The organism is Cellulophaga fucicola (assembly GCF_900119145.1).
Taxonomy (GTDB): Bacteria; Bacteroidota; Bacteroidia; order Flavobacteriales; family Flavobacteriaceae; genus Cellulophaga; species Cellulophaga fucicola.
Genome location: NZ_FPIY01000009.1, coordinates 1 through 55,372 on the forward strand (window position 1 = coordinate 1; position 55,372 = coordinate 55,372).

Annotated in this window: 51 protein-coding genes and 1 rRNA gene; 36 read left to right on the top strand and 16 right to left on the bottom strand. The window is 32.6% G+C overall.

From position 1 onward, the window contains the following. From BT107_RS17590 to BT107_RS17755, 7 genes are all read left to right on the top strand, one after another. On the top strand, positions 1-2,754 hold a 2,754-nt coding region (locus tag BT107_RS17590; RefSeq protein WP_170854756.1), incomplete at its 5' end, for a beta strand repeat-containing protein. A gap of 240 nt (positions 2,755-2,994) precedes the next feature. Beyond that, the gene (locus BT107_RS16785) at positions 2,995-3,915 is read left to right on the top strand and encodes a hypothetical protein (RefSeq protein ID WP_072305002.1); all 921 of its coding nucleotides are present in this window, start codon (positions 2,995-2,997) and stop codon (positions 3,913-3,915) included. A 107-nt stretch (positions 3,916-4,022) separates the two neighbouring features. After that, the gene (locus BT107_RS16790; protein WP_244543141.1) at positions 4,023-5,069 is read left to right on the top strand and encodes a T9SS type B sorting domain-containing protein; all 1,047 of its coding nucleotides are present in this window, start codon (positions 4,023-4,025) and stop codon (positions 5,067-5,069) included. 33 nt (positions 5,070-5,102) lie between these two features. Then, on the top strand, positions 5,103-5,558 hold the full coding sequence (locus tag BT107_RS16795; RefSeq protein WP_072305003.1) for a GNAT family N-acetyltransferase: 456 nt from the start codon (positions 5,103-5,105) through the stop codon (positions 5,556-5,558). A 5-nt stretch (positions 5,559-5,563) separates the two neighbouring features. Continuing rightward, complete coding sequence (locus BT107_RS16800; RefSeq protein WP_072305004.1) at positions 5,564-6,304, top strand: M15 family metallopeptidase; 741 nt, start codon at positions 5,564-5,566, stop codon at positions 6,302-6,304. 44 nt (positions 6,305-6,348) lie between these two features. Further along, positions 6,349-7,119: a M48 family metalloprotease gene (locus tag BT107_RS16805; protein WP_072305005.1), complete on the top strand. Its 771-nt coding sequence runs from the start codon at positions 6,349-6,351 to the stop codon at positions 7,117-7,119. Positions 7,120-7,240: 121 nt separating this feature from the next. Further along, positions 7,241-7,408 carry a DUF6747 family protein gene (locus tag BT107_RS17755; protein ID WP_342039596.1) on the top strand — a complete coding sequence of 56 codons (168 nt, stop codon included), beginning with the start codon at positions 7,241-7,243 and terminating at the stop codon, positions 7,406-7,408. A gap of 108 nt (positions 7,409-7,516) precedes the next feature. Here BT107_RS17755 and BT107_RS16810 read toward each other — a convergent pair whose 3' ends face one another. After that, positions 7,517-7,951 carry an ankyrin repeat domain-containing protein gene (locus BT107_RS16810; RefSeq protein ID WP_072305006.1) on the bottom strand — a complete coding sequence of 145 codons (435 nt, stop codon included), beginning with the start codon at positions 7,949-7,951 and terminating at the stop codon, positions 7,517-7,519. 237 nt (positions 7,952-8,188) lie between these two features. On the opposite strand from BT107_RS16810, the gene gpmI reads away from it, so the two are divergent. From gpmI to BT107_RS16830, 4 genes are all read left to right on the top strand, one after another. Further along, on the top strand, positions 8,189-9,706 hold the full coding sequence (gene gpmI, locus BT107_RS16815) for a 2,3-bisphosphoglycerate-independent phosphoglycerate mutase (RefSeq protein WP_072305007.1): 1,518 nt from the start codon (positions 8,189-8,191) through the stop codon (positions 9,704-9,706). A gap of 42 nt (positions 9,707-9,748) precedes the next feature. Beyond that, positions 9,749-10,561: a type I methionyl aminopeptidase gene (map, locus tag BT107_RS16820; RefSeq protein ID WP_072305008.1), complete on the top strand. Its 813-nt coding sequence runs from the start codon at positions 9,749-9,751 to the stop codon at positions 10,559-10,561. 11 nt (positions 10,562-10,572) lie between these two features. Further along, positions 10,573-11,352 carry a DUF3667 domain-containing protein gene (locus BT107_RS16825; protein ID WP_072305009.1) on the top strand — a complete coding sequence of 260 codons (780 nt, stop codon included), beginning with the start codon at positions 10,573-10,575 and terminating at the stop codon, positions 11,350-11,352. Positions 11,353-11,435: 83 nt separating this feature from the next. Continuing rightward, complete coding sequence (locus tag BT107_RS16830; RefSeq protein WP_072305010.1) at positions 11,436-12,200, top strand: class I SAM-dependent methyltransferase; 765 nt, start codon at positions 11,436-11,438, stop codon at positions 12,198-12,200. Positions 12,201-12,202: 2 nt separating this feature from the next. Here BT107_RS16830 and BT107_RS16835 read toward each other — a convergent pair whose 3' ends face one another. From BT107_RS16835 to BT107_RS16880, 10 genes are all read right to left on the bottom strand, one after another. Continuing rightward, positions 12,203-13,237, bottom strand: a complete 1,035-nt coding sequence (locus BT107_RS16835; RefSeq protein WP_072305011.1) for an FAD:protein FMN transferase — start codon at positions 13,235-13,237, stop codon at positions 12,203-12,205. Further along, positions 13,215-13,574 (bottom strand): Na(+)-translocating NADH-quinone reductase subunit F, encoded by a 360-nt coding sequence (locus BT107_RS16840; RefSeq protein WP_072305012.1) that lies wholly within the window; start codon positions 13,572-13,574, stop codon positions 13,215-13,217. Before BT107_RS16840 ends, BT107_RS16835 begins: the two co-directional genes overlap by 23 nt. Before the next feature lie 85 nt (positions 13,575-13,659). Next, on the bottom strand, positions 13,660-14,058 hold the full coding sequence (locus tag BT107_RS16845; RefSeq protein WP_072305013.1) for an ankyrin repeat domain-containing protein: 399 nt from the start codon (positions 14,056-14,058) through the stop codon (positions 13,660-13,662). Between the two features lie 189 nt (positions 14,059-14,247). Further along, entirely contained in the window at positions 14,248-14,628 is a 381-nt protein-coding gene (locus BT107_RS16850; protein ID WP_072305014.1) for an ankyrin repeat domain-containing protein, read from the bottom strand. Positions 14,629-14,853: 225 nt separating this feature from the next. Continuing rightward, positions 14,854-16,161 (bottom strand): NADH:ubiquinone reductase (Na(+)-transporting) subunit F, encoded by a 1,308-nt coding sequence (gene nqrF, locus BT107_RS16855; protein ID WP_072305015.1) that lies wholly within the window; start codon positions 16,159-16,161, stop codon positions 14,854-14,856. Positions 16,162-16,163: 2 nt separating this feature from the next. Further along, positions 16,164-16,898 carry an NADH:ubiquinone reductase (Na(+)-transporting) subunit E gene (gene nqrE / locus BT107_RS16860; protein WP_072305016.1) on the bottom strand — a complete coding sequence of 245 codons (735 nt, stop codon included), beginning with the start codon at positions 16,896-16,898 and terminating at the stop codon, positions 16,164-16,166. Between the two features lie 26 nt (positions 16,899-16,924). After that, a complete protein-coding gene (locus BT107_RS16865; protein ID WP_072305017.1) occupies positions 16,925-17,572 on the bottom strand; it encodes an NADH:ubiquinone reductase (Na(+)-transporting) subunit D in 648 nt (215 codons plus the stop codon). A 3-nt stretch (positions 17,573-17,575) separates the two neighbouring features. Further along, positions 17,576-18,325, bottom strand: coding sequence for a Na(+)-translocating NADH-quinone reductase subunit C (locus BT107_RS16870; RefSeq protein ID WP_072305018.1), 750 nt, complete (start codon positions 18,323-18,325; stop codon positions 17,576-17,578). Positions 18,326-18,344: 19 nt separating this feature from the next. Then, on the bottom strand, positions 18,345-19,547 hold the full coding sequence (locus BT107_RS16875) for an NADH:ubiquinone reductase (Na(+)-transporting) subunit B (RefSeq protein WP_072305019.1): 1,203 nt from the start codon (positions 19,545-19,547) through the stop codon (positions 18,345-18,347). Between the two features lie 3 nt (positions 19,548-19,550). Beyond that, complete coding sequence (locus BT107_RS16880; RefSeq protein WP_072305020.1) at positions 19,551-20,900, bottom strand: Na(+)-translocating NADH-quinone reductase subunit A; 1,350 nt, start codon at positions 20,898-20,900, stop codon at positions 19,551-19,553. A gap of 180 nt (positions 20,901-21,080) precedes the next feature. Between BT107_RS16880 and BT107_RS16885 the strand changes: the two genes are divergently transcribed. The 3 genes from BT107_RS16885 to pruA all read left to right on the top strand — a co-directional run bounded on the left by BT107_RS16885 (position 21,081) and on the right by pruA (position 24,660). Further along, on the top strand, positions 21,081-22,325 hold the full coding sequence (locus BT107_RS16885; RefSeq protein ID WP_072305021.1) for a type IX secretion system plug protein: 1,245 nt from the start codon (positions 21,081-21,083) through the stop codon (positions 22,323-22,325). A gap of 228 nt (positions 22,326-22,553) precedes the next feature. Beyond that, entirely contained in the window at positions 22,554-22,940 is a 387-nt protein-coding gene (gene apaG, locus BT107_RS16890; RefSeq protein WP_072305022.1) for a Co2+/Mg2+ efflux protein ApaG, read from the top strand. A gap of 91 nt (positions 22,941-23,031) precedes the next feature. After that, entirely contained in the window at positions 23,032-24,660 is a 1,629-nt protein-coding gene (gene pruA, locus BT107_RS16895) for an L-glutamate gamma-semialdehyde dehydrogenase (protein WP_072305023.1), read from the top strand. Between the two features lie 298 nt (positions 24,661-24,958). On the opposite strand, the gene rsmG is transcribed toward pruA, so the two are convergent. After that, positions 24,959-25,594: a 16S rRNA (guanine(527)-N(7))-methyltransferase RsmG gene (rsmG, locus tag BT107_RS16900; protein ID WP_072305024.1), complete on the bottom strand. Its 636-nt coding sequence runs from the start codon at positions 25,592-25,594 to the stop codon at positions 24,959-24,961. Positions 25,595-25,817: 223 nt separating this feature from the next. Between rsmG and BT107_RS16905 the strand changes: the two genes are divergently transcribed. The 6 genes from BT107_RS16905 (at position 25,818) to BT107_RS16930 (ending at position 31,560) form a co-directional block, all read left to right on the top strand. Continuing rightward, complete coding sequence (locus BT107_RS16905) at positions 25,818-26,918, top strand: fatty acid desaturase family protein (protein WP_072305025.1); 1,101 nt, start codon at positions 25,818-25,820, stop codon at positions 26,916-26,918. A 15-nt stretch (positions 26,919-26,933) separates the two neighbouring features. Further along, positions 26,934-28,118 (top strand): pyridoxal phosphate-dependent aminotransferase, encoded by a 1,185-nt coding sequence (locus tag BT107_RS16910; protein ID WP_072305026.1) that lies wholly within the window; start codon positions 26,934-26,936, stop codon positions 28,116-28,118. 360 nt (positions 28,119-28,478) lie between these two features. Next, the gene (locus BT107_RS16915; protein WP_342039597.1) at positions 28,479-29,069 is read left to right on the top strand and encodes an RluA family pseudouridine synthase; all 591 of its coding nucleotides are present in this window, start codon (positions 28,479-28,481) and stop codon (positions 29,067-29,069) included. Positions 29,070-29,104: 35 nt separating this feature from the next. Continuing rightward, positions 29,105-30,178, top strand: a complete 1,074-nt coding sequence (locus BT107_RS16920) for a DUF3667 domain-containing protein (protein ID WP_072305028.1) — start codon at positions 29,105-29,107, stop codon at positions 30,176-30,178. Between the two features lie 32 nt (positions 30,179-30,210). After that, entirely contained in the window at positions 30,211-31,062 is an 852-nt protein-coding gene (locus BT107_RS16925) for a ChaN family lipoprotein (RefSeq protein ID WP_072305029.1), read from the top strand. A 12-nt stretch (positions 31,063-31,074) separates the two neighbouring features. Further along, positions 31,075-31,560, top strand: coding sequence for a nuclear transport factor 2 family protein (locus BT107_RS16930; protein WP_072305030.1), 486 nt, complete (start codon positions 31,075-31,077; stop codon positions 31,558-31,560). Here BT107_RS16930 and BT107_RS16935 read toward each other — a convergent pair. Both BT107_RS16935 and trkA read right to left on the bottom strand, forming a co-directional pair. After that, positions 31,526-33,016, bottom strand: coding sequence for a TrkH family potassium uptake protein (locus BT107_RS16935; RefSeq protein ID WP_072305031.1), 1,491 nt, complete (start codon positions 33,014-33,016; stop codon positions 31,526-31,528). The genes BT107_RS16930 and BT107_RS16935 overlap by 35 nt on opposite strands. Position 33,017: 1 nt before the next feature. Continuing rightward, entirely contained in the window at positions 33,018-34,367 is a 1,350-nt protein-coding gene (trkA, locus tag BT107_RS16940; protein ID WP_072305032.1) for a Trk system potassium transporter TrkA, read from the bottom strand. A gap of 286 nt (positions 34,368-34,653) precedes the next feature. On the opposite strand from trkA, the gene ubiE reads away from it, so the two are divergent. Both ubiE and porT read left to right on the top strand, forming a co-directional pair. Next, entirely contained in the window at positions 34,654-35,382 is a 729-nt protein-coding gene (gene ubiE / locus BT107_RS16945) for a bifunctional demethylmenaquinone methyltransferase/2-methoxy-6-polyprenyl-1,4-benzoquinol methylase UbiE (protein ID WP_072305033.1), read from the top strand. 14 nt (positions 35,383-35,396) lie between these two features. Then, positions 35,397-36,092 carry a type IX secretion/gliding motility protein PorT/SprT gene (gene porT / locus BT107_RS16950; protein WP_072305034.1) on the top strand — a complete coding sequence of 232 codons (696 nt, stop codon included), beginning with the start codon at positions 35,397-35,399 and terminating at the stop codon, positions 36,090-36,092. Positions 36,093-36,094: 2 nt separating this feature from the next. On the opposite strand, the gene BT107_RS16955 is transcribed toward porT, so the two are convergent. Further along, positions 36,095-36,820, bottom strand: a complete 726-nt coding sequence (locus tag BT107_RS16955) for a TrmH family RNA methyltransferase (RefSeq protein ID WP_072305035.1) — start codon at positions 36,818-36,820, stop codon at positions 36,095-36,097. Positions 36,821-36,844: 24 nt separating this feature from the next. On the opposite strand from BT107_RS16955, the gene tamL reads away from it, so the two are divergent. The 14 genes from tamL to BT107_RS17025 all read left to right on the top strand — a co-directional run bounded on the left by tamL (position 36,845) and on the right by BT107_RS17025 (position 55,080). Further along, positions 36,845-39,421 (top strand): translocation and assembly module lipoprotein TamL, encoded by a 2,577-nt coding sequence (gene tamL, locus BT107_RS16960; RefSeq protein ID WP_072305049.1) that lies wholly within the window; start codon positions 36,845-36,847, stop codon positions 39,419-39,421. Positions 39,422-39,479: 58 nt separating this feature from the next. Next, the gene (gene fbaA, locus BT107_RS16965; RefSeq protein ID WP_072305036.1) at positions 39,480-40,547 is read left to right on the top strand and encodes a class II fructose-bisphosphate aldolase; all 1,068 of its coding nucleotides are present in this window, start codon (positions 39,480-39,482) and stop codon (positions 40,545-40,547) included. Between the two features lie 32 nt (positions 40,548-40,579). Further along, a complete protein-coding gene (gene accD / locus BT107_RS16970; RefSeq protein WP_072305037.1) occupies positions 40,580-41,458 on the top strand; it encodes an acetyl-CoA carboxylase, carboxyltransferase subunit beta in 879 nt (292 codons plus the stop codon). Between the two features lie 208 nt (positions 41,459-41,666). Beyond that, positions 41,667-41,936 carry a 30S ribosomal protein S15 gene (gene rpsO / locus BT107_RS16975; RefSeq protein ID WP_072305038.1) on the top strand — a complete coding sequence of 90 codons (270 nt, stop codon included), beginning with the start codon at positions 41,667-41,669 and terminating at the stop codon, positions 41,934-41,936. A gap of 225 nt (positions 41,937-42,161) precedes the next feature. Then, positions 42,162-44,408 (top strand): polyribonucleotide nucleotidyltransferase, encoded by a 2,247-nt coding sequence (locus BT107_RS16980; RefSeq protein WP_072305039.1) that lies wholly within the window; start codon positions 42,162-42,164, stop codon positions 44,406-44,408. Positions 44,409-44,574: 166 nt separating this feature from the next. Next, a complete protein-coding gene (locus BT107_RS16985) occupies positions 44,575-46,377 on the top strand; it encodes a tetratricopeptide repeat-containing sensor histidine kinase (protein ID WP_072305040.1) in 1,803 nt (600 codons plus the stop codon). Positions 46,378-46,398: 21 nt separating this feature from the next. Then, the gene (locus BT107_RS16990) at positions 46,399-47,148 is read left to right on the top strand and encodes a LytR/AlgR family response regulator transcription factor (protein WP_072305041.1); all 750 of its coding nucleotides are present in this window, start codon (positions 46,399-46,401) and stop codon (positions 47,146-47,148) included. A gap of 252 nt (positions 47,149-47,400) precedes the next feature. Then, positions 47,401-48,108, top strand: a complete 708-nt coding sequence (locus BT107_RS16995) for a VWA domain-containing protein (protein ID WP_072305042.1) — start codon at positions 47,401-47,403, stop codon at positions 48,106-48,108. A gap of 335 nt (positions 48,109-48,443) precedes the next feature. Then, a complete protein-coding gene (gene proC, locus BT107_RS17000) occupies positions 48,444-49,250 on the top strand; it encodes a pyrroline-5-carboxylate reductase (protein WP_072305043.1) in 807 nt (268 codons plus the stop codon). A gap of 11 nt (positions 49,251-49,261) precedes the next feature. Beyond that, a complete protein-coding gene (gene proB, locus BT107_RS17005) occupies positions 49,262-50,032 on the top strand; it encodes a glutamate 5-kinase (protein WP_072305044.1) in 771 nt (256 codons plus the stop codon). Positions 50,033-50,045: 13 nt separating this feature from the next. Next, complete coding sequence (locus BT107_RS17010; RefSeq protein ID WP_072305045.1) at positions 50,046-51,245, top strand: glutamate-5-semialdehyde dehydrogenase; 1,200 nt, start codon at positions 50,046-50,048, stop codon at positions 51,243-51,245. 318 nt (positions 51,246-51,563) lie between these two features. After that, positions 51,564-52,997 carry a glycosyltransferase family 2 protein gene (locus BT107_RS17015; protein WP_072305046.1) on the top strand — a complete coding sequence of 478 codons (1,434 nt, stop codon included), beginning with the start codon at positions 51,564-51,566 and terminating at the stop codon, positions 52,995-52,997. Between the two features lie 235 nt (positions 52,998-53,232). Further along, positions 53,233-54,096, top strand: coding sequence for a sigma-70 family RNA polymerase sigma factor (locus BT107_RS17020; RefSeq protein ID WP_013620242.1), 864 nt, complete (start codon positions 53,233-53,235; stop codon positions 54,094-54,096). 270 nt (positions 54,097-54,366) lie between these two features. After that, positions 54,367-55,080: a hypothetical protein gene (locus BT107_RS17025; RefSeq protein ID WP_072305047.1), complete on the top strand. Its 714-nt coding sequence runs from the start codon at positions 54,367-54,369 to the stop codon at positions 55,078-55,080. Positions 55,081-55,209: 129 nt separating this feature from the next. Here BT107_RS17025 and rrf read toward each other — a convergent pair. Beyond that, positions 55,210-55,319 (bottom strand): 5S ribosomal RNA (gene rrf, locus BT107_RS17030). Positions 55,320-55,372 lie beyond the last annotated feature (53 nt).

Below are 55,372 nucleotides of genomic sequence, written 5' to 3' on the forward strand. Positions count from 1 at the left end.
GTGACTGCTGGTGCTGATGGTGGTGCTTTTTATGATGATGCAACACTACAAACTAATATTGCTAACAATACAACTGCAATTACAGCTGAAACTACAAGGGCTACAGCAGCAGAAAATGCTATTCAGGCTGATGTTGATGCGAATGAAACGGCAGCAACTAACGCTATTAATGCAGTACAAACAGATGTTGATACAAACGAAGCTGATGCCGATGCTGCTATTGCTGCGGCAAACACGGCAATCGCTTTAAAAGAAGATGCTGCTAACAAATCGACTAACGTTGCACTCGGAACTTCAGATGTTGACTTCCCTACTCAAAATGCAGTAAAAACATATGTAGATGCACAAGTTGCTGGATCTACGCAAGTAATTGTAAGTACTGATGCAGACAACGATGTTACTGCTGGTGCTGATGGTGGTGCTTTTTACGATGATGCCGCTTTACAAACTAACATTGCTAATAACACAACTGCTATCACTGCAGAAACAGCAAGAGCTACAGCTGCAGAAAACGCTATTCAAGCTGATGTTGATGCTAATGAAACAGCAGCAACTAATGCTATAAATGCAGTACAAACAGATGTAGACACAAACGAAGCTGATGCAGATGCTGCTATCGCTTTAAAAGAAGATGCTACTAATAAATCAACTAACGTTGCACTTGGAACTTCAGATGATGCATTCCCAACACAAAATGCAGTTAAAACTTATGTAGATGCGCAAGTTGCTGGATCTACACAAGTAATTGTAAGTACTGATGCAGACAACGATGTAACTGCTGGTGCTGATGGTGGTGCTTTTTATGATGATGCCGCCTTACAAACTAACATTGCTAATAACACAACTGCAATTACAGCAGAAACAACAAGAGCTACAGCTGCAGAAAATGCTATTCAGGCTGATGTTGATGCTAATGAAACAGCAGCAACTAATGCTATAAATGCAGTACAAACAGATGTAGACACAAACGAAGCTGATGCAGATGCTGCTATCGCTTTAAAAGAAGATGCTACTAATAAATCAACTAACGTTGCACTTGGAACTTCAGATGATGCATTCCCAACACAAAATGCAGTTAAAACTTATGTAGATGCGCAAGTTGCTGGATCTACACAAGTAATTGTAAGTACTGATGCAGACAACGATGTGACTGCTGGTGCTGATGGTGGTGCTTTTTATGATGATGCTGCACTACAAACAAATATTGCGAACAATACAACTGCTATCACCGCAGAAACTACAAGAGCTACGGCTGCAGAAAATGCTATTCAGGCTGATGTTGATGCTAATGAAACAACAGCAACTAATGCAATAAATACAGTACAAACAGATGTAGATACTAACGAAGCTGATGCAGATGCTGCTATTGCTGCGGCAAACACGGCAATCGCTCTAAAAGAAGATGCTGCTAATAAATCAACTAATGTTGCTTTAGGAACTTCGGATGATGCATTCCCTACTCAGAATGCAGTTAAAACTTATGTAGATACACAAGTTCTTGCTTCTGATCAAATTATAGTAAGTACTGATGTAGACAACGATGTGACTGCTGGTGCTGATGGTGGTGCTTTTTATGATGATGCCGCTTTACAAACTAATATTGCTAACAATACAACTGCAATCACCGCAGAAACTACAAGAGCTACTGCTGCAGAAAATGCTATTCAGGCTGATGTAGACGCGAATGAAACAGCAGCAACTAATGCAATAAATACAGTACAAACAGATGTAAATACTAACGAAGCTGATGCAGATGCTGCTATTGCTGCGGCAAACACGGCAATCGCTCTAAAAGAAGATGCTGCTAATAAATCAGCTAACGTTGCACTTGGAACTTCGGATGATGCATTCCCAACACAAAATGCAGTTAAAACTTATGTAGATGCGCAAGTTCTTGCTTCTGATCAAATTATTGTAAGTACTGATGCGGATAACGATGTTACTGCTGGTGCTGATGGTGGTGCTTTTTACGATGATGCCGCTTTACAAACTAACATTGCTAATAACACAACTGCTATCACCGCAGAAACTACAAGAGCTACGGCTGCAGAAAATGCTATTCAGGCTGATGTAGACGCGAATGAAACAGCAGCAACTAATGCTATAAATGCAGTACAAACAGATGTAAATACTAACGAAGCTGATGCAGATGCTGCTATTGCCTTAAAGGAAGATGCTGCTAATAAATCTGATGCTGTAGATTTAGGAGACACTACTCCTTCAGCAACGTTATTCCCTACTCAGAATGCAGTAAAGACCTATGTTGACACTCAGATTAGTGGAATTATAGGAGGTAGTGTAACTACTTTAAGTCAGAATAACACATCTGGAGTTATTAGCTATGTAAACGAATCTGCAGTTACACAAACTGCAGACGTTATATCTACAGACGCAAACAATGATGTAACACCAGGCACCGATGGTGGGGCTTTCTACAATAGTATGGTTAAAGCCATAGGAAAAGTAAATGCTTTAGGAATTGTAGTAAAAGGAACAACTGGTGTTACCGTAGTAAAACAAATAGGTCTTGGACATTACCGAGTAAACTTACCCGTAGGTACAGTTGCTGATGCAAATTACATTATTCAATTAAGTCAGCCTGGAAGAGGTGGTCTTGGTAATGATGATCCAGGAATTTCTTATAGCAATCAGACCGCAACTGGATTTGATGTTATTATGGGAGATAATGATAACGGAGGAACAGACAGAGCAAGATTTGACTCAGAATTTATGTTTGTAATCCTTGATTTATAAGAGAGCATCAACCTTTATTATTAAAATAAATTTTAACCCTTAAAACAATCAATTTATAAAAAAAACAAAAATCGAGTTACTTTTTAGTTCCCCAAGTAATTCATCAAATTAAACAAACATCTATACACTTTGTTGGTAACCAAACACAACAACCAATACCAACAACTAATATGCTGATATCTAACCAATAAAACATATTAAGAAATAAGTGTATAGTACAAAACCAAAAATTTAATGAAGATGAAAAAACAAATTTTACCACTTATGCTTTTAGCTCCTTTACTAAATTGCTTCGCCCAAATAGATGCAAATTTATTGTTAGGATTGACCTCAGCAACAACTACTGAAATGAATGCCATTACGGGATCTTTAGAGGGTTCTATTTTGTATAATTCTACAGAAAAAAGAATGTACCTCTACAATGCTAGCAATTGGGAAAAAATTCCTGATATAACTGATTTATTACCCCCTACATTTACTGAGGGCTCTATATTGTTTGCTAACACATCTGGAGCACCAGATGAAGATAATAATCAAATATTTTGGGACAGTACAAATAATAGACTAGGAATTGGAACTAATACTCCAACAAACAAAGTACAAGTTACTGGAGCTATAAGAAGTGCTGGTTTATTAAATAGTGATGGCAACCAAGGTGAACCGTCATTTAGATTTAATGGAGATACCGATACAGGTATGTACAGAACTGCTACCAACGAACTTAATTTTAGTGTAGGTAACAAGGAGGCTATTCGTATAGACAAATACAGCTCAACCAACTCCCAAGTTTTAATTAGTGAACGCCTAGGTATTGGTTTTGATTTACCTGAAGATGCAGCTTACACAGGAGTCGATGCTAACTCAACTTTAGACGTTAAAGGTTCTGTGTCAACTGCAATAGATGTTACAACAGGAGACTTAACGTTAGACGACACCCATCACACTATAATTTTAGGGGGAGCTCATAATATAACATTACCTGACGCATCTACCTGTAAAGGCAGAATATATATTATTAAAAACCCAATACTTTTTGGCCTTGGAATAACAGCAAATATAAGTACTTACAAAAGTTTATTAGGCTTAAATGTAAGCCTAATACTTAGTCAAAAAACAATTTGGTTACAAAGTGATGGAACCGATTGGCAACAAATACAATAACAATGAAACACATACTTTTCTATATCGCTTTTTGCATTTCTAGCATAATTGTATCACAAAACGTGATACAAAATACGGGTAACCTCAAAATTTTCAATAATGGACAAATGGGTTTTCATATTGATTTGGCTAACGATGGAAATTTTGACCAAAACGAAGGTTTAGCTGGTTTTTACAGCGATGATACTAGAACAATTTCGGGTGCTTTTAAACCAATTTTTAATGATGTAGAAATTGTAGTAACTAATGACTTATTTTTAGATGTTGCTATGGGGGTTACTAATAATAGTAATTTTATTTTAGGAGATGTAGTTACTCCAAGAAACCAATTAGACATCACTTTAGATTATATAAATAATGCTTTTTATAATGGCGAAAACAATTTAAATAAAGTAGATGGTTATGTATCTATAGCCAATAAACAAGATTTTATTTTTCCTGTGGGAGATATAGATAAAATTAGACCCTTGCAATTAGAGTCTGAGAGCTCTAACAATATGGCTAGCAGTGCCTATTTTTATGAGGATCCTAATTCTCCATCAACCTTTACAAATACATTTAACACAGATACCAAAGCCGATATTTTAACAGCTGTGAGCACCTATGAATTTTGGGATTTAGATGCCGACACAACCTCTAAAGTAACACTACGTTGGGATACAGATAGTACTATTGAAAACTTTGTAGATGTTATTGAAGATATAAGAATAGTTGGCTGGAATAAAGCTCTTAATATATGGGAAAACTTAGGCAATACTGCAATGGCAGGAAATTTTGATTCGGGTTATGTTACGTCTGATTCTTTTATAGCAAACGATTATGAAATTATTACTTTTGGTACAAGTTTATCTGCAGATAGCGTAAACTTTGACAATTATTTTGTTTCTCCTAATAATGATGGAGTAAACGATTTTCTTTATTTTGAATCTATTTCTTTATCTCCCGACAATAATAACTTAAAAATCTACAACAGATGGGGAAGGGTTGTATACAATAAAGAAGGATACAACAATACTTTTGGTGGCATTGCGAATGTAAAAGGTGTTGTTACTGATGGTAATGCATTGCCAGATGGCGTTTATTTTTACGTATTAAATCTAAGAGATATAAGTATAAAGCATCAAGGATATATTTATTTAGGATATCAGAATTAATAATATGTATTTTTGTTACATAGCATTGATTTTATGACAACGCACAACAACCTTGTTTTTAAACTAATTTCACCTAAAGAAACCTACCCAATAAGACACGCTATTTTAAGAGCAGGAAAACCTTTGGCTTCTTGCAAGTTTGATGGAGATGATCTTGGTACAACTTTACATATTGGAACATACCAAAATACCAATTTAGTTGGTGTTGCAACTTTGTTAAACGCAAAAAACACAGAATTAGAAGATGTTGTTTCTTATCAACTTAGAGGTATGGCTATAAGAGAAGATCAGCAAGGAAAAGGTCTAGGTAAAAAAATTATTAATTACGCTGAAACAATTTTACAGGAAAAGCACGTTTTACTATTGTGGATGAATGCTAGAGAAAGTGCAATTCCCTTTTACGAAAATTGCGGATACACTAAAAGTGGCCGCATATTTGATATACAAAAGGTAGGACCACATGTAGTTATGTTTAAAAAGTTAAAATAAGAGTTATGCAAAGAAGATCATTTATTCTAAAAAGTGGAATTATAGGTGCTGCCGCATTAACGGCGCCACATCTAATTTTTGCCCAAGATGAAGAAACAGAATATTCTGTATATGAATTAATGGGGCAAGCAGATATAGAATTATATGGCAAAGACATAAACCTTAGAAAAGAAGCTTACGAAGCTTTTAAAAAGATGAAAGTAGCTGCTTACAGTGCTGGTATAGATTTAAAAATTGTATCTAGCTACAGAAACTTTAGAAGACAAGAAGGTATTTGGGAGCGCAAGTATATAAAATATACAGACAACCAAAACCTTAAACCATTAGATGCTATAGAAAAAATAATAGAATACTCTACCATACCAGGTACAAGTAGACACCATTGGGGTACAGATATAGATATTATAGACGGATACCAAAAGACAAATGGAGATGTTTTAGTACCTAGTAAATTTGAAGAAGGAGGACCTTTTAAAGAATTAAAGAAATGGATGGATGAAAACGCCAATGATTTTGGTTTTCATTTAGTTTACACCAACGATAAAAAACGTAGAGGTTTTAAATACGAGCCTTGGCACTATAGCTACGCCCCTATTTCTAAACCTATGCTAGAGCAATTTAGAGGCAAAAACATTATGCGATTAATACAAGAACAGGAGCTTTTAGGTAGTGAACATTTTACTGCTGGCTTTTTAAGATCTTATATCGTAAATAACATTTTAGACATTAATCCAGATCTTTTATAACTCTTTTTGTATCTTGGATTTCACTAACCAAGACATAAACTATAATGAGAAGAGGTGGCAATTGGAAAATAAGAATACTTATTGGTCTAGCTATTGTTGCATTTGCATACATACAACGCTGTAGCAATAAAGAAGAAAACCCATACACAGGTAGAGTCCAAAATATTAATATGGACGCCGACCAAGAAATTGCAATTGGGCTACAAAGTTTACCACAAATAACAGAACAACATGGCGGTCTTTATCCAGATCAAAGCTTACAAAACCTTGTAGACGCTGTTGGTAATAAACTAGTAAAAAATAGCGTTGCAAAAGATACTCCTTACAAATACGAATTTCATTTACTTGCAGATGAAAACACTATAAATGCATTTGCCTTACCAGGCGGACAAATATTTATTACCTATGCCCTATTCTCTAAGCTTAACGAGGCGCAATTAGCGGGTGTTTTGGGCCATGAAATTGGCCATGTAATTGGCAGACACTCAGCAGAAAGAATTGCAGATAGTAATTTTTGGCAAACCTTATCTACTGGCGCATCTGTTGGTGCAGATATGGGTGGTGTTGTAAATGGTATAGGTCAGAAAACATTACTTACTAATGGTCGTGGAGACGAATTAGAGAGTGATGAATTGGGTGTTTTATTTATGATGCAATCTGGCTACAACCCAGAAGAAATGATAGAAGTAATGAAAATCTTAAAAGCCGCTGCTGGTCCAAACAGACAACCTGAATTTCAAAGTACACACCCAGATCCAGAAAACAGAATTCAGAAAATTAAAGATGCCATAGCAAAATATAGGAAAGGCAACTAACTATTCGATGAAATGTAATTTAATCTCGTTATTTTTATTTAGTTTTGTAGCACCCCAAATCCTAACTTATTGTTTTTAACCATTATAGCTTTGAGAATACTAATTCTAAAAAAGAGACTATATGGGAAGGCTACTAGAATACAAGAAAATTTATTTAAGCGCATTTGACAATTGCAGACCAATATTTGCTGTTATTTTATTAAAAGCATATTCGTTTTTTTGCTTTGCATTAATATCTATAACTGTTTATGCATTTTTATACAGAGCATTTACTGGTTTTAGATTCTAAAAAAACATACTTTTTATTTACGAGAACATTTACAAAGTATTACGTATAAAAAAATCCCTTTGAACTTATCAAAGGGATTTTTTTTAGCTGATGATTGTTGGATGAACTCTACTTTCTTTTTTTATTCTTTCTTTTATTCTTTTTAGCTAACTTTTTTTCCTTTGCGGTTTTATCTAACAAAGCTAAAGATCCCTTTGCATTACACATTTCTGCATGCTTTACTATATCTCTCCCTTTATCACAAGTAACTCTAATATCTGCTCCATTAGCAATTAACAATTCTAAAATATCTACTTTGTTATATCGCGCAGCAAATATTGCCGGCGTCATACCATTGGATTTTTTATTTACGTCTTCGCCAAACTCAATTAGCTTACGAACTGTTTCTATATCGCCCTTCATAATAGCCATACAAAAAGGATTAACTTCTAATACCACACTTTCTGTTATACTAAAACTAGGTACTGTTGTGTTTACCTCTGCCTTTACTACTGTTGTTGCCACTAATAAAGCAGCTGTCGCAACTAAAATTGATTTTTTCATGATGATTGTTGTTTTTTGATTTAATTGATGAATTGTATTCTATAGTTAAAGACGCCCCTGGTTACATTATGTTTCAACAAATATTGATTATAACATAATTTTAACATTGCTTTTTGTTAACGATATCGTTTTAGTTAAAACCAATAGTTAATGCATTCTTAAAAATTAAAAAAAGAAACGTAGATACCTTAAAAACTTAATAAATGGTGCTATTTTTGAGTAGCAAAAAATTTAAAGATGAACAAAAAAGTTATTTTAATGATTTTAGATGGTTGGGGTAAATCTCCAGATCCTAAAATCTCGGCTATAGAAAATGCAAACACTCCGTTTATAGATTCTTTATATACCAAATACTCTAATGCCAACTTATTAACAGATGGTATGAATGTTGGTTTACCTGAAGGTCAAATGGGAAACAGCGAAGTTGGACATATGAACCTTGGTGCTGGCCGTATTGTTTATCAGGATTTAGCTAAAATTAATTTAGCTGTAAAAGAGAACACTTTAAAAGATGAAAAAGCAATACAAGATGCTTTTAAATATGCTAAAGAAAATAACAAATCTGTTCACTTTTTAGGCTTACTTAGTAATGGTGGTGTGCACTCGCATACTTCTCATTTAAAAGGATTAATAGAAGCTGCAGAAAATTATGGAATAGAGAAATCTTACATACACGCCTTTACAGATGGTAGAGATGTAGATCCAAAAAGTGGAAAAGGTTATATTAAAGATATTACTGCTTTTTGTGAAGATAAAAATACCAAATTAGCAAGTGTAATTGGTAGATACTACGCAATGGATCGCGATACCCGATGGGAACGTGTTAAACTAGCTTACGATTTATTAGTGAATAATACAGGAACAAAAACTAGCAATGTAGAGCAAGCCATACAAGATAGTTACGATAATGACATTACAGATGAATTTGTAAAACCATTAGTTGCTACCGATGAGAATGGCACACCGGTTGCTAAAATACAAGAAGATGATGTAGTTATATTTTTTAACTTTAGAACAGACAGAGGAAGAGAGCTTACACAAATGCTGAGTCAGGAAATGTTTCACGAATACAATACACATCCGTTAGCATTATACTACGTTACAATGACAAATTACAATGAGTCTTTTAAAAACGTACATGTAATTTATGACAAAGCAAATATTGAAGAAACATTAGGTGAGGTACTGTCTAAGGCAGGAAAAAAACAAATTCGTATTGCTGAAACTGAAAAATACCCACACGTAACATTTTTCTTTAATGGCGGTAGAGAAGTTCCTTTTGATGGTGAACAACGTATTTTATGTCCGTCTCCAAAAGTAGCTACATACGATTTACAACCAGAAATGAGTGCTTATGAAATTCGTGATGCAATTATTCCTGAATTAGAAAAAGGAGAAGCAGATTTTGTTTGTTTAAACTTTGCTAACCCAGATATGGTTGGCCACACAGGAGATATGCAAGCGGCAATAAAAGCCTGCGAAACTGTAGACAGCTGTGCTTCATCTGTTATTACAGCTGGTTTAGCTAACGGTTATACTACAATTGTTATAGCAGATCATGGAAATTGCGAAACTATGGTAAACCCTGACGGAAGTCCTAACACAGCACACACAACAAACCCTGTACCTTTAATTTTAGTAGACAAAGAATTAAAACATATAGAAGATGGAGTTTTAGGAGATATAGCGCCAACAATTTTAAAATTAATAGGAGTAGAACAACCTAAATTAATGACGCAAAAATCTTTAGTTTAAGAATTATACTGAATTTGTAAGATTATTATACCTTTGCAAACTATGGTAAAAATTAAAACACCTGAAGAAATTGAAATTATGCGCGAAAGTGCATTAATCGTTTCAAAAACACTTGGCCTAATTGCTAAAGAAATTAAGCCTGGTGTTACCACATTGCAGTTAGATAAAATTGCTGAAGAATTCATAAGAGATAATGCTGGTATCCCTGGATTTTTAGGATTATACGATTTCCCTAATACATTATGTATGAGCCCTAACCAACAGGTTGTACACGGCATACCGAACAATAAACCATTAGAAAACGGAGAAATTATCTCTGTAGATTGTGGTGTTCTAAAGAATGGCTATTACGGTGACCACGCCTATACTTTTGAAGTAGGTGAAGTAGCACCAGAAACAAAAAAATTACTAGATATAACCAAACAGTCTCTATACGTTGGTATTAGAGAATTTAAAGCTGGCAACCGAGTTGGCGATGTTGGTTTTGCTATACAACAGTTTTGTGAAGCAGAAGGTTATGGTGTAGTACGTGAGTTAGTTGGTCATGGATTAGGTAAAAAAATGCACGAAGGTCCAGAAATGCCTAACTACGGAAAACGTGGTAGAGGTAAAAAGTTTGTAGAAGGTATGGTAGTTGCCATAGAACCTATGATTAATTTAGGGACTAGAAAAATAGTGCAACATAGTGATGGTTGGACAATTACAACTTTAGACAACAAACCAAGTGCACATTTTGAGCATGACGTAGCAATTGTAAATGGTAAACCACAATTATTATCTACTTTTGATTATATTTATGAAGCTTTAGGCATAAAGAGTAATGAAGAAGATGAGTTTAGAGCTGCAAGCAACTAAATACATTATATATGAATTGCAAAACCTGCAATACTAGCATTACAGACACACATAAATATTGCTCTAATTGTGGAGCAAAAATAGTTTTAGACAGAATATCATTAAAAGGCGCATGGCGAGAGTTCATTGGGCCTTTTTTTAGTTGGGATAATAACTTCTGGAAAACCTTCTTTAACTTATTTACAAAACCTAAAGATGTTTTAGAAGCCTACATTAGTGGTGCGCGTAAAAAATATTTTCAACCATTTTCATATTTGGTAGTTTACGCCACTATAGCCTTAATTATTAATAAAATTTTTCCTAGTGTCGAGGCCACTGATTTCTCTGATGGTTTTAAGTACGGAACGGGAGATTCCAACTCTAAAGAAGTATTAAAAAACTTCAATTTAATTTATCAGTTTTACACTAATTATTATAATCTAATTATAATATCTAGCATTCCTGCTTATAGTTTACTTACATATTTAACATTTAAAAAAAGAGACCACAACTACTCTGAACACCTTGTATTTAATGCTTACATACAGGCTAATTTAGGATATGCTCTAATTGTTATGCAACTTATCTTTTTTAATCTTTTAGAACTTTCAAAAGGGTTAATATCAAGTGCTTTTATACTTATATCTACTGTTTATGCATTATACGTTTTTATAAGATTATATCAACTTACTTTTAAACAAACTCTCTATGCTTTTTTTAGATACATGGGCTACATTATACTTGCATTTATCATTTTAATGATTTTAAGTATTGGTGTTGGTATTTTATATGCAATAGCATATAAAAACTAGCTAAAACATACTTTTAAAGTATATTTACGTTTTAATAGTTGCAATACAAACACGCAACAAGCATTTATTGCCTAAATACATTTATGAAAAAGCTTTTTAAGACCATTTTAAACACCATACCTAGACCATTATTAATAAAACTAAGTTATGTGTCGCGCCCTATACTAACATTTTTTATGCGTGGTAATACCTACGTAGATCCAATAGATGGTAAGGGTTTTAAAAAGTTTTTACCTTATGGATATGAAAAACAAAGAGACAATGTATTATCACCATCTACACTATCTTTAGAACGCCATAGACTTCTTTGGCTCTATTTACAGAACGAAACTGACTTTTTCTCTGCAGAGCTTAAGGTTTTACATTTTGCTCCAGAACAAGCGTTTTATAAGCGTTTTAGAAAAATGAAGAATTTAGAATACACTACTACAGATTTAGAATCTCCGTTAGCAGATGTAAAAGCAGATATTTGCAACTTGCCTTTTAAAGACAATATGTACGATGTTATTTTTTGCAATCACGTTTTAGAACACATTCCCGATGATACTAAAGCTATGCAAGAAATGTATAGAATATTAAAACCTGGCGGATGGGGAGTTTTCCAAATTCCGCAAGAATTAGATAGAGAAACTACTTTTGAAGACAATACAATAACAGACCGAAAAGAACGCGCTCGCATTTTTGGACAATACGATCATGTTCGTATTTACGGTAGAGACTATTTTAATAAATTAAGAAGTATTGGCTTTACAGTACAAGAAGTAGATTATACCTCTACTTTACAAAAAGAAGACGTAAAAAAATATTGTTTAGCTAAAGGAGAAATAATACCTGTTGTAAAAAAGTAATTCTACTTTAGTATTAGCTTTTTAAAGCCGTCTGTAATATAATCTTTAGCTTCACCATTAGCATCTAAATACACAATATAAGCCTCTAGCGAACTATCATTTTCTATAACTTTCTTAGAATCTTCTAAGTCCATTGCCATAAAAGATGTAGCGTAACCATCTGCTTTAGCACAGTTATCTGTAATAATAGTTGCTGCTAAAACTTTTGCATTTTTTGTATATCCTGTTTTTGGGTCTAAAGTATGTACGTATTTCTCTTTTGTAACAGGATCTACTCTAAAGTGCCTGTAATTACCAGAAGAAGCCATTGCTACATCTTTTAATTCTACAGCATCTTTGTATTGCGTTCTATCTTCAATTAAAGGATCATTAATACCAACAACCCATTTTTTATGCTTACTAAGGTTTTCACCTTTTGCATAGATTTCTCCTCCTACTTCAACTAAGTAATCTGTAATTCCTTTTTTCTCTAGCATAACTGCTAGTCTATCTATAGAGTACCCTTTTGCAATTGCATTAAAGTCAAAAAAAATACTAGGCTTAGTTTTCTTTATTGTACCCGCATTGGTTAGCTCAACTTTACCAAAGCCTACATATTCTAACAAGCTATCTACTTTAGAACTATCTAGCTCAATCTGTTCTCCAGGACCAAAACCCCAAGCATTAACCAAAGTACCTACAGTAGGATCAAAATAACCATCTGTTTTTACGTTAATCTCTTTAGATAAATTAAAGACATCTTTAAACATATGATCTACTTGAAGAATAGAGTCTCCTTTATTTATTTTAGATATATCTGATGTTGGTATATATGTAGACATAGAACTATTTATAACCTTAAACACAGAATCTATCTCTTCTTGGTAATCTACTTTTTTATTAGAAAAATAAATAATACTGTAAGATGTACCTAATGCAGGACCATTATTTCTATTTTCGACAATACCAGAGCCTTCATTATTTTTACAAGAAACAACTGTAAAAAACACTAATACAAAGGCTAAAAAGGGTATTCTAAATTTTAATAAGTCCGTCATAATCTACTATATATTCTTCATTTAAATACACTGGTAAGTTTGGATCTACAGCATTAGTTAATCTAACACCCGCATAATATGCAGTAGCCTCAATTTTTTCAGCATGCTCTTTCATTTTATCCATAAAAGCAACATCATAAGCATTAGGGTTACGCGGATGAGCCACAGCCCTAACCACAATAAAATGTAATACTTTATCTTTTAAACATACAAATTGTGGGTTTCTTTTAGGTTTACTATTAACACCCATAAACTCGTAACCGTTAGCCTCTAAATGCTTCCCTACAATATTCATTGCTAAGTTATGCAATTCTTGCTCTGTTAGTGGTTTTCCCATAGCACAAAATTAAAACAAAAAAAGAGACTGCCCCAATAAAGAAGCAATCTCTTTCTAACTAAATTAAATTCTAAGTTCTAAATTTTTATAGACTTTTTATATATTTTACAGCAGCATGTGCATTAGCTATCTTAGCATATTTTAACGCTGTAGCTCCTATTTTAGATTTTGCCTTAACATCTGCTCCATTAGCAATTAAAAGCTTCATAAACTCTACCTTATTATACCTAGCAGCATACATTAAAGGCGTCATACCCATTGTTCCTGATTTCTGATTAATATCTGACCCAAATTCTAAAAATTTCTGAGTCATATCAAAATTCCCTTTTACAACAGCAATACTTAAAGGTGATAAATTCTTAATTGTTGTTTTTTCAATTTTTAAATCTTTTTTTAATCCTGGCTTATCTGGACCTGTACTTGCAGATACACTTGTTGCTAATAAACTAAATACGATTCCGAATGCGATGATTGATTTTTTCATAATAATTGTTTTTTGATGTGATGATTGTTTTTGTTTACGTTTTTTGTTTTGTTGTTTTTACACTACACTTATATAGACGATGAAAAATTTATTTTGTTTCACGTTTTTTTCATTATAACTTTTATTTAACATTGATTAAGGGTTACTTAAAAGCTAATTAACGTTCTAGAAACAAGTTGTTATTACCTATTACAAAGTGTTTAAAAAAGCCACTGCTTCTGATGCGTTAGACAATTTTGCATATCCTAAAGCATTGTATCCAATTTTAGATGTTACCGTAGTATCTGCTCCATTTTCTATTAGCAACTTTAAAAGTTTAACATTATTATATCTAGCAGCATACATTAAAGGTGTCATACCTGTGGCAACAGATTTCTCATTACTATCTGCTCCATATTTTAAGAAGTTGAATGTTGTAACATAATCACCTTTTGCTACAGCGATACTTAAAGGCGATACATTTTTAATTGAAGTTGTTACTACTTTTAAAGTTTCAGGGTTATTGTTTGATGCTACAGTTGTACCTACTACACTAACTAAAAGACTAAATGCGATGATTGATTTTTTCATGATTGATGATTTTAAATGATTATTATTTTTTGATTACACTGTAAAGGTAGAACAGCAATAGAGTAAACAAAACAGTTTTATGACCAATGGTAGATAGTTAGTATCGAACGGTGAAAAAGCAAGACATGAAATGAAAATGCGCATAAGAAAAGCACACAAGAAAACTATTGTGTACAAAAAAAGCCGATACAAATGCATCGGCTTTTTATTTTATAAGTATTTGGATTATCCTCCAAAGTCATCAAATCTAATGTGTTCATCTGGTATACCAAAATCTTCACCCATTTTTTGTACAGCTTTGTTCATTAATGGTGGCCCACAGAAATACAATTCTATATCTTCTGGAGACTCATGAAGACTTAAGTAGTTATCTATTACACAATTGTGAATAAAACCTACAAAACCATCTCCAGGTGCATCTATATTCTCTTTTACTTTCCAATTATCCTCTGGTAAAGGCTCAGAAAGTGCCAAGTAGAACTTAAAGTTAGGAAATTCTCTTTCTAATTCATAGAAGTGCTCTAAGTAGAACAACTCACGCTTAGAACGTCCACCATACCAGTAAGTTACTTTTCTACCAGTTTTTAATGTTTTGAATAGGTGATACAAGTGAGAACGCATTGGCGCCATACCTGCTCCACCACCTACGTAAAGCATTTCAGATTCAGACTCATTAATAAAGAACTCACCATAAGGCCCAGAAATAACTACTTTATCTCCTGGTTTTTGAGCAAATATGTAAGATGATGCAACACCAGGGTTAACATCCATCCACCCATTTTTAGCTCTATCCCATGGCGGCGTAGCAATACGCACGTTAAGCATAATTTCACGTCCTTCTGCAGGGAAAGAAGCCATTGAATAAGCTCTCTCTACAGTTTCTTCATTCTTCATTGTTAATGGCCATAAATTAAATTTATCCCATTCTGCCTGAAACTTATCTGGAGTTTCATGTTCTTCTGGGTGAGCCGTAATATCTATATCAGAATACTTAATTTCACATTCAGGAATTTCAATCTGAATATAACCACCTGCTTTATATCCCATATCTTCAGGAATTTCTACTACGAATTCCTTGATAAAAGAAGCAACATTGTAGTTACGAACTACAGTACCGTCCCATTTTTTAATACCAAATACTTCTTCAGGAATGGTAATTTCCATATCCTGTTTTACTTTTACCTGGCAAGCTAAACGAGCTCCGTGGTTTAATTCTTTTTTAGAAAAGTGAGGTGTTTCTGTTGGCAAAGCATCTCCACCACCAGATAATACGTGACACTCGCACTGAATACAAGTACCACCACCACCACATGCAGATGGCAAAAATATTTTTTGGTTACCTAAAGTTGTAAGTAAAGAACTTCCAGAACCCACTTCTACTTTTTTCTCTCCGTTAATGGTAATAGTAACAGGTCCAGAAGGAGATAATTTTTCTTTTGTAAAAAGTAAAAGAGCAACTAATACTAACAATAACACCATAAAAGCAATTACTGTTATAACAATTGTACCTATTGTAGTTGTAGCTAAAATCATTCTTATTTGTTTAAAGCGTTATTGTAAGAAACTGAATTTTCATCAACTTCATTTTTAACTTTTTTATCTTCTAATTTCTGTGCAGTTTCTGTTGCTTCTTTTTTAGGAGCTTCATCACCACCAGTTAACATACCACCAAAGCTCATAAAGCCAATAGCCATAAGACCCGTGATAATAAATGTTATACCTAAGCCTCTTAAAGGTGCTGGCACATTAGAATATCTAATTTTTTCACGAATTGCAGCAATTGCTACAATTGCTAAAAACCAACCAATACCAGAACTTATACCGTAATTAAACGCTAAACCAAAAGTTTGTATATCTCTAGATTGCATAAATAAAGAACCACCTAAAATAGCACAGTTAACTGCAATTAATGGTAAAAATATACCAAGTGAGTTATATAAAGAAGGTGAAAATTTCTCTACTACTATCTCTACTAATTGTACCATTGTTGCAATAGTAGCAATAAATAAGATAAATGATAAAAAACTTAAATTGTAATCTGCATACTCTGGTCCTAACCAAGCTAAAGCACCGTCTCTTAACAAGTACTGATCTAACAACCAGTTCATAGGCACAGTTACTGCAAGTACAAATATTACTGCAGCACCAAGACCTACAGCCGTGGTTACTTTTTTAGATACCGCCAAATAGGAACACATTCCTAAAAAGGTAGCAAATACCATATTGTCTATGAATATGGATTTAAAGAATAATTCTACATGCTCTAACATAACATTGTTCTTTTATATAACTAGTTCTAGTTTTCTTCTATTAATGCTTTATTTCTTGAACGTTGTATCCAGATAATGATACCAACTACAATTAATGCCATTGGTGACAATAACATAAATCCATTGTTCTCATACCCTATGGCATACAACCCTGTCTTTTCTATAGGATCTCCTAATACTTTAAATCCTAATAAAGTACCAGAACCTAAAAGCTCTCTAAAGAACCCAACAATAATTAAGATTAAACCATATCCTAATGAGTTACCTATACCATCTAAGAAAGATCTCCAAGGTCCGTTTGCCAAAGCAAAAGCCTCAAAACGCCCCATAATGATACAGTTTGTTATAATTAACCCAACAAATACAGAAAGGGTTTTACTTAACTCATAAGCAAATGCTTTAAGCACTTGATCTACTATAATTACTAAGGCAGCTACTACTACCAATTGCACTATAATTCTAATTTTAGAAGGAATAATGTTTCTCATTAAAGAGATAACAACGTTACCCATTCCTAATACAAACATTACTGAAACCGCCATTACTATAGACGCTTTTAACTCTGCTGTAATTGCCAATGCAGAACATATACCTAATACTTGTATCGTAATTGGGTTGTTATCTGCTAATGGATCTAATATTAGATTTGCATCTTTTTTAGAAAGTAATCCCATTTTTTATTTTTTAGCTATAGTTTCTAAATAATCTTGATAAAGTTTAACGCTCTCTTTTATCATAGCTGTTACACCATTACCTGTAATGGTAGCACCCGCTAAAGCATCAACTTTATTATCATCTTTTCTTTCATTTATTGGGTCATTGTTACCTTTTGCAACAGTAATTCCAACAAAATTATCGCCACTTAAAATAGACTCTCCTTTAAAATCGTCCATAAAATAACGTTGCTTAATATTTGCTCCTAGACCAGGTGTTTCTCCTTTATGATCAAAAAATACACCTTGTACTTTTAAATCTTCGCCTACAGCAACAAAGCCCCAAATAGCATCCCAAAGACCTTTACCTCTCATTGGTATGATATAAGATTTTTTACCATCTTTTTCTCCAATAAATAAAGGCAACTTTCTTGTTTCGCCATTCTTAGCTGCAGTTTCTTGCTTTTTTAAATCTATTAAGTAAGCTTCGTCATTTGGTGTAACCTTACCATTTTCTATAACTATTTGCTCCTTAATATATTTTTTAAATTCAGCCTCTACTTTATCTGTAGGAACAAAGTTTATACTTCCTTCATCTACATTTTCATCAACACCCATTGCATACAAGATGTTCTGTTGCTTTTCAAACTTCTCGTTCATCTTAATTTTACTACTTAAACTAGAAGCAGTAAATGCCAAGACAGAACCTACAACAACAACCATAATGGCTGCAAAAAGTACGGTGTAACTATTTTTATCTGTATTAATTGCCATAACTATTTTTTTAGTGCTATTAAGCTGTAGCTTTTTTTGATCTCTTTAAACGTCTCTTAACGTTAGCCTGTACTACATAATGATCTATAGTTGGCGCAAAAACGTTCATTAACAATATTGCTAAGAATACACCTTCTGGATATGCAGGGTTAAATACTCTAATTAAAACAGAGATAAACCCAATAAAGAAACCGTAATACCATTTTCCTTTATTTGTCTGCGAACCTGTAACAGGGTCAGTAGCCATATAAACAATACCAAAAGCTAAACCACCAACAAGTAAATGTTGCCAGAACTCAAAGCTCATTAATCCATAAAACTTACTTCCTTCACTAATCCAATCTGCGCTAACAACGCCATTAAAAATTAGCCCCATTGTTAAAGCACCAATAACAGCACTTAACATAATTCTCCAGCTAGCTATTTTTGTAAATATTAAAAACAACCCTCCTAAAAGAATTAAAAATGTAGAAGTTTCACCTACAGAACCAGGTATAAAACCAAAGAACATATCTGAAATTGAGTATGATGCATCTGTATTCTGTGCTAACTGCCCTAAGATAGTTTCACCAGAAATAGCATCTGCAGTACCAGCTCTTTCTACAGCCTCATGTACCCAAACTTTATCACCACTCATCCAAGTAGGATAAGCAAAGAATAAGAATGCTCTAATTGTTAGTGCTGGGTTTAAGATATTCATCCCTGTACCACCAAAAACTTCTTTACCTATTACGACACCAAAAATAACTGCTATAGCTAGCATCCATAATGGCGTATCTATTGGTACAATTAACGGCACTAACATACCTGTTACCAAGTAACCTTCTTCTACCTCGTGACCTTTTATAACTGCAAAAACGAATTCTACAGCTAAACCAATTACATAAGATACTATTACCAATGGCAATACAGTAGTAACACCAATTAAGAAGTTATCCCAAGTAAGAAAATCGTTTAGTAATGAAAAGTCTGCAGGAAAACCATTAATTGCAGAATAGTGTTGGTAACCAGCATTAAACATTCCAAATAATAAAACTGGAACCAATGCCATTATTACCGTATTCATTGTACGCTTTAAATCATCTGCTGCTCGTACGTGAGACCCAGAGTGCGTAGTTTCATTAGGCAAGTACAAAAACGTATGGATTGCATTAAATGCAGGTGCCATTTTTTTGCCTTTATACTTTTCCTTTAAATTGTGTAATGTATTTTTAAGACCCATCTTTTATCCTATTTCTTTTTGTAATAAGTCCAACCCTTCTCTAATAATTTGCTGATGTGGTTGTTTAGATATACAGATAAACTCTGTTAAAGCAAAATCTTCAGGAGCAACCTCGTATAAACCAAGTTGTTCCATTTCATCTAAATCCTTAATCATACAAGCTTTTAGCAATTGCATTGGATAAATATCTAGTGGAAAAACTTTTTCATAAGCACCAGTTACCACAAATGCTCTATGTTCTCCGTTAGTATTGGTTGTTAAATCGTATTTTTTATTAGGACTTAACCAAGAGAAAGTCATTGCTCTAGTTGAAGATATCTTATTAAAAACTGGCTTATTCCATCCAAATAATTCATAATCATCTCCTTCAGGAATAACAGAAACTGTATTATTATAGAATCCTAAATAGCCTTCAGGACTAGTTTTAGAACCCGTTAACACATCTCCATTAATAACTCTAAAGTTCTCTATAGAAACACCACTGCCATATAAGAAAGTAGATATCTCTGCACCAATAGTAGTTGTATAGTATTTTGGAGATTTAACAGCAGAACCAGCTAAAGCTATTGTTCTTTGCGCGTTAAACTTACCAGTTAACAACAACTCCCCTATTATTACAAGGTCTTGTGCATTAACAGTCCAAACCACTTCCCCTTTATTAACAGGATCTATCTTGTTTATTTGTGTACCAACCAAACCTGCTGGGTGTGGCCCGGCAACTTTATGTTCTGTAACACCAGACAAACCAGATAATGGAGAGTTACTACCACCTACAGACACGTGCACGTTTCCAGAAGTTAAAGTTGCTAAAGCCGTTACAGCCGCTTGCAATTCTTTCTCCTTTCCTTTTAACACGTAATCCAAATCTGCTGCCAATGGCGCTGTTGTATATCCAGAAATAAAGATAGCCTTTGGAGCTACTTCAGGATTTGCAACAACATCATACGGTCTTTGTTTTATAAAAGACCAACAACCAGATAACAACAACTGCGACTTAACGTCTTCTGCAGTTGCGCTTGCTAGGTTTAGCGTACTGTGTTCTACTACTTCACCACTCTTATTAGCACTAATTTTTAGCGTTAATATCTTTCTTCTTGCTCCTCTTACAATTTCCACAAGTTCACCGGCCACAGGAGAAACAAACTTCATTTCTTCTACGTCTTTGTTGTAAAACAAAGGCTCACCTGCCTTAACAGACGCCCCTTCTTTTACCAACATTTTTGGCATTATACCGTGAAAATCATTAAGATTTATTGCATAAACATTGCTTAAAACCGCTTTAGAAGTAGTTTGCTCAGCGGCACCGACTAGGTTGATATTTAAGCCTTTTTTTATTCGAATGTCTTTAGACATATTATTGCAGACCTTAGGTTAACAAAATTTCGTGCAAATTTAAAGTTTTAAGGGGAAACTTCCTTGTTAAATCAACTAAGATGTTTTTATTTATATTAATTCTAAATAAATAGAATTGCAATTTTAACAACCTAATTTTAGGCACAACTTTTGCTTATATTTGCGTAAGAATTATACAAAATGAAACAATACACCCTTATACTATCTTTATTAATGGCCTTTTGGGGCGCTAAAGCACAAGTTGCAGTAGAAAAAGACGCGCCAGAAAACATTAAATCGATAGTTTTTAAAGGAACAACTGAGGATCAATTTCCTATAATTTTATCAGGAGACCGAATTACTTTAGAATTTGATGATCTTAACGCATCTGAAGAAGATTACTATTACAAAGTTACTTACTACAATTACGACTGGACACCTTCTACCCTACTAAAGTCTCAGTATTTAAAGGGATTAGACAATCTTAGAATTACAAATTACGAGAATAGCTATAATACACTACAAGCATACTCCAACTACCAACTACAGCTACCAAATAACAATGTTAGCTTTAAAGTTAGCGGTAATTATATGCTAGAGGTTTATAATGAATATGATGAGCTTCAGTTTTCTAGACGCTTTCTTATATACCAAAACGCAGTATCAGTTGGCGTATCAACAAAAAGAACAAGGGAGTTTGAGTTTCTAAATGAAAAACAAGCCGTACAAATAGCCATAAACGCAGGTGATTTTAGACTTATCAACCCAAAAAACGAAGTAAAAGTTGCTATTATACAGAATTACTACTGGCCTTCTGCCATTACAAATCTTAAACCACAATACACAATTGGCAAAGAATTACTATATAAATATGATAAAGAAGCTAGCTTTTTTGGCGGCAACGAATTTCTAAATTTTACCACAAAAGATTTACGCGCAACTAGCACTGCAATTGCCAGAGTAGAACTGCAAGATATTTACAACCACTATCTTTACGGAGACCTACACAGAGCAAACGAACCTTACACTTATTTTCCCGACATTAATGGTGACTTTGTAGTTACCACACAGCAAGGGGAAGATGCATCTAGAGAGTCAGAATACACAAACATACATTTTAAATTAGAGTACACAGATGCTATAGGCTTAGATGATGTTTATGTTTTTGGAAAGTTTAACAATTATGCGTTAAGCGATGAAAATAAAATGACCTACAATGAAAAAACTGGCTATTTAGAAGCTAGTATAAAAATAAAACAAGGCTTTTATAATTACAAATACGTAATAAAAACGGATACTGGAGAAGTAAAAGAAAACGTTATTGGCGGTAATTTTCACTTTACAGAAAACAATTACTTAGTTCTGGTTTACTACAGAAACTTTGGAGATCAACATGATAGTTTAATTGGAGTTGGTTCTGGAAACTCTAGAAACATAACCAACTAAAAGCAACTATTTAAGCAGACTAAATTGTTCTTTTACCGAATATATACCTCAACACAAACATTTTTAAATATTACTTTTTATATTTGTATGTAGCCAATGTGTCTCGCTATAAAATAGTTACACATATCTACAGAAAAAATAAGAACCTATATTACCTTGTAATTAACCTCTAATTTTTTCGACTTAATACTGTATATAAGTATTATACTTTTTTAAAAATTAAAACGTATGACTACACAAGTTACTAAGGGGATAAAAGTATCTGTAAGCACTAATTTTGAAGGTACTTTTTTTAAGAACTACAAGATGCACTATGCTTTTGGCTACACTATAACTATAGAAAACCTTAGTAAAGAGTCTGTACAGTTAACTTCTAGACATTGGGAAATCTTTGATTCTCTTAATGATTTAGAAATTATGGATGGCGAAGGTGTTGTTGGCAAAAAACCAGTTTTAAACCCAGGACAATCTCATACATACAATTCTGGTTGCTTATTAACATCGCCAATTGGAGCTATGCGCGGACACTATAATATGGTGGGTTTTAACGAGAATAAAAAGTTTAGAGTACAAATACCCACATTTAAATTTAGTGCTCCTTTTGCCTTAAACTAAAAAAGCAACCTACTAACACCCAATTTGTTTTAATAACGATTTTGATTTTAGTACATTTGTTACGATATTAAACTTATAAAAACGTAGCACAATGGGTAAAGGATTTTTTCAAGTTCCAACCGCTTTTAACGAACCAATAAAAAGCTATGCTCCAGGATCTCCTGAGCGCGAAGCAGTATTAGAGCAATACAAAGCTTACTACAATTCAACAGTAGACGTTCCTTTATATATTGGAAGCGAAGAGATAAAAACAGGTAACACAAAGCCTATGTCTCCTCCGCATGACCATAAACACATAGTAGGACACTACCATTTAGCAGAAAAAAAACACGTTACTAAGGCTATAGAAAACGCTCTTGAATCTAGAGAAGCTTGGGCTAATTTAGCTTGGGAACAACGTGCAGCTATTTTCCTAAAAGCTGCAGAATTAATCGCTGGTCCTTACAGAGCAAAGATAAATGCGGCAACTATGATGGCGCAATCTAAAACTATACACCAAGCAGAAATTGATGCTGCTTGTGAACTTATAGATTTTTTACGTTTTAACGTAGAATATATGACTCAGATTTACGCTGAGCAACCAGATTCTGCTGAAGGGATCTGGAACAGAGTAGAGTACCGTCCTTTAGAAGGTTTTGTTTACGCAATTACTCCTTTTAACTTTACTGCTATTGCTGGTAACTTACCTGCAAGTGCAGCAATGATGGGTAATGTTGTACTTTGGAAACCAAGTGATAGTCAGATTTTCTCTGCTAAAGTAATTATAGACATATTTAAAGAAGCTGGTGTACCAGATGGCGTTATTAATGTTGTTTACGGTGACCCAGTTATGGTAACAGAAACGGCATTAGCTAGCCCAGATTTTGCTGGATTACACTTTACAGGTTCTACTTATGTTTTTAAAGAACTTTGGAAACAAATAGGCAACAACATACACAATTACAAAACATACCCTAAAATAGTTGGTGAAACTGGTGGTAAAGATTTTATTTTAGCACACAAAACAGCTAACCCTGCACAAGTAGCTACAGCTATTGTACGTGGTGCTTTTGAGTTCCAGGGACAAAAATGTAGTGCTGCATCTAGAGTATACTTACCTAAATCTACTGCTACAGAAACTTTAGATTTAGTAAAAAGAGATTTAGCTAGTATTAACAAGCCAGGGTCTCCTGAAGATATGAGTAACTTTGTTACTGCTGTTATTCATGAAGGATCTTTTGACAAATTAGCAAAGTACATAGACGGAGCTAAAGCAGATAAAGATGCTGAAATTTTTGCTGGTGGTAATTATGATAAATCTAAAGGTTATTTTATAGAGCCTACAGTTATTGTAACTACAAATCCTAAGTACACGACTATGGAAACTGAGCTTTTTGGCCCTGTAGTTACGATATATGTATATGACGATAAAGATTGGAAAGAAACGCTTAAACTAGTAGATGCTACATCTGAGTATGCATTAACTGGAGCTGTTTTATCTGGTGACCGTTATGCAATAGAAGAAGCTACACAAGCATTACAAAACTGTGCTGGTAATTTCTACATTAACGACAAACCAACCGGAGCAGTTGTTGGTCAGCAACCATTTGGCGGCGCTAGATCTTCTGGAACTAACGACAAAGCTGGTTCTGCACAAAACTTACTACGTTGGGTTTCTCCAAGATTAATAAAAGAAACTTTTGTTACACCAACAGATTATAGATATCCTTTTTTAGGATAAACTATAATTACAGATAATTTAAAAAGCCAAAATCTTAGATTTAACTCTAAAGATTTTGGCTTTTTTATGTTTAAAACTTACCCCAAAAGGTTAAAAATTGTTTTTTTTACAATTTTAATGTAAATTTAACGTTAAGTAAATGTAAACAGATTGTTTGTTTATTGTAAAATTTAAAAACCTATGAAAGATAAGATCGTAAATAACAAAAAACAGTTTAGTATTTTTAATGTGTATACCTATATGAAGAACTACGCAAAAAATTGCAAGTACTCTTTTAACAGAATGCTAAGTATATAAATTAACCTTTATACTTTAAAGGTAAATAAACTACTTTTTTGGTCTCAAAAAAGTCTTCAGTAAAATAATCTGATAAATTATAAATTTCAGCTGTCCTATATTCTAATAGTTCTTCTGACAAATCTCCACCTTTAAGGTATAAAATTCCGTTTCTGCGTTCATGTATAGAATTCTTTTTTATGCGCCCTTTTATCCAACGCACAAAGGTAGGCATTGCTGCTACTGCTCTACTCACTATAAAGTCGAACTGAGTATCTAGCTCTTCTACACGCATATGTTTAGCGGTTACATTTGTTAACTGTAAACCGTCTATAACCTCTTGCACAACTTTTATTTTTTTACCAATAGCATCTACTAATGTAAAGTGCGTTTCTGGAAAAAGAATAGCCAAAGGAATACCTGGAAAACCACCACCTGTACCAACATCTAAAACTGTTGTACCTGGCAAAAACTGCTGAAACTTTGCTATACCTGTAGAATGTAAAATATGACGCAAATAAATTTCGTCTATATCTTTTCTAGAAACCACGTTAATTTTCTGGTTCCAATCTGCATATAATGCTTCTAGTTGAATAAAATGTTGTTTTTGCTCTTCAGTTAAGTCTGGAAAATACTTAAAAATAATATCGGACTTCATAAATTTTATCTAAGTTTTGGCAAAAGTAAGCATTTCCTAAATCATAAAAATTTCTTATTTTAAGATAATTATCATATTATAAAAAGTACTTTTGCGTTATCTTTACCTAGTTTTTACGTCTAATAATACCTAGAAGCTATTGAAAATTAAAATTATAAATTTCTACAATATAAAAATACAACTCCCTTAAAAACAAAAAGGGAATATCAGAATCAAAAAAATTATGGAGAATAAATCTATTAGATTTTCACGAAAAGATTCAACTCAGTTTTTTAAAACTTTGAATAAACGCGTGAATACTTATTTTAAAGAAAACGAAATTAAAAAAACAGGGAACTGGAAACTACACTTAAAAACAATAGTTATGTTCACGCTATTTTTAGCGCCTTACTTTTTAATACTCACATTAGGATTGCCAATTTGGGCATATTTACTACTAACCATTGTTATGGGGATTGGTATGGCTGGTGTTGGTATGAATGTGATGCACGATGGTAACCATGGCGCATACTCTACTAACAAGTGGGTAAACAAATTCATGGGCGGTAGTATTTACATACTTGCGGGTAATGTATATAACTGGCAAGTACAACATAATGTTTTACACCACACCTATACAAATATCCACGAACATGATGAAGATTTAGAGGCCGGCAGAATTTTACGTTTTTCTAAACATGCAGAATGGCATAAACACCATAGATTTCAGCATTTTTATTCAGTTTTCTTATACGGACTATTAACATTTAACTGGGCTATTACTACAGATTTTCAGCAAATGTACCGTTATATGAAACGTAACCTATCTTACGGCAAAAAACCTAGTAAAGTTGGTAACTGGAGTACTTTGGTAATTACAAAGTTACTTTACATTACTATATGGATTGTATTGCCATTACTTTTTATTGATATTGCTTGGTGGCAAATTCTTATTGGCTTCTTTATTATGCACTACGTTGCTGGTGTAATTCTGAGTGTCGTATTTCAATTAGCACATGTTGTAGATGATGCAGATACTCCTTTACCAGACGAAAGTGGTACTATGAAAAACACTTGGGCTATTCACCAATTATTTACTACAGTAAATTTTGGAACTAAAAACAGAATTGTTAATTGGTATACTGGTGGATTAAATCATCAGGTTGAACATCATATTTTTCCAAATATTAGTCACGTTCATTACACAAAAATCGCTAAAATTGTGAAAGAAACAGCAAATGAATTTAATTTGCCTTATAATGAATATAAAACTACTAGAAAAGCTATAATTTCGCACTTTAAACATCTTAAAGAGCTAGGTAAAAAACCAGCTTTACAGTACTAGTAAAAATAAAAAAGCATGAGCAACCATTTATCTAACAGAATTACAAATATGTCTACCTCTGCCACTTTAGCAATGGCAGCAAAAGCAAGAGAGTTGCGTAACTCTGGCAAAGACATTATTGGTTTAAGTTTAGGAGAACCAGATTTTAATATTCCTGACTTTATTAAAGACGCTGCAAAACAAGCTATAGATGACAACTACAGCAGTTATTCTCCTGTAGATGGTTACGCAGATTTAAAACAATCTATTGCTAATAAATTTAAAAGAGACAACAACTTAACGTACGGTCTTAACCAAATTGTAGTAAGCACAGGTGCAAAACAATCTTTAGCAAACATAGCAATGTGTATGTTAAATAAAGGAGATGAAGTTATTTTGCCTGCTCCTTACTGGGTTAGCTACAGTGACATTGTAAAACTTGCAGAAGGAACACCTGTAGAAGTGCCAACAAGCATAGATACAGATTTTAAAATGACTCCTGCACAGTTAGAAGCTGCAATTACCCCTAACACTAAAATGATGTGGTTTAGTTCTCCTTGTAACCCAAGTGGATCTGTATACAGCAAAGAAGAGTTAGAAGGTTTAGCTGAAGTATTAAAAAAACACCCTAATATTTACGTAGTTTCTGATGAAATTTACGAGCATATCAACTTTAGAGGTGGTCACGTTAGTATTGCTGGCATAGACGGTATGTACAACCGCACAATAACCGTTAATGGCGTCTCTAAGGCATTTGCTATGACTGGGTGGCGTATTGGGTACATTGGCGCTCCAGAATCTATTGCTAAAGCTTGTACTAAGTTTCAAGGACAAAACACAAGTGGCGCTAATGCAATTGCACAACGTGCTACTATTGCTGCACTAGATGCTCCTGTGAGCAAAATACAATTTATGATAGATGAGTTTCATAAAAGGAGAGATCTTATTTTGGAACTTTTAGGAGAAATTGAGGGATTTAAATTAAATGTACCAGAAGGTGCTTTTTACGTTTTTCCAGATATCTCTGATTTCTTTGGCAAAACCTTAAATGGAACTACTATTAACACTGCATCTGATTTTTCTATGTATTTACTAGAAAATGCAAATGTTGCAACTGTTACTGGTGAAGCTTTTGGTAATCCAAACTGCATACGTATTTCTTACGCAGCAGCAGAAAAAGAATTAAGAGAAGCTGTTAGCAGAATTAAAGCTGTTTTATAATAAGCTTCTTAAAATTATACAAAAGGTCTTATTTGCAATTTGCAGTAAGGCCTTTTTTATTACTTTACTTTATTAAAAATAGCAATCATTTCTACAGAAACTCACATAGCAGCTACTCAAGATAAACCTGTTAGGTTTCAAGAATACGGCGTTGGTATTTTTATTGGCCTAAACACCAAATCCGCTTTAAAGAAAGCAATAAAAAAGGGACTTTTATATATTGATGCAAAAAAAGCATCTACCGCTACATATATATACGGGTCAGAAAAAATAACCTACAACAAACCAAAAGAAGACCTCAACAAAAAAAGGTTAGTTCTAGACATAGAAGTTGTTTACCAAGATAACTACTTAGCTCTAATAAATAAACCTGCGGGGATTTTAGTCAGTGGTAATTCTTTTAAAACTATAGACAATGTGCTAGAGCAGAATATAACAAAAAGTAATTTACCAGACGCTACAAAACCAAGACCCGTACACAGACTAGACTATCCTACAACAGGCCTATTGTTAGTTGGCAAAACATCTGCTAGCATTACAGCTTTAAACAAACTCTTTCAAAACAAGGAAATTACCAAAACATATTTTGCCATAACCATAGGTAGTATGCCCAAAGAAGGAGAAATAAATACCAACGTAGACAACAAAAAAGCAGCATCAATCTATACGGTTTTAGAAAGCGTACCTTCTAAAAAATATGAATACTTAAACTTGGTAAAACTTTTTCCTAAAACAGGAAGAAAACATCAACTTAGAAACCACCTAGCATCTATTGGCAACCCTATTTTAGGCGATGCTGAATATGGTATAGAAGGAAAAATTGTAAAAGGAAAAGGACTCTACCTACACGCTTACTCCCTTTCTTTTATACATCCGTTTACAAATGAAAAAATGAATATAATAAAAGACCTACCAACTAAGTATAGTAAAATATTTAGTTCACTGTTATAAAAATAATAATTACTTTAGCTGTAAAACCAGCCTAAATGCCAAATTCTAATACAAGTTGTAAAAATTGTGAAAATCAGTTTGATGAAACTTTTCAATTTTGTCCATATTGCGGACAAAAATCTAATGACAAGCTTACCGTTGGCGTTCTATTTAGCAACACCATTAAAAATTACTTTTCTGTAGATGCTCGTTTTTTTAGAAGTTTTTTTCCACTTCTCTTAAAACCAGGATATTTAGCCTCTAAATTTATTGAGGGTAAACGATTATTGTATCTTCACCCTGCGCAATTATACCTATTCTCTTCAATTGTATTCTTCTTTTTCTTTTCATTTAAAGTAAGTAAACAAGAACAACAAATAAGGGAAGGTGTAAAATCAGAAAAAACACTTCAACAAACTATAGACTCTATAAACACATTAAATAGTAACGATTCTTTAGTTGCTGCAACTGTTATAGATAAACTTAAAAAAAACAAGGACAAAACAGGACTTAATGATGAAGAATTAGCTAAGCTAGATTCTATAATTAAAGGTGAAAATTACAAAGGTGATGATTTTATGTCTTTTGGGTTTAACGAGTCAAAAGTAGACTCATTAATAGCCATTAATGCTCCAGACTCTTTAATAACAAAAGAAATGGGCAGAAAAGAGAATGCAGGCTATTTTACAAAAAAAACATACACCCAAGTATTAAAACTTTATAGAGACAATGGTAGTTTAGCAAACATATTACACTCGTTTTATGACACCATACCCATTGCCTTATTTTTTCTACTACCAATTTTTGCGTTTATATTAAAAATATTGTTCTACAACAAAGGCCCTTTTGCCTACCATTTGGTATTTGCTTTTTATTATTTTTCGTATCTCTTTAGTACGTTTATAATTTTACTATTAATTAGTTTTATTTGGCCAAATTTTCCTGGATCCATACAATGGCTAGTAATCCTATCTACCTTTATTTACTTGTGTATAGCTGTTAAAAAATTCTATGACCACGGTTGGCTTTTAAGCTTTATTAAAAGCTCCTTAGCAACGTTTATTTACTTTACAATAGTAATACCTATTGCCGTACTACTATTATTAACTTTTGCTTTCTTATTTTATTAAATTAACTTAGACACTTAAACTATTTATTAGAAATGAAAAAAGCATACTTAACTCTAACTTTAGTGTTTTTTACATTATTTGTATACAGCCAAAAACCAGCATATGTAATTTACAATGCTAAAGGAAAAAAGGTTAGTTACAATAAAATGCTAAAAGACTTAAATGAAAAAGATGTTATATTATTTGGAGAACTACACAACAACGCAATTGCTCATTGGCTAGAGCTAGAAGTTACTAAAGACATACACAAAAGCAAAACGATTGTATTAGGCGCCGAAATGTTAGAGGCAGATAACCAAATGCAAATAAATAATTACTTAGCCGGCATTATAGATGCAAAAGCATTAGACACTCTTGCTAGACTATGGCCAAATTACAAAACAGATTATGCTCCTTTAGTAAACTTTTCAAAAGACAATAAACTACCATTTATAGCAACCAATGTACCTCGCAGATATGCAAGTTTGGTTTACAAAAAAGGATTTGGAGGCTTAGACACTTTATCAGCTAAAGAAAAAGAATGGATTGCACCTTTGCCAATAGCTTTTGATAGTGAATTACCTACATATAAAAATATTTTAAAAATGATGGGAGATCACGGTACTCCAGAACTTGTAATGGCACAAGCGATAAAAGATGCTACAATGGCTCATTTCATTTTAAAAAACCATCAAACAAACACAACCTTTATACACTATAATGGTGCATACCACTCTAACAATTACGAAGGCATCTTATGGTATTTAAAAAGAGAGAATGCAACCTTACAGTATGCTACATTATCTACTGTGAGCCAAAAAGATATTTCTAAATTAGAAGAAGAACATTTAAATGTTGCTAATTACATTATTTGTGTTGATGCTGATATGACTAACACATACTAAAAACAACCTAAAATGACAAACCAAGAACTTATTGAAAAATTCTATACTTCTTTTTCTAATGCAGATGCTGATGGTATGATTAGTTGCTACCACGATGATATTGTTTTTACAGATCCTGCTTTTGGAACTTTACAGGGTGATAAAGCAAAAGCTATGTGGAAAATGTTATTAAGCAGAAGCAATGCCGAATCTACCATAACTTTTACTGATACTGAAGCCACAGAAAATAAGGGAAGTGCCAAATGGCAAGCTAAATATGCTTACGGTCCAAAAAAAAGAAACGTAGTAAATAATGTAACTGCATCTTTCTCCTTTTTAGATGGTAAAATAATAACACATACAGATAATTTTAATTTATGGAACTGGTCTAAACAGGCATTAGGCACAAGTGGTTACTTATTAGGTTGGTCCTCTTTTCTAAAATCTAAGATTCAGTCTAAGACAAACAACCTATTAAATACATTTATATCTTCTTCCAAAAGTACGGAGTCAAAATAATAAGCACCGTAAATAATTCTAATCTACCTGCCAACATCAAAAAGGCTGTCCACCATTTTGCCAAACCTGGTAAACTATCAAAATTTGCAAGCGGATTAAGACTACCTAAACCTGGGCCAACATTACCTAAAGATGTTGCTGCTCCACCAATAGCAGAGACAAAATCTAACCCTAAAAAGCTTAATACTAAAGCTCCAATTATAAACAGCAACATATATAAAACCAAAAAGGCTACAATGTTGTAAACTATTTTTTCTGGTACCATTTTATTATTGTATCGTACCGGAATAATAGCATTTATATGTAGAGTCCTTTTAAACTCTAGCAATCCATTTTTTATAATTAACAAGTGACGCATCACTTTAATACCACCAGCTGTAGAACCTGCACAACCGCCTAAAAACATTAATCCAAAAAAGAAAACGGTTAAAAAGGGTGTCCAGTTTGTAAAATCTGCTGTAACAAACCCTGTAGTTGTAATCACAGATACAATCTGGAATAAGGTATGTCTAAAAGCACTTTCTGCCTCACCTAAGACCATAGGATGGTAATCTGAAACTGGCACGTTTGCTTTTAAATAAACTGTAAGTGCAGCTATTAAAGTAAAGAAAACAACAAAGCCTGTATAAAACTTAAACTCTTCATCCCTAAACATTTTTTGTATCTTACCTTTAAAAGCAAAATAACTTAAGACAAAGTTACTACCCGCTAAAAACATAAATAAAATAACAATGTATTGCACTAATGGGTCATTGTTCCAGTACGCTAGACTTGCATTTTTAGTAGAAAAACCTCCTGTAGACAACGTTGCCAAGGAATGATTAATTGCATCAAAGAAAGACATCCCTGCTAATTGCAATAAAATAGTTTCTGCAACAGTATAGCCTACATAAATGTACCAAAGTCTTTTTGCTGTATCTGTAATACGTGGATGTAATTTATCTGCACTTGGACCTGGAGCTTCAGCAGAAAACAATTGCATACCGCCAATACCTAATATTGGTAAAATGGCAATTGCTAAAACAATAATACCCATACCACCAATCCAATGTGTTAGGCTTCGCCAAAAAAGAACTCCCTCTGGCAATGCTTCAATATCATTTAATATAGATGCTCCTGTGGTTGTATAACCCGAAACGGTTTCAAAAAAAGCGTTTGTAAAACTTGGAATAGATTCCGTAAAAAGGTAAGGTAGCACTCCTGATAAAGACATCACTATCCACCCAAAGGTTACTATTAAATATCCTTCTTTTCTCTTTACTTCTTTTTTATGACCTCTGGTTGCCAGCATAGCCATTGCACCTGCTGCCAATGTTACCAAAGCCGCCATTGCAATTTCTAATGTAGCGCCATCATCGTAAATTGCACTTATACCTGCAGAAATACCCATAAATGCACCGTTACAAAGTAGTAACAAGCCCATTATATGAATAATGATTTTATAATTTAATGTCATTTTACAAGAAAAGCTTTTCAATTTTAGGAATAGCTCGCGGTAAACAACATACCACTACTCTATCTCCTTCTAAAATTTCGAAATCACCCAAAGCAATAATACCTTCACCATCTCTAACAACACCACCTATGGTTGCTGATCTAGGAAAATCTAACTCTTTAATAATTTTACCTTTAACAGCAGAATTAGGCTTTACTACAAACTCTAAAATCTCTGCATTAAGATTGTTTAAACGTGTCATTGCAACAACTTCTCCACGTCTAATGTGTTTAAAAATATTATTGGCTGCTAATAATTTTTTATTAATTAGAGTATCTATACCAATAGTATGTGATAACTGAAAATAATCCATATTTTCTACCAAGGCAATAGTCTTCTTTATGTTTCTAGATTTTGCCACTAAACAAGACATAATGTTGGTTTCTGAGTTTGATGTTACAGAAATAAAAGCATCCATAGCATCTAAATTCTCTTCCTCTAAAACCTCAACAATTCTTCCATCCGCATTAATTACCAAAGCATTTGGTAAATCGTCTGCAAGTTGCATTGCTCTTTCTTTGTCCTTTTCTATTAACTTAACATTAAACTTTTTTCCACATAAATCACGTGCTGTCTTATACCCAAGCTTACTACCACCGTGAATCATCACGTTTTTAATTTGCCTTTTTTCCTTTCCGGTAAGTTTTAGAAGATCATCTAAACCAGCCTTAGAAGTTATAAAGTAAACCTGATCCCCTTTCATGAACTCAGTATCTCCTCTTGGTATAATTGTATACTGTGTACCAACTCGCTGTATTGCTATTGGCATAAAGTGTAACTCTGGAAATATACGTGCTGCTTCCTTCACCATTTTACCAACAAAAGGAGCCGATTTTGGCAAACAAACTCCAATCATAATTAAGGCACCATCCTCAAACTCATAACTCTCGTTAAAAGCAGATTGATTTAATAGCAATTGTATTTCTGTAGCAGCTAATTCTTCTGGAGAAATAAGTTCGTCTATACCTAGCTTTTCGAAATTTAAAATTTCTTTATTCTTTATAAACTCGGTATTAGAAATACGGGCAATAGTACGTTTACACCCTAATTGCTTTGCCAAAATACAAAGCGTAAGGTTTGTTGTCTCTGATGACGTAACACCAATTACAAGATCGGATTTTTCAACCTGTGCATCTTTCAAAACTGCAACAGAAGTAGCATCACCCTTTAAAACACGAATATCTAAATGACTGTCTGCATACGCTAAACTTTCTTTATAAGTATCTATTAAGGTAATATCTTGCGACTCAAAAGACAATAATTTTGCCAAATGAAAGCCAACCTCTCCTGCACCCGCTATAATAATCTTCATATATTTATTTAACTAAGCCAAAATGTACCTTGGTAAACTTTGGACGGCAAAATTACTCTTTTTTATGCAATCGGCTTGTATATAGACGTAAAAACAAATATTAACTAACCCTGTCCTAAAGTACGGTATTTATTTATTTGTTAAGTAGTTAACACCTTACTAATTTAGCATACTATTTAAAACATTTTAATACCTAATACCCTATTTAGTACTTAGTTCTAGCTCTTTTACACCTCTATAACGCGTAAAATGTAACCTTTATGCTATCTTTGCAAAAAAAATAATAATGGCAGAAAAAGTTACTCCTTACAAAAATTCTGAACTTGGAAAAAAAGAACAAGTCACTCAAATGTTTGATACTATTTCTAAGAATTATGATGGGTTAAACAGGGTTATTTCTTTTGGTATAGATATAAAGTGGCGTAACAGAGTTGTTGCTATTTTAAAAAACAAACAACCTAAAACCATTTTAGACATTGCTACAGGTACTGGCGACCTTGCCATTAACCTAGTTAAAACTGGAGCAACTAAAATTACTGGTTTAGATATATCTCCAGGAATGTTAGATGTTGGCAAGCAAAAAGTTGCAGATAAAAAACTAGCCAATACTATTGATATGATTATTGGCGATAGTGAAAACTTACCATTTAAAGACAATACTTTTGATGCTATTACCGTAGCTTTTGGCGTACGTAATTTTGAAAACCTTGATAAAGGCTTGTCAGAAATTTTACGTGTTCTAAAACCAAAAGGTACTTTTGTAGTTCTAGAGACTTCTGTACCAACAAAAACACCTTTTAAACAAGGCTATAAATTTTACACAAAATACATACTACCAACCATTGGTAAATTGTTTTCTAAAGACCGTACAGCATACTCTTATTTGTCCGAATCTGCATCTATTTTTCCTCATGGAAAAGAGTTCAACAATATTTTACAGAAAAATGGGTTTATATCTATAGAGAATAAGCCGCAAACTTTTGGAGTAGCATCCATTTACGTTGCTTCTAAATAAGATATGAAAATCTAATGAAAAAAATTCTGTTTCTTTTTTTGTGCCTTTTTATTGCTGGCAACACTATAAATGCTCAGTTTAACGAGGACCCTATAATGAATTTAGAAAGTGAAGATTTACGCCCTTTAAACTGGGGTTACTTTCTTGGCTTTAATCAATATGATTTTAAATTTGATTATAAAGATGACTTAGGTGACATTTTAGTTGATAAGTCTATGGGCTTTAATGTTGGTTTAATTGGAGAACTAAGATTAAATAATTTTTTAGACTTACGTTTTGAACCAGGGCTACATTATACAAAAAGAACATTAGGATTTAGAGGTTTTTCTGATGCTAATGACGCAATTAGAGAAGTAAAAAGTACTTATATAAATTTTCCGTTATTACTTAAGGTAAGTGCCAAAAGAATAGGTAACTGGAAGCCTTATCTTATTGGTGGTGCATCTACCTCTATGAACTTAAGTAGCAATGAAGATAGTATTGAAGATAATAGTGGTGCTACTTTTAGAATGAAAAAAGCAACTTATTACTATGAAATGGGCTTTGGTGTAGATTTTTACTTAGAGTACTTTAAATTTTCACCATCTATTAGAGGTGTTTTTGCTATTAATGATGAGTTGGTAACAGATGTAGACTCTAACAGTCCTTGGACAGGAAATATTAACTCTATGAAAACTAGAGGTATTTTTATCAACTTTACGTTTGAGTAGTTCTACCCTCTTCTAATTTCATTTAATAAAATTGCCGTTGCTGTTGCCACATTTAAACTCTCTGTAGTTTTTGTACCAAACTGCGGAATACTAATTTTTTTAGTTATTAGAGCTTCAACCTCTGGAGAAACCCCATTAGCTTCATTACCCATCACTAAAATTCCTTTTTTAATAGTAAAGTCTTCTTTATAGACGTTTTTTCCGTCCATAAAAGCCCCATAAACAGGTATTTTAGTTGCCTGCAAAAAGTCTTCTAAATTACCGTAAACAATATTTACTCTAGCCATAGACCCCATTGTTGCTTGCAATGTTTTTGGATTGTAACAATCTACTGTCTGACTAGAACAAAATAGGTTTGTAATTCCAAACCAGTCGCACAACCTTATTATTGTACCTAGATTACCAGGATCACGAACATCGTCTAAAGCAACAAGCCAATTATCTTCTGCTATTTCTGCTGCTTTAGCCTGATGAAAAACAGCCAAGATATTATTAGGTGTTTTTAAGGCACTTATTTTTTTAAGATCGGCTTCTGAAATTAACTCACATTTAAAAGATTCTTCAGCCAAAATAGCATTGCTAGTTGTATAAATAGCATAAGGTTTCATATTAGCTTTTACTAATTCTTTTACCACCTTAATACCTTCAACCACGAATAACTTATGTTCCGTTCGGTACTTTTTTTGCTGTAGATTTTTTATAAACTTTATTTGGCTTTTACTAACCATACAAATAATGTATTTTTGAACTCTATGAAAATGCGTTTACGTAACACAAAACAGTTTACAAAAATAGGTTTATTATTGCTAGTTATAGCAATAACATCTTGTAATGCGCTAAAAAAAGTAGAAGACGACGAGCTTTTACTTACTAAAAATACGGTAACTGCAGATGGTAAAAAAATAAAGAACGAAGATGCTTTTAGTTTAATTTCTCAAAAACCAAACAGCAACTTACTAGGTTACCCTTTGCGTTTAAACTTATACAATTTAGCTAAAGACAATCCAGATTCGCTTTACCAAGTATGGCTACATAAAAAACCAAAGAGAATAGAAAGGCTAACCAAATTTTTATCCAAGAAACAAGTAAATGCTCTGGGACAATCCTTTATGGTAAAAGGAGCTAGTCAATGGTTAAAAAACATAGGCGAATCTCCTGCTATAATAGACACAACTAAGTCTAAAAAATCTGCTAGACAACTAAAGTTTTTTTACAATAACAAAGGGTATTTTGATACAGAATCATCATACCAAATAGATACTATAAATAAAAAACAACGTGCGCATATTAACTACAAGCTTCAACTTGGAGACCCATATATGGTAGACAGCATATCACAAAATATAGCATCTTCTACACTAGATTCAATTTATCAAATTCATAAAGGAGAATCCTTTTTAAAAGAAAAAGAGCAGTATAATTCTTCTAACTTTTACAAAGAAAGAGAACGCTTAACCAACCTATTTAAAAATACAGGAATTTATAATTTTCAAGAAAGTTCTATTGAGTACGATATTCCTAGTGATAGCACAAACAGACCTACATCTAAGAATATGTCTGTTAAAATACAGATTAACAATCTAAAGAAAAGAGGAGAAAACAAGCTTACAGAATACAAAATCTACACCTTTGACACTATTAATATTTTTACAGATTACCATTTTGGAGATGATATTTCTAGTATGAAATCTTTAGACTTTGAAAATTACACCATATACTATAAGGATAAATTAAAATATAAACCAAAAGCATTAACTAACTCTATTTTCATAAAAAAAGATAGTATTTACAGGGAAATAAACAAGTCTAGAACTTACAAGCAAATAAGTAATTTAAACACTTTTAAGTATCCTAACATTACGTTTGATTCTCTTGGCAATAAACTAAACACTAACATTTACTTATCTCCTTTAAAAAAGTATTTATTAGAAACCAATATAGAAGGTACACACTCTAATATACAAAGGCTTGGCGCTGCTTTTAGTTCTTCGCTAGCAATTAAGAATGTTTTTGGAGGTGCAGAAACACTTAGCTTATCTGCCCGTGGATCATTAGGTGTTTTAAGCGAAGTAAATAACCCTAATGAAAATTCGGTTTCTGAAATAGGTGCAGATATTAATTTAATTGTTCCAAGAATTTGGATGCCTTTTAAAACAAAGAAAATTATACCTCCTTATATGTTACCGCAAACTAGAATGGTAATTGGTACAAATTTTCAAAAAAACATAGGACTAGATAAACAAAATGTAAATGCTATTTTAGGTTACAACTGGTCTGCTTCTCAATTCAAAAAAAATTCTTTAGAACTTTTAAATATTCAATTTATTAGGAATTTAAATCCTGGTAGATTTTATAATGTATACCAAAGTACATACAACAGACTAGATGATGTTGCAGATAATTACCAAGACAATCCTGCTTTAAGTGAGTTATTTGAAACATCTGAAGGCGATTCTGACCCAAAACTAAAAATTCCTCTTGGCACAAGTGGGTTTATAGATCAAGTTTTAAACCAAGGTTTAGCTGCATCTACATCTGACGATTACAAAGAAGTTAGAAGCATAGATGAAAGAGAGAAAAGGTTAACCGAAAACAACTTAATCTTTGCTACTAATTTCTCTTACACTAAAGATAGCAGAACAGGAATAAATGATAATGACTTTCATCAATTTAAAATAAAAATAGAAGGTGCAGGTAATGTACTTTCTTTACTTTCTGGTGTTGTAGATTTTAAAGAAAATGACAATGGCAACAAAGAGATTTTTGGCGTACAATTTTCACAATATGTTAAAACAGATTTTGACTATATAAAGCACTGGAGTTTTCCTTCTCAGAACGTATTAGCCTTTAGAGGTTTTCTAGGTATAGCAGTACCTTACGGCAACTCTAATAGCATACCATTTGCAAAAAGTTACTTTGCAGGTGGTTCTAATGACAACAGAGCTTGGAACGCATATTCGCTTGGTCCAGGAAGCACACAATCTTTAAACGATTTTAATGAAGCAAACCTAAAAATAGCAGCAAATTTAGAATTTAGATTCCCTGTTGCTGGTAATATAAAAGGAGCTTTATTTGCAGATGCAGGTAACATTTGGAATGTTTTTGACAATGAAGAAAATGAAGATGCAATCTTTAAAGATGCTAGCTCTTTAACCGAAATTGCATTAGGAACTGGCTTTGGTATTAGGTATGATTTTACATACTTTGTACTACGTTTAGACACCGGTTTTAAAACGTATAATCCGGAGTTAGAAGCATCAAAAAGATGGTTTAGAGATTATAATTTTGGTAATGCAACAATAAACATTGGTGTTAATTATCCTTTTTAACGCTAATAATTTTATTACTTTTGCTTTGTTAATCTAATAAAATACCAACACATAAAGTATGGCTCACAACATTAAACCTGGAGTTGCTACAGGCGACCAAGTACAAGAAATTTTTAATTACGCAAAAGAAAAAGGCTTTGCATTACCTGCGGTAAATGTAATTGGATCTGACACTATAAACAGTGTTATGGAAACAGCAGCAAACTTAAATGCTCCTGTTATTATTCAATTCTCTAATGGAGGTGCGCAGTTTAACGCTGGTAAAGGATTATCTAACGATGGTCAAAAAGCTGCTATTGTTGGTGCTATTGCAGGTGCTAAACATGTTCATGAATTAGCAGAAGCTTATGGTGCAACTGTTATTTTACATACAGACCATTGTGCTAAGAAATTATTACCTTGGATAGATGGTTTACTAGATGCTAGTGAAAAACACTTTGCAGAAACAGGAAAGCCTTTATTTAGCTCGCATATGATAGATTTATCTGAAGAGCCAATTGAAGAAAACATAGAAATCTGTAAAGAATACCTTGCCAGAATGAGCAAAATGGGTATGACTTTAGAAATTGAGTTAGGTATTACTGGAGGTGAAGAAGATGGTGTAGATAATTCTGATGTAGATGATTCTAAACTATACACACAACCAGAAGAAGTTGCATTTGCTTACGAAGAGCTTTCTAAAATAAGCCCTAAATTTACCATTGCAGCAGCATTTGGTAACGTACACGGTGTTTACAAGCCAGGTAATGTAAAACTAACTCCAAAAATATTATTAAACTCTCAAGATTATATCACTAAAAAATACAATGTAGAAGAAAACCACATTGACTTTGTTTTTCACGGAGGTTCTGGTTCTACATTAGAAGAAATTAGAGAAGCTATTGGTTACGGAGTTATAAAAATGAATATTGATACAGATTTACAATATGCATTTTTAGAAGGAGTAAGAGATTATGTATTGGATAAAAAAGACTATTTACAAGCACAAATAGGAAATCCAGATGGTGCAGATGTACCAAATAAAAAGTTTTACGATCCAAGAGTTTGGCTTCGTGAAGGAGAAAAAACGTTTAGTACACGTTTAAAGAAAGCATTTGAGGATCTTAATAATGTAAACACATTATAATAAAAGATCACCAATTAACTTAATATTATTTTATGTCGGCTTGGTTTAAAAGAAAAGAAAAAGGAATACAGACAGCTACAGAAGAGAAAAAAGACACTCCTAAAGGATTGTGGTATAAATCTCCAACAGGAAAAATTGTTGAATCTGAAGTTTTAGCAAAGAATTTTTACGTTAGTCCAGAAGATGACTACCACGTAAGAATAGGAAGTAAGGAATATTTTGAAATACTTTTTGATGATAATAAGTTTAAAGAATTAGACGCTAAATTATCATCTAAAGACCCTTTAAAGTTTGAAGATACTAAGAAGTATGTAGATCGCTTAAAAGCAGCCGAGAAAAAAACAGGGCTTCAAGATGCTGTAAGAACCGCAATAGGCAAATCTAACGGTAATGACATAGTTATTGCTTGTATGGATTTTAGTTTTATTGGTGGCTCTATGGGTAGTGTTGTTGGTGAAAAAATTGCTAGAGCAATAGATTTCGCTATAAAAAAGAAAGTTCCTTTTATGATGATTTCAAAGTCTGGAGGAGCTCGTATGATGGAAGCTGCATTGTCTTTAATGCAATTAGCAAAAACATCTGTTAAGCTAGCGCAATTGGCAGAGGCAGGTTTACCATACATATCTTTATGCACAGACCCAACAACTGGTGGCACAACCGCATCTTATGCAATGTTAGGAGATATAAATATTGCAGAACCAGGTGCACTAATTGGTTTTGCTGGTCCTAGAATTGTAAAAGACACAACAGGTAAAGATCTTCCAGAAGGTTTTCAGTCTTCAGAATTTTTAAAAGAACACGGATTTTTAGACTTTATTACACATAGAAGAGATTTAAAACAAAAAGTAAATCTTTATATAGACTTAATACAGAATAACCCTGTTCGTAAGCATAAACCTATGTCTGCTTAAAACAGCATAGATTTAATAATACTTTAATCCTTGTTTCTATACACTAGCAATAGTAATATAAAAACAAGGATTATTTATTTTTAAAGAGTTTGAGCATCACCCTAAAAAATTATCTTTTTCAAGAATAAAATTGTCGCAAATAAATTGTATATTTGCCGCTTGATTGAGATTCAGTCATATACATAAAAATCATTAAATAAATATTGGAATGTATTTAACAAAAGAAGTAAAAACCGAAATCTTTAAGAAACACGGTAAAAACGAAAAAGATTCTGGAACAGCTGAAGCACAAATTGCTTTATTTACACACAGAATTAACCACTTAACTGGTCACTTAAGAAGAAATCACAAAGATTACAACACTGAGCGTTCTCTAGTTAAATTGGTAGGTAAAAGAAGAAGTCTTCTAGATTACTTAATCAAAAAAGATATTGTACGTTACCGTGCTATTATTGCAGAATTAGGTATTAGAAAATAATACATCAAGGGGAAAGCAATGCTTTCCCCTTTTTTATACCGGTAAACTTATGTAAATTTGTTTACCAAAAAGTGCAAAGACCTTATCTAGATATAAGGCAAAATTAAAAGCTTATTTATAGTTTTTCATTGGTCAACACAACAACACAACACCTCGTCTAACAAAGACGTAAGACCATTGTTTAACAAGCCTTATTAAAAAATAATTGGGCTTTAAAAAAAATTTATGATTCCAAAAGTATTTAAAGAGGTCATAGACCTTGGGGACGGTAGAGAAATTTCTATTGAAACCGGAAAATTAGCAAAACAAGCTCATGGTAGCGTTGTTGTGCAATCTGGAAACTGTATGTTATTATGTACTGTAGTTTCTAATTACAAACAAGCAGATGTAGACTTTTTACCATTAACAGTAGATTACAGAGAAAAATTTGCTGCTGCAGGTCGTTACCCAGGCGGTTTCTTTAAAAGAGAAGCAAGACCAAGTGACGGAGAAGTTTTAACAATGCGTTTAGTAGACCGTGTTTTACGTCCGCTTTTCCCAAAAGATTACCACGCAGAAACGCAAGTTATGATACAGTTAATGTCTCATGACGATGATGTTATGCCAGAAGCTATGGCTGGTTTAGCTGCTTCTGCTGCTATTCAGTTATCAGATTTCCCATTTGAATGTGCTATTTCTGAAGCTAGAGTTGCTCGTGTTAATGGTGAATTTGTAATTAACCCTACAAGAACACAATTAGAGGAGTCTGACTTAGAGATGATGATTGGAGCTTCTGCTGATTCTGTAATGATGGTAGAAGGTGAGATGGATGAGATTTCTGAAGAAGAAATGGCTGATGCTATCAAATTTGCTCACGAAGCTATTAAAGTACAAATTGCTGCACAGTTACGTTTAGCTGAAGCTTTTGGTAAAAAAGAAGTTCGTGAATACGCAACTGCTGAAGTAAATGAAGATTTACAAAAAAGAATACACGATTTAGCTTACGATAAATGTTACGCTATTGCTAAGAAGGGAACTTCTAAAGCAGAACGTACTGCTGCATTTGCTGAAGTAAAAGAAGAAGTGAAAGCATCTTTTACTGAAGAAGAGATGGAAGAATTTGGTCATCTTGTTGGAGGTTACTACAGTAAAGCTGAAAAAGAAGCTGTTCGTGAATTAACATTAAGCGAAGGTTTACGTTTAGATGGTCGTAAGACTGATGAAATTAGACCAATCTGGTGTGAGGTAGATTACTTACCATCTACACACGGTTCTTCTATATTTACTCGTGGAGAAACTCAAGCTTTAGCTACAGTTACTTTAGGTACATCTAGAGATGCTAACAAAATAGATATGCCATCTTACGAAGGTGAAGAAAATTTCTATTTACATTATAACTTCCCTCCTTTTTGTACAGGTGAAGCTAGACCACTAAGAGGAACTTCTAGAAGAGAAGTTGGTCACGGTAACTTAGCGCAACGTGGTTTAAAAGGAATGATTCCTGCAGACTGTCCTTATACTGTACGTGTAGTTTCTGAAGTATTAGAATCTAACGGTTCTTCTTCTATGGCAACTGTTTGTGCTGGTACAATGGCTTTAATGGATGCTGGTGTTAAAATGAAGCGTCCTGTTTCTGGTATTGCTATGGGATTAATTTCTGACGGTGACCGTTATGCTGTGTTGTCTGATATTTTAGGTGATGAAGATCATTTAGGAGATATGGACTTTAAAGTAACTGGTACTTCTGAAGGAATTACTGCTTGCCAAATGGATATTAAAATTAAAGGATTATCATACGAGATTTTAGTGAATGCACTAAAACAAGCACGTGAAGGTCGTTTACATATTTTAGGTAAAATTACGGATACTATTTCTGCTCCAGCTGAAGATGTTAAATCTCACGCTCCAAAAATGGTAACTAGACGTATTCCTAACGAATTTATTGGTGCTTTAATTGGTCCTGGTGGAAAAGTTATTCAGGAGATGCAAAAAGAAACTGGAACTACTATTGTTATTAACGAAGATCCAGTAACTGAAGAAGGTATTGTTGAAATATTAGGTACTGCACAAGATGGTATTGATGCTGTTTTAGCTAAAATAGATTCTTTACTGTTTAAACCAGAAAAAGGAAGTGTTTACGAGGTTAAAGTAATAAAAATGTTAGATTTTGGTGCTGTCGTGGAATACGTAGAGGCTCCAGGAAACGAAGTTTTATTACACGTATCTGAGTTAGCTTGGGAACGCACAGAAAATGTTACAGATGTTGTAAACATGGGTGATGTTTTTGATGTAAAATACTTTGGTGTAGATCCAAGAACACGTAAAGAAAAAGTTTCTAGAAAAGCTTTATTACCTAAACCAGAAGGTTATGTAGAAAGAGCTCCAAGAGAAAACAATGACCGTGGTGGTCGTGATAACAGAGGAAGAGATAATCGTGGACGTGACAATCGTCGTGATGATCGTAAGCCTAGAGAAGATAAAAAAGAAGATTAATTTTTAATTTTTATCAAAATAATAAAAGCCCAACAATTAACTTTGTTGGGCTTTTTCTATATTACATAAAATTTTATTTTATAAAATGTTAATCTCCTACTTTAAACTAAAATACCAGTCTACCATTAGCAATATCCTATATTGCTCTAGTATACTTTTTATATTTGTGTTTAACGTATTAAACATAAATGCACAAAATGGGGTTAATACACTAGACAATATTGAAGAACTATTGTTAAAATCAAAAGAACTAACGCAGAAACATATAGACAGCTCATTTTTTTATGTCAATAAAGCTATAAAATCATCAAAATTAATTAACAACGATACTTTATTAGCTAAAAGTCAATTACAAAAAAGTAGTCTTCATATTTTAAAAAAAGAGTTTAAAAAGTCAGATTCTTTATTACAGAATAACCTATCAAAAAAGTTACCTAAATATATTAAGGGGCAAACACTACATAACATTGGCACCATACAATACTACAAACAAGATTTTAAAAAAGCATTAGATTTTTATTTACAAGCGGCAAAAATTTTAGAACAAACAAAAAATAACAAACAACTTGTTAGTACATATTCTAACATTGGCGCTATTAATGCTTCTTTAAAAAACTATAAAAACGCACAGCTTTATTTAGAAAGAGCTCTACTTTTAAGTGATTTTAACGAAGTAATAAAGCTTCAGATTTTAGTTAACCTAAGCAACATTTACTACAATCAAAACCTTTTTAATAAATATACAGAGACAATTTTTGAAGCAGAGAAAATTGCTAAAAAACACAACTCTAAAAATATACTTTCTACAATCTACACTAACCTAGCAATGTATTTTACCGACCAAGGTGTAGATTATGATTTAGCTGTTTCTTATGGCAAAAAAGCTATTTCTTTAAGAAAAGAACTTAATACTAAAAACACATTACAAGTTACATACAATAATGTTGGCCACGCTTACCTTAAAAAAAAGGAATACAACAAAGCTATAATGTATTTAGATAGCGCTACTATAGGAGCACAGGGCAATGTTAAAACCTATATCTATAACAACCTTAAAGAATCTTACTTAGGTTTAAAAGAATATAAAACTGCCTTACACTATGCCGATTTAAAGGATAAAGTAAAAGATTCTATTACCAATGAACAACAAAAAGAAAGCGTAGCAGAATTAACAGAGAAATACGAGTCAGAGAAAAAAGAACAACGCATTCATATTTTGGATACTCAAAACAAGCTGCAAGCATTAACCATAAAGCAACAAAACTATTTAATTACAGCTATATTTATATTTGTTTTGTTACTTGTTATTCTTGGCTATTTTGGATTTAAAAACTACAAAATACAACAACAACTAGATAAAATTCTATTGCAACAAAAACTAAGAAAAACTCAATTAAACCCACACTTCTTATTTAATGCTTTACAAAGTATCCAGAATTTTATTCATCAAAATGACAAAGAAAAATCGAGCTCTTACCTTACTAGTTACTCAAAATTAATTAGATTGGTTTTAGAAAAATCTGACGATGATTTTATTACTGTTGAAGATGATAAAATTGCACTAGAATCTTATCTAAATTTACAATCACTTAATTACAATAATAAATTCTCATATACTATAAGTATTGATGACTCAGTTGTTGATGATTTTGATATGATACCAACATTAATTACCCAACCTTTTGTAGAAAATGCCATATTACACGGCCTAAAAGATAACGACAAAGGTATTATTAGCGTTAAGTATTACAAACAAAATTCTATTCTATATATTTCTATTACTGATAACGGCAAAGGTTTTAAAATCAAAAAAGACGACTCTAAAAGATTGCACAAATCTATGAGCACAGATATTATACAGGAACAATTAAAAAACCTAAATAGAACTTTTAAAAATTTCAAAGGAGACATCAAAGTTAACACAACTCCTAAAGGAACTCAGGTAGTTTTAAGTTTTACAACAACTTAAATATAGTATCTTTACAATCCTATGCAGACCATATCTTGTTTTATTGTAGAAGACGATCCTCAGGCATTTTCTTTTGCTTCATCCATTATAAAAAATTACAAAAACATAGCTGTAATTGGTAACTCTAATAGTATTAATGATGCTGCCGAAGTAATAAAAAAGCTAAAACCAGACTTTATAATTTTAGATGTTTTTTTAACAGATGGTAATGCTTTTGAGTTTCTTCCTTTATTTAAAACCATAGATTTTAAAATAATTTTTACCACTTCATACGCAAAATATGCTATTGATGCATTTAAGTTTAGCGCTATAGATTACTTATTAAAACCCTATGATGAAAAAGAATTAACGACTGCCATAGACAAAGTACTAACCGATATTAGTAAAACAAACCACGAGTCACAGTTAAGTACATTAATGTATAATCTTTCTCATAAAGATCAATCAAAAAAAATAGTTCTAAAAAACGCAGATACTATTCACGTTGTAGATATAAAAGATATTCTGTTTGCAAAATCTGATAACAACTACACCTCTTTTCTACTTACTAATAACAAAAGCATATTAGTTTCTAAACCGCTTAAATCTTTTGATGAAAAGCTAAGCAATCATAATTTTTTCCGTGTTCACCAGAGTTATTTAATTAATTTAAATTACATATCTTCATATGATAAACGAAATGAAGAAGTTCTTTTAAACGAAAAACACGCTATTCCTGTTGCTCAAAGCAGAAAAAAAAGTCTTCTTACTTATATTGATGAATTATTCTAATATCTCTTCACTATAAATCCTCTTTAAACCACAGCTATTTCTAATTACTTCTCGTGAAATTCTCATTTACAAGAATAACCGTTTTAAATAGTTCTAATTTTAGATTTTAGAAAACACAATCAACACAACATTCTACATTGCATTATCATCTTAATCCATAGAAGATAAAAAAGAGCACTTCCAAAACTAAACTAGGTCGTTATACGATATTAGGTAGATTAACTATAAAAAAATTATTAAACTATAATTAAAATGAAAATGAAAAAGACACTATCAATCTTAACTTTAATAACTATTTGTACACTAGTACAATCTTGTTATGTTGTAAAAAAATCTGATGAATTTTTTGGGATTGAAACTTCTACCAGAAATACGTTATACCTTATAGATATCTCTGGTAGTATGGAAGGTATAGATGAAGGTTCTATAAAAGACCAAGTTGTTAGAGAAGTTGGCAACAAAGCAGGTAACCAAGTAAGTAAAGTTATTGGCGGAAAAATTGGTAATATCCTGGGCAAACAGGTTACCAAAGAAGCAACTAAACTTGGTGCTGTAAAACGTAAATTAATACCTGCTATAAAAGGACTTCCTGACGGTAAAAAATTTCTTGTTTTTTCTTATAACGACAATGTTACAAAACAATCTACAGCATTTAGAGTTGCAGATAATTCATCTAGAACATCTTCTAATATTTTTGTTCAAAATTTAAAAGCAGGTGGTGGTACAGATACACTAAAAGGTTTATTAGAAGCTTTATCTACAAGTAGCGTAGAAGAAATTGTATTAATGAGTGATGGTTTACCTAACGGTGGCCCTGATGCTGTACTACAAGAAATACGCAGAGTAAACACTAACAATATAATTATACACACCATTGCATTTGGAGATGATGCCGATTTAGATTTTATGAGAACATTAGCTCAAGAAAACAACGGTACATTTATTACTTCAAAAATGTAAGTCTTAAGTCTAGTACTATAGTAACATCTTAAAAAATTAGATTCAAAAAAAATCTAAAAAAGCCCAAAAAAATAAGTTTTTTGGGCTTTTTTTATTCAAAAATGTTCTTTTTTATTCAAAAACAGACATTTTACGCGACAGTCTGTCACCCTCGCTATATAAAAAATACTCTTTCAATTTAAAATATTGCAATCATTTTACACCTCAATTAACAACATCGCAATCTATAGGCGTATCATTATCATATTAATGAATCCCTAAAATTGAATTTTAAAATACGGACTCTCGCATGGTCCTTGTGCCCTATAGAGTATATAAAACAATATTTACATAAAATGAGAGTATTAGTAATTGGAGCAGGTAATATGGGGTTAACATACTCAGAAGGTATGTCTAAATCTCCACTTTTAAACAAACACAAACTTAGAATTTACGACACTGATCCAAAAAAAATTGAAACACTTAGAAAAAATGATGCATTTAATGTTTTTGAAAACTTAGAATCTTGTTTACCTCTAGCAGATTTAGTTTTTATTGCGGTTAAGCCTTACCATAGCGATGATTTGTTTTCTGAAATGAAATCTATGATTAATGATCAGCAAATTTTTGTGTCTTTAATGGCTGGTGTTACCATACAATCTATACAAGAAAGATTACAAGCCAAAAAAGTAATACGTACAATGCCAAATTTACCAGCACAGGTTGGTAAAGGCGTAACATCTTACACAGAATCCAAAGAAGTATCTAAAGTAGAGTTGTTAATGGTTCGTAATTTATTAGATACAACAGGAACATCTATACACGTTAAAACAGAAAACTTTATAGATGCCTCTACAGGTATTTCTGGTAGTGGTCCTGCCTACGTTTTTTACTTTATGCAATCTATGTTAGAGGCAGCCTTAAAAATGGGCTTTTCAGACTATGACTCTAAAGTTTTAGTAAGTAGCACTTTTGAAGGAGCCATAGAATTATTTAATCAAAATGATATTTCACCAGAAAAATGGATAGATCGCGTAGCATCTAAAGGTGGCACTACACAAGCAGCTATAGATTCTATGGAAGATAATAACGTAAAACAGCTTATACAAGATGCTGCATACGCTGCATTTAACAGAGCCATAGAAATGGGAAAAGAAAAATAAAAAACAATAAAATGGAAATTAAAAGAGTGGTTGTAAAAGTAGGTACAAACGTACTTACCAATAAAGACAATAGAATTTTAGGTCCAATTTTAAAAGAGCTCGTTCGTCAAATTTCTGTATTGTACGAGAGAGACATAATGGTTGTTTTGGTTTCTTCTGGATCTGCTATTGCAGGAAAAGAAATATTAGGAGAAACAAACATCACAGATAAATCTACCAGAAGACAAGTCTACTCTTCTGTTGGGCAACCTAGATTAATGAGACATTATTATAGCCTTTTTAGTGATTATGGTATGCGTTGCGCCCAAGTATTGGCTACTAAAAGAGATTTTGATTTAGGTGTACATAGAGATAATATGATTAATTGTTATGAAGGTTTATTATCTGAAGGCATAATACCAATTGCCAATGAAGATGATGCTGTTTCTGTAACAATGTCTATGTTTTCTGATAATGATGAGCTAGCGAGTTTAGTTGCCGAGTTAATAGACGCAGATAGACTTATTATTTTATCAGACACAGATGGTTTATACACTGGACATCCAGATGATGAAAACTCTAAACAAATTAGCGAAGTTACTCACGACCAAGACGTAGAGCAATATGTACAAGCTAGTGACAAAAAAGAAGGTGAAGGTCGTGGCGGTATGGCTTCTAAGTTAAAAATAGCAAAAAGTACAGCAGAAAAAGAAATACCAACCTACATCGCAAATGGTAAAAAGCAAAATGTTATTGTAGACATTATTGATAATAAAAAAATAGGAACAAAATTTATTCATTAAAATTGAAATTAATATGAAATTATTAAGCTCCAAAATAAAAAATAACGTTCTAGAATCAATGCTAAGAATTATTGAGAACGACAGAGAACAAATTCTAGAAGCAAACAAACAAGATATTGAAGCTTTTAACAAAGAAGACCAAGCACTTTTAGACCGTTTAATAGTAAACAACGCCAAAATAAACGGAATGATTAAAGCCATTACAGAAGTAAAAGAACAAGAAGATCCTGTTGGTAAAGATATATCTAACTTAACTTTAGATAGCGGTTTAGTAATCACAAATAAAACAGCTCCGTTTGGTACTATTCTTATAATTTATGAATCTAGACCAGATGTTACAATAGAAGCTGCTGTTTTAGCCTTTAAAGCCAATAATAAAATTTTATTAAAAGGAGGTAAAGAGGCGTTACAAACTAATATTATTTTAGAAAAATGTTGGCACAAAGCTTTAGAAGAAAATAATATTTCTAAAGACTGGATAAATCTTTTACATCTTCAAAGAGAAGAGACTCAAGAATTTTTAAGAAATCCACCAGAAAAACTAGATTTAATAGTACCTAGAGGAGGAGAACGTCTTATTAAATTTGTTAAAGAACACGCCAGTTGTGCTGTTCTAATTAGTGGTCGTGGAAATAACTTTTTATATGTTGCGGAAGACGCAGACTGGACTAAAACAATGCGTGTAATTGTAAATGCTAAAACTGATAAAATATCTGGTTGTAATGCCTTAGATAAAGTACTAATAAATAAAAACATTAGTAATTATGAGGTTAAGATTAAAGAATTAGAACAAGTTTTAAAACAACTTAATGTTAGTATTGTTACAGATAAAAACACTTCTAATTTAATACCTGAAAATGATAAAATTGAAAATACAGCTATTTGGGAAGAAGAATTTTTAGCATTAAAGATTCTTATTGCTGAAGTAGACGATTTAGAATCTGCTATAAATAAAATAAATAATTATTCTGGCGGACATTCGGCTGCAATACTGACTGAAGACTCTGAAAAAGCTAAAACATTTATGGAGCAAGTAGATAGTGCTGCGGTATACCATAATGCATCTACCAGATTTACAGATGGCGGACAAATGGGCGTTGGTGCAGAATTGGCAATTAGCACAGACAAACTACACCATAGAGGTCCGTTAGGTCTAAAACAACTTGTAACCAACAAATATTATGTTTTTGGAGATGGCCACATAAGAGAATAAAACCACCTAAATTTTAGCGCTAACAAAAGGAGATTGTCTTTACACAAAAAGGCAATCTCTTTTTTGCTTTTAACCCCTATAAAAACAGTAAAAAAACAGTTTTTCTTACTATAAATTTTAACCTATAAAAAGAGTCAAAACAAGTTTTCTTTAATCCCAAACAATGCTAAATCTCTCTTTATTTAACACCAAATTAACAATTTAAGACAAAACAACCTCTTTTTCTTAAGATATTCATAAATAAAAAAAACTAAAAATCTAAAAAGCCATTCTGTGCGTAAAACTAAGAGAGAACAGCAATAAAAAACTTTTAATTTTATGAACACTATACCTATGCTTATAAAAACATCATACCAAAAAACTGCTACAGTTTTTCAAGACTTTCGCTCTTTAGTAGATGAAAAAATAGTTGAATCAAAAAAGAACAATTCACTAGCCATACTAGTTTTGGTTAGCACATTTATACTAATGTTAGGATCTATATATTATGTAGTTTCTTTTCAAAGTGATTTTCTTCAGTTTAATCAAGAAAGATCTAGTTCTTTATTTGGCTTTACATTTATGGTTATTGCAGCAAGCTTGTTAGCTTTTAAAGTTTTATTTTTCTTATTTATACTATACAGATATTTTAAATACAAGCCTATAGCATCTGTTTCTGATGAAAAATTACCAACTGTTACCGTAATTGTTCCTGCATATAATGAAGGGAAACAAGTATACGATACATTAATTAGCTTAATTAACAGCGATTTCCCAAAAGAAAAGCTACAGTTAATTTCTATTGATGATGGTAGTGCAGATGATACTTGGAATTGGATGCAAAAAGCAAAACAAAAGTTAGGTGAAGGTGTAGAAATATACCAACAACCAGAGAACAAAGGTAAAAGACACGCATTATACCGTGGTTTTAATATAGGTACAGGAGATGTTTTTGTTACTGTAGATAGTGATTCTATTGTAGACGCAGATACATTAAGAAATTTAGTTAGCCCATTCGCTGTTAACGATAAGGTAGGTGCTGTTGCTGGTAACATTAGAGTATTAAACAAAGCAAAAGCATTAATTCCAAAAATGCTAGATGTTAGTTTTGTATTAAGTTTTGAGTTTGTACGTTCTGCTGAAAGCACATTAAATTCAGTTTTATGTACGCCAGGAGCACTAGCAGCTTACCGTAGTTCTGCTGTTTTTAAAATACTACCAAAATGGATTAACCAAACTTTTATGGGTAAACCATCTGATATTGGTGAAGACAGAGCTATGACAAATATGATCTTGAAAGAAGGTAACCACGTGCTTTTTCAAAGAAATGCAAATGCATATACTAATGTCCCAGAAAAATACAAAGGACTTTACAAGATGTTCATTAGATGGGGAAGAAGTAATGTGCGTGAAAACATAGAAATGGCTAAGTATGTATTTACTAACTTTAGAAAAGAATCTAAATTAGGTTCAAGATTATTATTTATAAGCCAAGCTATTAAAATAATAATGAGTTACCCATTTTTAATATTTATGCTATACTTTATTGTATCTCATCCATTATTATTTTTAAGCTCAACATTATTCAGTATTTTAATACTATCAACATTCTCGGTTATATTTTATTCTAATAAATACAAGCCACAAGAATCTTTATGGGCCTATACATACAGTATACTTTACACATTTGGCTTATTCTGGATTACACCTTACGCAATAGCTACTGCAAGTAGAAGAGGCTGGTTAACCCGTGGTTTGGCAGAGAAAAAATAAGAAAACAAATAATTTTATATTACTAAAGTAGATGTGCTGTACCGTGCATCTACTTTTTTTATATCAACTATATAAAATAAAAGAAATAAAACAAGGTCTATTTGTTGGGTTACAGGTTTATTTTCGACTAAATAAAAATAAAAAGATAAAATTAACATTATTAAAATGTAACATTTCTTCTTTTTCTACGTATAAGTATATGCACCCCTTTGGTTGCGCGTAAATTATATATTAAATGAGACAGCTTAAAATTACAAAACAGGTTACCAATAGGGAAACCGCATCGCTAGATAAATATTTACAAGAAATTGGTAAAGTAGACTTAATTACTGCCGATGAAGAAGTAGAATTAGCACAGCGTATTAAAGCGGGAGATCAGGTTGCCTTAGAAAAATTAACTAAAGCCAACCTTAGGTTCGTAGTTTCTGTTGCTAAGCAGTACCAAAATCAAGGTCTAACATTGCCAGATTTAATTAACGAAGGTAACTTAGGTCTAATTAAAGCTGCACAACGTTTTGATGAAACTCGTGGATTTAAATTTATCTCTTATGCTGTATGGTGGATTCGTCAATCTATATTACAAGCGTTAGCAGAACAATCTCGTATTGTACGTTTGCCATTAAACAAAATTGGATCTATTAATAAGATTAATAAAACTTTTGCTTTCTTAGAGCAAGCACATGAGCGTAAGCCATCTGCAGAAGAAATTGCAAAAGAATTAGATATGACTATTGAAGATGTAAAGCAGTCATTAAAAAATTCTGGCCGTCACGTATCTATGGATGCTCCTTTAATTGACGGTGAAGATTCTAACCTATACGATGTATTACGTAGTGGTGAATCTCCTAATCCAGATAGAGAATTATTAATAGAATCTTTACGCACAGAAATAGAAAGAGCACTAGAAACACTAACACCAAGAGAAGCAGACGTAATACGTTTATATTTTGGTTTAGCAGAGCAGCACTCTATGACTTTAGAAGAGATTGGAGAAACTTTTGACTTAACAAGAGAAAGAGTTAGACAAATTAAAGAAAAAGCTATTAGAAGACTTAAACACACTTCTAGAAGTAAAATATTAAAAACATATCTTGGATAAACCATAACGGTTTATAAGCACAATTCTTTTTTTAACAACCTATAGCAACTGTTGTTGTCTTTTTGGTATAAAAATTGTAATTTGTGAACTGTAACAACAGTTTATCATAACTGTTCGTTTTTTGATTGATGAATGAACTCCGGCTGATTACCGGAGTTTTTCATTTTATATAGTTAAGCATCGTTAACTAACCAAAGTTACCCTTTTACTCACTGCCCATTTTTTCTTTACATAGGTTCCTTTAAGTTTACTTAAATTAAATCAAGACCTATGAAAAAAGTAATTACCACAACAATGCTACTAGCACTATTACTATCTTCCTGTGACAAGAAGATTTTTAAAGAACAATTATATACTGAAACTACAGAACAAGAAAAAATAAATACTGACAGTAAAAAAATTGCAGATCTACCAATTCAAATAGATTCAATAACTACTCAAATCTTAATACATCCAATTATTTTAGTTGATAAGGAACCTAAAAAATACCTAGATAGAAGCTCATACAAGGCCAATAACAACACAATTGATTATGTGAATCATTATAATGATATAATCACAGGAAACATTGTGAATCTAAATTTTGAAGGAATAGATTCAAATAAGTTTGTTACATTATCAACTCAAGATATAAAAATTAACAGCATTACCTTTTTAAGAGATATATACAACAACACAACAAAGGAACTCCTTCTCTATTCTGTTTTAGACACAGATACAAATAATGATAAATTAATAGATGCTAAGGACAATTCAACCTTATATATAAGTCATATAAATGGTAGTAATTTTAAGCGTTTATCATTAGTAAAAAACGATATTTTATACCGCCATAAATTTACATTAAATAATCAAAGGTTATATTTTAGTACACTACAAGACATCAACAAAGACAATACATTAGACACAAAAGATAAACTTCACTATGGCTATATAGATTTAACTAGTACAAGTTTGGTTATACACGCGTATACCCCTCTATAAACTAAAAAAGGCCTAGAGTATATCTAGGCCTTTTTTGATGCTATTTGTATAAACTATGACTTGTAATCTATACTATCCTTAAATTTAGGGTATAAAAAAAGCCCTTATCGTTAGATAAGGGCTTTTGAAAAAAGGCGACGGCCTACTCTCCCACCTAGTGGCAGTACCATCGGCGCAGATGAGCTTAACTTCCCTGTTCGGAATGGAAAGGGGTGAGCCTCATCGCCATGGCCACCTTAAATTGTTTGTTAATTGCTATACCTATTGTATAACACTCAACAGCTAGTTTTAA

Excerpts from the sequence above, each read along its gene's own strand:
- BT107_RS16785 (WP_072305002.1), top strand. The coding sequence starts at position 2,995 with ATGAAAAAACAAATTTTACCACTTATGCTTTTAGCTCCTTTACTAAAT.
- BT107_RS16790 (WP_244543141.1), top strand. The coding sequence starts at position 4,023 with ATGGGTTTTCATATTGATTTGGCTAACGATGGAAATTTTGACCAAAAC.
- BT107_RS16795 (WP_072305003.1), top strand. The coding sequence starts at position 5,103 with ATGACAACGCACAACAACCTTGTTTTTAAACTAATTTCACCTAAAGAA.
- BT107_RS16800 (WP_072305004.1), top strand. The coding sequence starts at position 5,564 with ATGCAAAGAAGATCATTTATTCTAAAAAGTGGAATTATAGGTGCTGCC.
- BT107_RS16805 (WP_072305005.1), top strand. The coding sequence starts at position 6,349 with ATGAGAAGAGGTGGCAATTGGAAAATAAGAATACTTATTGGTCTAGCT.
- BT107_RS17755 (WP_342039596.1), top strand. The coding sequence starts at position 7,241 with ATGGGAAGGCTACTAGAATACAAGAAAATTTATTTAAGCGCATTTGAC.
- BT107_RS16810 (WP_072305006.1), bottom strand. The coding sequence starts at position 7,951 with ATGAAAAAATCAATTTTAGTTGCGACAGCTGCTTTATTAGTGGCAACA.
- gpmI (WP_072305007.1), top strand. The coding sequence starts at position 8,189 with ATGAACAAAAAAGTTATTTTAATGATTTTAGATGGTTGGGGTAAATCT.
- map (WP_072305008.1), top strand. The coding sequence starts at position 9,749 with ATGGTAAAAATTAAAACACCTGAAGAAATTGAAATTATGCGCGAAAGT.
- BT107_RS16825 (WP_072305009.1), top strand. The coding sequence starts at position 10,573 with ATGAATTGCAAAACCTGCAATACTAGCATTACAGACACACATAAATAT.
- BT107_RS16830 (WP_072305010.1), top strand. The coding sequence starts at position 11,436 with ATGAAAAAGCTTTTTAAGACCATTTTAAACACCATACCTAGACCATTA.
- BT107_RS16835 (WP_072305011.1), bottom strand. The coding sequence starts at position 13,237 with ATGACGGACTTATTAAAATTTAGAATACCCTTTTTAGCCTTTGTATTA.
- BT107_RS16840 (WP_072305012.1), bottom strand. The coding sequence starts at position 13,574 with ATGGGAAAACCACTAACAGAGCAAGAATTGCATAACTTAGCAATGAAT.
- BT107_RS16845 (WP_072305013.1), bottom strand. The coding sequence starts at position 14,058 with ATGAAAAAATCAATCATCGCATTCGGAATCGTATTTAGTTTATTAGCA.
- BT107_RS16850 (WP_072305014.1), bottom strand. The coding sequence starts at position 14,628 with ATGAAAAAATCAATCATCGCATTTAGTCTTTTAGTTAGTGTAGTAGGT.
- nqrF (WP_072305015.1), bottom strand. The coding sequence starts at position 16,161 with ATGATTTTAGCTACAACTACAATAGGTACAATTGTTATAACAGTAATT.
- nqrE (WP_072305016.1), bottom strand. The coding sequence starts at position 16,898 with ATGTTAGAGCATGTAGAATTATTCTTTAAATCCATATTCATAGACAAT.
- BT107_RS16865 (WP_072305017.1), bottom strand. The coding sequence starts at position 17,572 with ATGGGATTACTTTCTAAAAAAGATGCAAATCTAATATTAGATCCATTA.
- BT107_RS16870 (WP_072305018.1), bottom strand. The coding sequence starts at position 18,325 with ATGGCAATTAATACAGATAAAAATAGTTACACCGTACTTTTTGCAGCC.
- BT107_RS16875 (WP_072305019.1), bottom strand. The coding sequence starts at position 19,547 with ATGGGTCTTAAAAATACATTACACAATTTAAAGGAAAAGTATAAAGGC.
- BT107_RS16880 (WP_072305020.1), bottom strand. The coding sequence starts at position 20,900 with ATGTCTAAAGACATTCGAATAAAAAAAGGCTTAAATATCAACCTAGTC.
- BT107_RS16885 (WP_072305021.1), top strand. The coding sequence starts at position 21,081 with ATGAAACAATACACCCTTATACTATCTTTATTAATGGCCTTTTGGGGC.
- apaG (WP_072305022.1), top strand. The coding sequence starts at position 22,554 with ATGACTACACAAGTTACTAAGGGGATAAAAGTATCTGTAAGCACTAAT.
- pruA (WP_072305023.1), top strand. The coding sequence starts at position 23,032 with ATGGGTAAAGGATTTTTTCAAGTTCCAACCGCTTTTAACGAACCAATA.
- rsmG (WP_072305024.1), bottom strand. The coding sequence starts at position 25,594 with ATGAAGTCCGATATTATTTTTAAGTATTTTCCAGACTTAACTGAAGAG.
- BT107_RS16905 (WP_072305025.1), top strand. The coding sequence starts at position 25,818 with ATGGAGAATAAATCTATTAGATTTTCACGAAAAGATTCAACTCAGTTT.
- BT107_RS16910 (WP_072305026.1), top strand. The coding sequence starts at position 26,934 with ATGAGCAACCATTTATCTAACAGAATTACAAATATGTCTACCTCTGCC.
- BT107_RS16920 (WP_072305028.1), top strand. The coding sequence starts at position 29,105 with ATGCCAAATTCTAATACAAGTTGTAAAAATTGTGAAAATCAGTTTGAT.
- BT107_RS16925 (WP_072305029.1), top strand. The coding sequence starts at position 30,211 with ATGAAAAAAGCATACTTAACTCTAACTTTAGTGTTTTTTACATTATTT.
- BT107_RS16930 (WP_072305030.1), top strand. The coding sequence starts at position 31,075 with ATGACAAACCAAGAACTTATTGAAAAATTCTATACTTCTTTTTCTAAT.
- BT107_RS16935 (WP_072305031.1), bottom strand. The coding sequence starts at position 33,016 with ATGACATTAAATTATAAAATCATTATTCATATAATGGGCTTGTTACTA.
- trkA (WP_072305032.1), bottom strand. The coding sequence starts at position 34,367 with ATGAAGATTATTATAGCGGGTGCAGGAGAGGTTGGCTTTCATTTGGCA.
- ubiE (WP_072305033.1), top strand. The coding sequence starts at position 34,654 with ATGGCAGAAAAAGTTACTCCTTACAAAAATTCTGAACTTGGAAAAAAA.
- porT (WP_072305034.1), top strand. The coding sequence starts at position 35,397 with ATGAAAAAAATTCTGTTTCTTTTTTTGTGCCTTTTTATTGCTGGCAAC.
- BT107_RS16955 (WP_072305035.1), bottom strand. The coding sequence starts at position 36,820 with ATGGTTAGTAAAAGCCAAATAAAGTTTATAAAAAATCTACAGCAAAAA.
- tamL (WP_072305049.1), top strand. The coding sequence starts at position 36,845 with ATGAAAATGCGTTTACGTAACACAAAACAGTTTACAAAAATAGGTTTA.
- fbaA (WP_072305036.1), top strand. The coding sequence starts at position 39,480 with ATGGCTCACAACATTAAACCTGGAGTTGCTACAGGCGACCAAGTACAA.
- accD (WP_072305037.1), top strand. The coding sequence starts at position 40,580 with ATGTCGGCTTGGTTTAAAAGAAAAGAAAAAGGAATACAGACAGCTACA.
- rpsO (WP_072305038.1), top strand. The coding sequence starts at position 41,667 with ATGTATTTAACAAAAGAAGTAAAAACCGAAATCTTTAAGAAACACGGT.
- BT107_RS16980 (WP_072305039.1), top strand. The coding sequence starts at position 42,162 with ATGATTCCAAAAGTATTTAAAGAGGTCATAGACCTTGGGGACGGTAGA.
- BT107_RS16990 (WP_072305041.1), top strand. The coding sequence starts at position 46,399 with ATGCAGACCATATCTTGTTTTATTGTAGAAGACGATCCTCAGGCATTT.
- BT107_RS16995 (WP_072305042.1), top strand. The coding sequence starts at position 47,401 with ATGAAAATGAAAAAGACACTATCAATCTTAACTTTAATAACTATTTGT.
- proC (WP_072305043.1), top strand. The coding sequence starts at position 48,444 with ATGAGAGTATTAGTAATTGGAGCAGGTAATATGGGGTTAACATACTCA.
- proB (WP_072305044.1), top strand. The coding sequence starts at position 49,262 with ATGGAAATTAAAAGAGTGGTTGTAAAAGTAGGTACAAACGTACTTACC.
- BT107_RS17010 (WP_072305045.1), top strand. The coding sequence starts at position 50,046 with ATGAAATTATTAAGCTCCAAAATAAAAAATAACGTTCTAGAATCAATG.
- BT107_RS17015 (WP_072305046.1), top strand. The coding sequence starts at position 51,564 with ATGAACACTATACCTATGCTTATAAAAACATCATACCAAAAAACTGCT.
- BT107_RS17020 (WP_013620242.1), top strand. The coding sequence starts at position 53,233 with ATGAGACAGCTTAAAATTACAAAACAGGTTACCAATAGGGAAACCGCA.
- BT107_RS17025 (WP_072305047.1), top strand. The coding sequence starts at position 54,367 with ATGAAAAAAGTAATTACCACAACAATGCTACTAGCACTATTACTATCT.